This is a genomic window from Rhodanobacter sp. Root627 (assembly GCF_001427835.1).
GTDB lineage: Bacteria > Pseudomonadota > Gammaproteobacteria > Xanthomonadales > Rhodanobacteraceae > Rhodanobacter > Rhodanobacter ginsenosidimutans.
Window position 1 is genome coordinate 159,883 of sequence record NZ_LMGW01000001.1, and the last position, 54,330, is coordinate 214,212.

General features: G+C 65.9%; 58 protein-coding genes, 3 pseudogenes and 1 riboswitch (1 of these 62 only partly in view). Of the genes and pseudogenes, 27 read left to right on the plus strand and 34 right to left on the minus strand.

The window, feature by feature from the left end; translation table 11 throughout:
* The 7 genes and pseudogenes from ASD68_RS17185 to ASD68_RS17195 all read right to left on the minus strand — a co-directional run.
* Window positions 1-224 (minus strand): AraC family ligand binding domain-containing protein (locus tag ASD68_RS17185; RefSeq protein WP_235578658.1); only part of this gene is annotated, 224 nt, incomplete at its 3' end.
* Window positions 225-267: 43 nt separating this feature from the next.
* Window positions 268-366, minus strand: a pseudogene (locus ASD68_RS17190) (AraC family transcriptional regulator); the annotation flags it as partial.
* A 53-nt stretch (window positions 367-419) separates the two neighbouring features.
* Window positions 420-1,100, minus strand: coding sequence for a TetR/AcrR family transcriptional regulator (locus ASD68_RS00780; protein WP_056602540.1), 681 nt, complete (start codon window positions 1,098-1,100; stop codon window positions 420-422).
* Between the two features lie 72 nt (window positions 1,101-1,172).
* Complete coding sequence (locus ASD68_RS00785) at window positions 1,173-1,997, minus strand: alpha/beta hydrolase (protein ID WP_200945336.1); 825 nt, start codon at window positions 1,995-1,997, stop codon at window positions 1,173-1,175.
* Between the two features lie 288 nt (window positions 1,998-2,285).
* The gene (locus ASD68_RS00790) at window positions 2,286-3,758 is read right to left on the minus strand and encodes an aldehyde dehydrogenase family protein (RefSeq protein WP_056602544.1); all 1,473 of its coding nucleotides are present in this window, start codon (window positions 3,756-3,758) and stop codon (window positions 2,286-2,288) included.
* A 224-nt stretch (window positions 3,759-3,982) separates the two neighbouring features.
* A pseudogene (locus tag ASD68_RS00795) lies at window positions 3,983-4,462 on the minus strand (AraC family transcriptional regulator); the annotation flags it as partial.
* Window positions 4,463-4,464: 2 nt separating this feature from the next.
* Window positions 4,465-5,331: pseudogene (locus tag ASD68_RS17195) on the minus strand (cupin domain-containing protein); the annotation flags it as partial.
* A 119-nt stretch (window positions 5,332-5,450) separates the two neighbouring features.
* On the opposite strand from ASD68_RS17195, the gene ASD68_RS00805 reads away from it, so the two are divergent.
* The 4 genes from ASD68_RS00805 to ASD68_RS00820 all read left to right on the plus strand — a co-directional run bounded on the left by ASD68_RS00805 (window position 5,451) and on the right by ASD68_RS00820 (window position 9,558).
* Window positions 5,451-5,879, plus strand: coding sequence for an organic hydroperoxide resistance protein (locus ASD68_RS00805; protein WP_056602545.1), 429 nt, complete (start codon window positions 5,451-5,453; stop codon window positions 5,877-5,879).
* 61 nt (window positions 5,880-5,940) lie between these two features.
* Window positions 5,941-6,753 (plus strand): alpha/beta hydrolase, encoded by an 813-nt coding sequence (locus tag ASD68_RS00810; RefSeq protein ID WP_082545903.1) that lies wholly within the window; start codon window positions 5,941-5,943, stop codon window positions 6,751-6,753.
* A 268-nt stretch (window positions 6,754-7,021) separates the two neighbouring features.
* The gene (locus ASD68_RS00815) at window positions 7,022-7,315 is read left to right on the plus strand and encodes a DUF1330 domain-containing protein (protein ID WP_056602547.1); all 294 of its coding nucleotides are present in this window, start codon (window positions 7,022-7,024) and stop codon (window positions 7,313-7,315) included.
* 302 nt (window positions 7,316-7,617) lie between these two features.
* On the plus strand, window positions 7,618-9,558 hold the full coding sequence (locus ASD68_RS00820) for an FTR1 family protein (protein WP_056602549.1): 1,941 nt from the start codon (window positions 7,618-7,620) through the stop codon (window positions 9,556-9,558).
* Window positions 9,559-9,612: 54 nt separating this feature from the next.
* On the opposite strand, the gene ASD68_RS00825 is transcribed toward ASD68_RS00820, so the two are convergent.
* The 7 genes from ASD68_RS00825 to crcB all read right to left on the minus strand — a co-directional run bounded on the left by ASD68_RS00825 (window position 9,613) and on the right by crcB (window position 16,504).
* Window positions 9,613-10,425, minus strand: a complete 813-nt coding sequence (locus tag ASD68_RS00825; protein WP_235578595.1) for a hypothetical protein — start codon at window positions 10,423-10,425, stop codon at window positions 9,613-9,615.
* A gap of 162 nt (window positions 10,426-10,587) precedes the next feature.
* Window positions 10,588-11,037: a hypothetical protein gene (locus tag ASD68_RS00830; protein ID WP_056602552.1), complete on the minus strand. Its 450-nt coding sequence runs from the start codon at window positions 11,035-11,037 to the stop codon at window positions 10,588-10,590.
* Window positions 11,038-11,238: 201 nt separating this feature from the next.
* The gene (gene parC, locus ASD68_RS00835; protein WP_056602554.1) at window positions 11,239-13,479 is read right to left on the minus strand and encodes a DNA topoisomerase IV subunit A; all 2,241 of its coding nucleotides are present in this window, start codon (window positions 13,477-13,479) and stop codon (window positions 11,239-11,241) included.
* A gap of 142 nt (window positions 13,480-13,621) precedes the next feature.
* Window positions 13,622-14,494: a TraB/GumN family protein gene (locus ASD68_RS00840; RefSeq protein ID WP_056602556.1), complete on the minus strand. Its 873-nt coding sequence runs from the start codon at window positions 14,492-14,494 to the stop codon at window positions 13,622-13,624.
* A gap of 49 nt (window positions 14,495-14,543) precedes the next feature.
* Window positions 14,544-15,662 carry a cyclopropane fatty acyl phospholipid synthase gene (gene cfa / locus ASD68_RS00845; RefSeq protein ID WP_056602558.1) on the minus strand — a complete coding sequence of 373 codons (1,119 nt, stop codon included), beginning with the start codon at window positions 15,660-15,662 and terminating at the stop codon, window positions 14,544-14,546.
* A gap of 88 nt (window positions 15,663-15,750) precedes the next feature.
* A complete protein-coding gene (locus ASD68_RS00850) occupies window positions 15,751-16,104 on the minus strand; it encodes a DUF190 domain-containing protein (RefSeq protein WP_056077659.1) in 354 nt (117 codons plus the stop codon).
* Between the two features lie 13 nt (window positions 16,105-16,117).
* Window positions 16,118-16,504, minus strand: a complete 387-nt coding sequence (crcB, locus tag ASD68_RS00855; protein ID WP_056077662.1) for a fluoride efflux transporter CrcB — start codon at window positions 16,502-16,504, stop codon at window positions 16,118-16,120.
* Between the two features lie 70 nt (window positions 16,505-16,574).
* A riboswitch (Fluoride riboswitch) is annotated at window positions 16,575-16,673 on the minus strand.
* A gap of 120 nt (window positions 16,674-16,793) precedes the next feature.
* Between crcB and ASD68_RS00860 the strand changes: the two genes are divergently transcribed.
* From ASD68_RS00860 to chaB, 3 genes are all read left to right on the plus strand, one after another.
* Window positions 16,794-18,053: a multidrug effflux MFS transporter gene (locus ASD68_RS00860; protein WP_056080731.1), complete on the plus strand. Its 1,260-nt coding sequence runs from the start codon at window positions 16,794-16,796 to the stop codon at window positions 18,051-18,053.
* A 54-nt stretch (window positions 18,054-18,107) separates the two neighbouring features.
* Window positions 18,108-18,569: a carboxymuconolactone decarboxylase family protein gene (locus ASD68_RS00865; RefSeq protein WP_056602560.1), complete on the plus strand. Its 462-nt coding sequence runs from the start codon at window positions 18,108-18,110 to the stop codon at window positions 18,567-18,569.
* 120 nt (window positions 18,570-18,689) lie between these two features.
* Window positions 18,690-18,917 (plus strand): putative cation transport regulator ChaB, encoded by a 228-nt coding sequence (gene chaB, locus ASD68_RS00870; RefSeq protein ID WP_056602563.1) that lies wholly within the window; start codon window positions 18,690-18,692, stop codon window positions 18,915-18,917.
* Between the two features lie 31 nt (window positions 18,918-18,948).
* Here the strand turns inward: chaB and ASD68_RS00875 are convergent, their stop codons facing one another.
* From ASD68_RS00875 to ASD68_RS00895, 5 genes are all read right to left on the minus strand, one after another.
* Window positions 18,949-19,437, minus strand: coding sequence for a hypothetical protein (locus tag ASD68_RS00875; protein WP_056602565.1), 489 nt, complete (start codon window positions 19,435-19,437; stop codon window positions 18,949-18,951).
* A gap of 65 nt (window positions 19,438-19,502) precedes the next feature.
* Entirely contained in the window at window positions 19,503-19,793 is a 291-nt protein-coding gene (gene minE / locus ASD68_RS00880) for a cell division topological specificity factor MinE (RefSeq protein ID WP_056080734.1), read from the minus strand.
* 5 nt (window positions 19,794-19,798) lie between these two features.
* Window positions 19,799-20,614 carry a septum site-determining protein MinD gene (gene minD / locus ASD68_RS00885; RefSeq protein ID WP_056077673.1) on the minus strand — a complete coding sequence of 272 codons (816 nt, stop codon included), beginning with the start codon at window positions 20,612-20,614 and terminating at the stop codon, window positions 19,799-19,801.
* Window positions 20,615-20,648: 34 nt separating this feature from the next.
* Window positions 20,649-21,407: a septum site-determining protein MinC gene (gene minC / locus ASD68_RS00890; RefSeq protein WP_056077676.1), complete on the minus strand. Its 759-nt coding sequence runs from the start codon at window positions 21,405-21,407 to the stop codon at window positions 20,649-20,651.
* The gene (locus ASD68_RS00895; RefSeq protein ID WP_056077679.1) at window positions 21,404-22,024 is read right to left on the minus strand and encodes a GNAT family N-acetyltransferase; all 621 of its coding nucleotides are present in this window, start codon (window positions 22,022-22,024) and stop codon (window positions 21,404-21,406) included. The genes minC and ASD68_RS00895 overlap by 4 nt, the downstream gene beginning before the upstream one ends.
* Before the next feature lie 188 nt (window positions 22,025-22,212).
* Here ASD68_RS00895 and ASD68_RS00900 point away from each other — a divergent pair, with 188 nt between their 5' ends.
* The 7 genes from ASD68_RS00900 (at window position 22,213) to ASD68_RS00930 (ending at window position 30,552) form a co-directional block, all read left to right on the plus strand.
* Window positions 22,213-23,439, plus strand: coding sequence for a sensor histidine kinase (locus ASD68_RS00900; RefSeq protein WP_040669972.1), 1,227 nt, complete (start codon window positions 22,213-22,215; stop codon window positions 23,437-23,439).
* Between the two features lie 139 nt (window positions 23,440-23,578).
* On the plus strand, window positions 23,579-24,220 hold the full coding sequence (locus ASD68_RS00905; protein ID WP_007079885.1) for a response regulator transcription factor: 642 nt from the start codon (window positions 23,579-23,581) through the stop codon (window positions 24,218-24,220).
* A 247-nt stretch (window positions 24,221-24,467) separates the two neighbouring features.
* Window positions 24,468-25,832, plus strand: coding sequence for a hypothetical protein (locus ASD68_RS00910; RefSeq protein WP_056602567.1), 1,365 nt, complete (start codon window positions 24,468-24,470; stop codon window positions 25,830-25,832).
* Window positions 25,833-25,993: 161 nt separating this feature from the next.
* Window positions 25,994-26,926 (plus strand): ABC transporter ATP-binding protein, encoded by a 933-nt coding sequence (locus ASD68_RS00915; RefSeq protein WP_007079883.1) that lies wholly within the window; start codon window positions 25,994-25,996, stop codon window positions 26,924-26,926.
* The gene (locus ASD68_RS00920) at window positions 26,923-27,657 is read left to right on the plus strand and encodes an ABC transporter permease subunit (RefSeq protein ID WP_007079882.1); all 735 of its coding nucleotides are present in this window, start codon (window positions 26,923-26,925) and stop codon (window positions 27,655-27,657) included. Before ASD68_RS00915 ends, ASD68_RS00920 begins: the two co-directional genes overlap by 4 nt.
* Window positions 27,658-27,660: 3 nt before the next feature.
* The gene (locus ASD68_RS00925; RefSeq protein WP_056602569.1) at window positions 27,661-29,577 is read left to right on the plus strand and encodes a Gldg family protein; all 1,917 of its coding nucleotides are present in this window, start codon (window positions 27,661-27,663) and stop codon (window positions 29,575-29,577) included.
* A gap of 114 nt (window positions 29,578-29,691) precedes the next feature.
* A complete protein-coding gene (locus ASD68_RS00930; protein WP_056602571.1) occupies window positions 29,692-30,552 on the plus strand; it encodes a cytochrome c oxidase assembly protein in 861 nt (286 codons plus the stop codon).
* A 12-nt stretch (window positions 30,553-30,564) separates the two neighbouring features.
* On the opposite strand, the gene ASD68_RS00935 is transcribed toward ASD68_RS00930, so the two are convergent.
* Complete coding sequence (locus ASD68_RS00935) at window positions 30,565-31,047, minus strand: copper chaperone PCu(A)C (RefSeq protein WP_056602573.1); 483 nt, start codon at window positions 31,045-31,047, stop codon at window positions 30,565-30,567.
* Window positions 31,044-31,655 (minus strand): SCO family protein, encoded by a 612-nt coding sequence (locus tag ASD68_RS00940; RefSeq protein WP_056077696.1) that lies wholly within the window; start codon window positions 31,653-31,655, stop codon window positions 31,044-31,046. The genes ASD68_RS00935 and ASD68_RS00940 overlap by 4 nt, the downstream gene beginning before the upstream one ends.
* Window positions 31,656-31,734: 79 nt before the next feature.
* Here ASD68_RS00940 and ASD68_RS00945 point away from each other — a divergent pair, with 79 nt between their 5' ends.
* From ASD68_RS00945 to ASD68_RS00960, 4 genes are all read left to right on the plus strand, one after another.
* Window positions 31,735-32,115: a DUF423 domain-containing protein gene (locus tag ASD68_RS00945; RefSeq protein WP_056602575.1), complete on the plus strand. Its 381-nt coding sequence runs from the start codon at window positions 31,735-31,737 to the stop codon at window positions 32,113-32,115.
* A gap of 55 nt (window positions 32,116-32,170) precedes the next feature.
* Window positions 32,171-32,476 (plus strand): hypothetical protein, encoded by a 306-nt coding sequence (locus ASD68_RS00950; protein ID WP_235578596.1) that lies wholly within the window; start codon window positions 32,171-32,173, stop codon window positions 32,474-32,476.
* 164 nt (window positions 32,477-32,640) lie between these two features.
* A complete protein-coding gene (gene purT, locus ASD68_RS00955) occupies window positions 32,641-33,822 on the plus strand; it encodes a formate-dependent phosphoribosylglycinamide formyltransferase (protein ID WP_056602576.1) in 1,182 nt (393 codons plus the stop codon).
* A 36-nt stretch (window positions 33,823-33,858) separates the two neighbouring features.
* Window positions 33,859-35,373, plus strand: a complete 1,515-nt coding sequence (locus ASD68_RS00960; RefSeq protein WP_056602578.1) for an FMN-binding glutamate synthase family protein — start codon at window positions 33,859-33,861, stop codon at window positions 35,371-35,373.
* A gap of 112 nt (window positions 35,374-35,485) precedes the next feature.
* On the opposite strand, the gene ASD68_RS00965 is transcribed toward ASD68_RS00960, so the two are convergent.
* The 4 genes from ASD68_RS00965 to ASD68_RS00980 all read right to left on the minus strand — a co-directional run bounded on the left by ASD68_RS00965 (window position 35,486) and on the right by ASD68_RS00980 (window position 38,253).
* A complete protein-coding gene (locus tag ASD68_RS00965) occupies window positions 35,486-36,190 on the minus strand; it encodes an arginyltransferase (RefSeq protein ID WP_056602580.1) in 705 nt (234 codons plus the stop codon).
* Window positions 36,191-36,295: 105 nt separating this feature from the next.
* The gene (locus ASD68_RS00970) at window positions 36,296-36,688 is read right to left on the minus strand and encodes a hypothetical protein (RefSeq protein ID WP_056602583.1); all 393 of its coding nucleotides are present in this window, start codon (window positions 36,686-36,688) and stop codon (window positions 36,296-36,298) included.
* A 56-nt stretch (window positions 36,689-36,744) separates the two neighbouring features.
* Window positions 36,745-37,611: an acyl-CoA thioesterase II gene (locus ASD68_RS00975; RefSeq protein WP_056077716.1), complete on the minus strand. Its 867-nt coding sequence runs from the start codon at window positions 37,609-37,611 to the stop codon at window positions 36,745-36,747.
* Between the two features lie 84 nt (window positions 37,612-37,695).
* A complete protein-coding gene (locus tag ASD68_RS00980; RefSeq protein WP_056602585.1) occupies window positions 37,696-38,253 on the minus strand; it encodes an N-acetylmuramoyl-L-alanine amidase in 558 nt (185 codons plus the stop codon).
* Window positions 38,254-38,334: 81 nt separating this feature from the next.
* Between ASD68_RS00980 and ASD68_RS00985 the strand changes: the two genes are divergently transcribed.
* The 5 genes from ASD68_RS00985 to egtD all read left to right on the plus strand — a co-directional run bounded on the left by ASD68_RS00985 (window position 38,335) and on the right by egtD (window position 44,005).
* Entirely contained in the window at window positions 38,335-38,862 is a 528-nt protein-coding gene (locus tag ASD68_RS00985) for an alpha/beta fold hydrolase (RefSeq protein WP_056604951.1), read from the plus strand.
* A complete protein-coding gene (gene rlmKL / locus ASD68_RS00990) occupies window positions 38,859-41,045 on the plus strand; it encodes a bifunctional 23S rRNA (guanine(2069)-N(7))-methyltransferase RlmK/23S rRNA (guanine(2445)-N(2))-methyltransferase RlmL (RefSeq protein WP_056602587.1) in 2,187 nt (728 codons plus the stop codon). Before ASD68_RS00985 ends, rlmKL begins: the two co-directional genes overlap by 4 nt.
* 62 nt (window positions 41,046-41,107) lie before the next feature.
* A complete protein-coding gene (locus ASD68_RS00995) occupies window positions 41,108-41,530 on the plus strand; it encodes a hypothetical protein (protein WP_056602589.1) in 423 nt (140 codons plus the stop codon).
* A gap of 274 nt (window positions 41,531-41,804) precedes the next feature.
* Window positions 41,805-43,019, plus strand: coding sequence for an ergothioneine biosynthesis protein EgtB (egtB, locus tag ASD68_RS01000; RefSeq protein ID WP_056604954.1), 1,215 nt, complete (start codon window positions 41,805-41,807; stop codon window positions 43,017-43,019).
* On the plus strand, window positions 43,016-44,005 hold the full coding sequence (gene egtD, locus ASD68_RS01005) for an L-histidine N(alpha)-methyltransferase (RefSeq protein ID WP_082545904.1): 990 nt from the start codon (window positions 43,016-43,018) through the stop codon (window positions 44,003-44,005). The genes egtB and egtD overlap by 4 nt, the downstream gene beginning before the upstream one ends.
* Before the next feature lie 35 nt (window positions 44,006-44,040).
* On the opposite strand, the gene ASD68_RS01010 is transcribed toward egtD, so the two are convergent.
* From ASD68_RS01010 to ASD68_RS01025, 4 genes are all read right to left on the minus strand, one after another.
* Window positions 44,041-44,373 carry a YkgJ family cysteine cluster protein gene (locus tag ASD68_RS01010; RefSeq protein WP_056077728.1) on the minus strand — a complete coding sequence of 111 codons (333 nt, stop codon included), beginning with the start codon at window positions 44,371-44,373 and terminating at the stop codon, window positions 44,041-44,043.
* Between the two features lie 90 nt (window positions 44,374-44,463).
* On the minus strand, window positions 44,464-45,228 hold the full coding sequence (locus tag ASD68_RS01015; protein WP_056602591.1) for an SH3 domain-containing protein: 765 nt from the start codon (window positions 45,226-45,228) through the stop codon (window positions 44,464-44,466).
* A gap of 293 nt (window positions 45,229-45,521) precedes the next feature.
* Window positions 45,522-46,139, minus strand: coding sequence for an NADPH-dependent FMN reductase (locus tag ASD68_RS01020; RefSeq protein ID WP_056602593.1), 618 nt, complete (start codon window positions 46,137-46,139; stop codon window positions 45,522-45,524).
* A gap of 17 nt (window positions 46,140-46,156) precedes the next feature.
* The gene (locus ASD68_RS01025; protein WP_235578597.1) at window positions 46,157-46,810 is read right to left on the minus strand and encodes a LysE family translocator; all 654 of its coding nucleotides are present in this window, start codon (window positions 46,808-46,810) and stop codon (window positions 46,157-46,159) included.
* A gap of 38 nt (window positions 46,811-46,848) precedes the next feature.
* Here ASD68_RS01025 and ASD68_RS01030 point away from each other — a divergent pair, with 38 nt between their 5' ends.
* Complete coding sequence (locus tag ASD68_RS01030) at window positions 46,849-47,754, plus strand: LysR substrate-binding domain-containing protein (RefSeq protein ID WP_056602597.1); 906 nt, start codon at window positions 46,849-46,851, stop codon at window positions 47,752-47,754.
* Here the strand turns inward: ASD68_RS01030 and trxC are convergent, their stop codons facing one another.
* The 4 genes from trxC to ASD68_RS01045 form a co-directional block, all read right to left on the minus strand.
* Complete coding sequence (gene trxC / locus ASD68_RS01035) at window positions 47,755-48,195, minus strand: thioredoxin TrxC (protein ID WP_056077742.1); 441 nt, start codon at window positions 48,193-48,195, stop codon at window positions 47,755-47,757.
* Window positions 48,196-48,278: 83 nt separating this feature from the next.
* Window positions 48,279-49,184, minus strand: a complete 906-nt coding sequence (locus ASD68_RS01040) for a hypothetical protein (RefSeq protein WP_056602599.1) — start codon at window positions 49,182-49,184, stop codon at window positions 48,279-48,281.
* A gap of 52 nt (window positions 49,185-49,236) precedes the next feature.
* Window positions 49,237-49,377 carry a hypothetical protein gene (locus ASD68_RS17075; RefSeq protein ID WP_200945308.1) on the minus strand — a complete coding sequence of 47 codons (141 nt, stop codon included), beginning with the start codon at window positions 49,375-49,377 and terminating at the stop codon, window positions 49,237-49,239.
* Between the two features lie 126 nt (window positions 49,378-49,503).
* Entirely contained in the window at window positions 49,504-51,378 is a 1,875-nt protein-coding gene (locus tag ASD68_RS01045) for a 3'-5' exonuclease (RefSeq protein WP_082545906.1), read from the minus strand.
* 284 nt (window positions 51,379-51,662) lie between these two features.
* Here ASD68_RS01045 and ASD68_RS01050 point away from each other — a divergent pair, with 284 nt between their 5' ends.
* Window positions 51,663-52,748, plus strand: a complete 1,086-nt coding sequence (locus ASD68_RS01050) for a 3-deoxy-7-phosphoheptulonate synthase (protein ID WP_056077753.1) — start codon at window positions 51,663-51,665, stop codon at window positions 52,746-52,748.
* 144 nt (window positions 52,749-52,892) lie between these two features.
* On the opposite strand, the gene ASD68_RS01055 is transcribed toward ASD68_RS01050, so the two are convergent.
* A complete protein-coding gene (locus ASD68_RS01055; RefSeq protein ID WP_304437672.1) occupies window positions 52,893-53,324 on the minus strand; it encodes an OsmC family protein in 432 nt (143 codons plus the stop codon).
* Window positions 53,325-53,451: 127 nt separating this feature from the next.
* Here ASD68_RS01055 and ASD68_RS01060 point away from each other — a divergent pair, with 127 nt between their 5' ends.
* Together ASD68_RS01060 and ASD68_RS01065 are read left to right on the plus strand one after the other, a co-directional pair.
* Entirely contained in the window at window positions 53,452-53,727 is a 276-nt protein-coding gene (locus ASD68_RS01060) for a GNAT family N-acetyltransferase (protein ID WP_056602605.1), read from the plus strand.
* An 8-nt stretch (window positions 53,728-53,735) separates the two neighbouring features.
* Window positions 53,736-54,330: the 5' portion of a DUF1345 domain-containing protein gene (locus ASD68_RS01065; RefSeq protein WP_056077762.1), read on the plus strand. 101 nt of this gene lie beyond the right edge of the window; 595 of the gene's 696 nt are visible here — the first part of the coding sequence; its start codon is at window positions 53,736-53,738; its stop codon lies off the right edge, out of view.

Consider the following 54,330-nt stretch of genomic DNA (forward strand, 5'->3'; position numbering starts at 1 on the left):
AGGTTCGCGCAGACCATGTCCGCGCCGCGTTCGGGGTCGGTGACGAAGTGGTGCGTCAGCGGCCGCGGAAACAGCAGCAGGCTCGGCCGCTCGACGTGCAGGGTCTCCTTGCCGTAGCGCACCTCGACGGCGCCACTGCGCACCAGGTGCAACTGCCCGTGCGTGCCATCGCCTTCCACCGTGTTGATGCCGCACAGCGCACCAAACAATGGTGTCAGGGACAATTTATCGCTCTGGCAACGAGCCAGGTATTGCCTCTGACATCTTGCTGCGCGACGCGCTGGCAATGTGCGCCATTTCGCCCAGTGTCCACTCCTGTGCCGGCGTTTCGTGCATGGCGACCAGCGCGTTGAGCAGCTGCGGATGCACACGGTTCGCCGTGTATCGCCATCAACTTCCCACCTCTACCGGACGGGCTCTCAGGGCTTGAGTCGCAGCGTATCGGCGAACTGGCGGTAGTACTGCTTGATGAGTTTCTTTCCAGCGGTGGGGGAGAACAGGTACAGGCGCATGAGCCCCTCGAATACGAGTGACAGACGCTCAGTAACGGCGCCAGGGTCGAGTTCGTCAGATATCTGACCGCGTCGCTGGGCCGCGCGTATTTCGCCATGAACACTGTCGACCAGGCCGGACTCCGAATCGCGAAGGAGTTTGGCGACATGGGGGTTGCGCGCACCTTCGCTGGCAATCTCTGCACGTAACACCGCCACCGCGTGCCCCTCGGGTGTGAGGAAGATATCTGCCAGGAGCCCTTCAATCGCCTTGCGACTGAAATCGGAACCCCAGAAACGGCTTATCAGAAGGTGATGCCGCTGCAGGTCGAGTTCGATCAGCGCAATGATGAGGGCTTCCTTGCCCGGAAAGTACTGGTAGATGTTTGCAACGCTGACCCCTGCAGCGGCGCTGATTTCGGAAATGGATGAGGCGTGAAACCCGCGTTGTATGAAGCAGCTGCGGGCCCCGTTGAGAATCCTGGTCGTGCGTTCTTCACGCGCCTGTTCATTGACGGGACGCCCGCGCGAGGGCTTGCTTGCATCGCTTTTCATGATCACACCTTGAACGGCAGTCGCGTCGACCGCGCCCGTGAGCGCGGTCGACACTTGATGGCCTCCGGGTGCGTCGTCGCCGTCCATTCAGGCGACGTCGCGCGGAGCGGGCGAGTACTGCGGGACTCAGCTGCGGAAGAAAGCCAGCATATCGCGATTGATCACATCCGGATGGACGGTAAACATGCCATGCGGGTAGCCCGGATAGATCTTCAGCGTGGCGTGCTTGAGCAGTTTTGCCGACAGTGGCGCGGAGTCGGCGAGCGGCACAATCTGATCGTCGTCGCCGTGCATCACCAGCGTGGGCACGTCGATGCGCTTGAGGTCCTCGGTGAAGTCGGTTTCCGAGAAGGCCTTGATACCGTCGTAGTGCGCCTTGGCACCACCCATCATGCCCTGGCGCCACCAGTTGTCTACGCAACCCTGGATCGTCTTGACCCCCGGGCGGTTGAAGCCGTAGAACGGGCCCGACGCGAGGTCGCGATAGAACTGGGAACGGTTGTTCGCCAGCGCGTCGCGCAGACCGTCGAAGACTTCCCTGGGCAGGCCGCCGGGGTTGCCGGCCGTCTTCAGCATCAGCGGCGCCACCGCGTTCATCAGCACCAGCTTGGCCACACGGCCGGCGCCGTGGCGGGCGACATACCGTGCCGCCTCGCCGCCACCGGTGGAGTGGCCGACGTGGATGGCATCGCGCAGATCGAGGTGCTCGACCACGGCGGCGGCGTCCGCGACGTAATGGTCCATGTCGTGACCGATGCTGCCCTGCGACGAGCGACCATGACCGCGGCGATCATGGGCGATCACGCGATAGCCGTGGTCGAGGAAGAACAACATCTGCGTGTCCCAGTCATCGCTGGACAATGGCCAGCCGTGATGGAACACGATGGGCTGGCCCTCGCCCCAGTCCTTGTAGAAGATTTCGGTACCGTCTTTGGTGATGATCGAGTTCATGTTCTGGTTTCTCTTTTGGGTGGGGAGGTGTGGTGTGGTGGCTGCTCGCGCGGTCGGCACGAGCAGGGGCAGGGCAGTCGCGGCGGCGGCGATCATGCCGGCGACCATCAGCTGGCGACGGCGAGGGTCGGTGGGTGTTACATCGTCTGAGTGCTGCATCGGAATGTTCGCTTTGTGTGGAGTGGGGAAAGTGCACCTCCACCGTCATCGTCGTGCCTGTCGGCGTGCCCGGGTGGCAGATGGGGCTAGCGGCGCAACGGGTGCGTTGTCGATGCGCGGCTATAAACGTCAGAGTGAAGCCGGCGTTGGCTCGACGCTCGCATACACCTTGATTTCCTGAAACTGCTCAATCGCATGTGGTCCGCAGAGCACGCCGATACCGCTTTGCTTGAAGCCGCTCTGTTCGAAGTGCTCGGACATGACGCCCCAGCAGTTCATCCAGATATGGCCGGCCTGAATGGCCTTGCCGACTCGCCGGCAGCGCGCCGTGTCGCTCGAGAACACCGAGGCGGCGAGACCGAATTCGGTGGCGTTTGCGCGCACGATGGCGCCGGCTTCGTCTTCAAAAATCTCGAAGGTCTGGACCGGCCCGAAGACCTCGGCTTGGATGACGTAGGTGTCCAGGTCCTGTACCTCGATCAGGCTTGGCCGATAGAACGCGCCTGCGGCCAGTGGGCCTTCGTCGACGGGGCCGCCGCGCACCAGGATGTCCGCATAGGATGATGCTTCGGCGACCACTGCATCGACGCGTCGAACACTGGCCTTGTCGATCAGTGGACCAAGCTGCGCCTGCGGATCCTCGCTGTCGCCAAGCCGAATGTTCTGATAAGCCTCGATCAGCGCGGCGCGCAATCGGTCGGCAATGCCACGCTGGGCCAGCACACGCGAACCGGTGCAGCAGAACTGGCCATTCATCGCGACCAGAGCCATGACGATCTGCGGTACCACCACATCAAGGTTGGCATCATCGAATACGACCAGCGGCGCCTTGCCGCCCAATTCCAGGTTCAAGCGCTTGAGCGTTTTGGCGCCGTTGGCGGCGATAAGGCGGCCCACCTTGGTGCTGCCGGTGTAACTGATCATGTTCACCTTGGGGGAATCGACCAGCATGGAGGCGCCGATGCTGCCGCTCTCCGTGATCACGTTCAGCACACCCGGCGGCAACGATTTGACGGCGGCGATGGCCTGGGCGAACAGGGCATTGGTAAGCGCGGTCTGATGCGGCAGTTTCAGCACCACTGTGCATCCGGCAGCCAGTGCGGGAGCGACTGCGCGCACTGACAGGATGATCGGCGAGTTCCACGGCGAGATCACCCCCACCACGCCCAGCGGTTCGGGGTCGGACTGAAAATGCATACCTGGAGCGGCTTCAAGGGCACGGCCACCGGTCTGCACCAGCGCGGTGGCGGCGCCATAACGTAGCCATTCCACTGTGGCCGCCAGTTCCCACTGGGTCTGCGCCAGCAGCTTGCCGCCTTCGCGGGCGAGCTGGATGGCCATCTCGTCCGCCCGCTTGGCGACCTCGTCGGCCAGTTCGAACAGGGCGCGCGAGCGCAGCGAGCGTTCGCTGGACCAGCGGGTCGTGTCGAAGGCCGTGCGAGCGGCCTCGATCGCCTGGCGCGCTTCGTCCGGGCCGATGTCCAGGTAGTTGCCCAGCGGCTGGCCGGTCGAAGGGCTGACCGCCTGCCTGATCGTGCCCCCGTTGTTCCAGCTGCCGTTGATCCAGTTCTTCGCAGCTCCAGTCAAATTCGAGCGTTGCATGATGTTTCCTTTCAGAGCATCCCGCGGATAGGTCGATGCAGACACGGTGGGGTAGCCGTTTGCCTGATCGTTTGACGCCGAGCTGACGGTGTTCGTCCGCTTCGTCTTAAAATAAGAATGAGCGATCATTTATATAAATGCAAGTATTACTTTTTTGGGCGATCTGGAATCCAGGGAGATGATCCGGTGGCGCTAGCAGCGCCGCCGGTTTCCGCGTCTCCTTCCTACGCCTTGCCCGCCTCGCTCCCGCCAAGCGCCTTCCACTCCCGCGGTGATTGCCCGGAGTGCGCCTTGAACGCACGGGAGAGGGCGGCCTCGCTGCCGTAGCCCACGTCGGAAGCGATCACCTTCAGGGGGCGTCCGCGGCGCAGCGCTTTTTGCGCCAGCCGCACGCGCCAGCCTTGCAGGTAGCGCCCCGGCGTCGTGCCGACGGTCTCGCGGAACGTGGTGGCGAACACGCTGCGCGACATGCCGGCGACGTGGGCCAGTTCGTCCAGCGTCCACTCCTGCGCCGGCGTTTCGTGCATGGCGACCAGCGCGTTGCGCAGGCGCGGRTGCGACAGGCCGGACAGCAGGCCGCCGTGCACGGCGCCGCTTTCCATCAGCTGGCGCAGGACCTGGATCATTACCACTTCGAACAGMCGCTCGATCAGCGCGACGCGCCCGCATCGCTGCTCGAAGGCTTCCTCGAACAGCAGCGCCAGCACGCCAGCCGCACGCGCCAGCCTTGCAGGTAGCGCCCCGGCGTCGTGCCGACGGTCTCGCGGAACGTGGTGGCGAACACGCTGCGCGACATGCCGGCGACGTGGGCCAGTTCGTCCAGCGTCCACTCCTGCGCCGGCGTTTCGTGCATGGCGACCAGCGCGTTGCGCAGGCGCGGATGCGACAGGCCGGACAGCAGGCCGCCGTGCACGGCGCCGCTTTCCATCAGCTGGCGCAGGACCTGGATCATTACCACTTCGAACAGACGCTCGATCAGCGCGACGCGCCCGCATCGCTGCTCGAAGGCTTCCTCGAACAGCAGCGCCAGCAMCGGTGCGGCGCCGGCGATGTCTTCCAGCGGCAGGCAGACAACGTCCGGCAGCGCCGAGGCGATCGGGTTGTCGGCGCCGCCTTCGAACGACAGGTTCGCGCAGACCATGTCCGCGCCGCGTTCGGGGTCGGTGACGAAGTGGTGCGTCAGCGGCCGCGGAAACAGCAGCAGGCTCGGCCGCTCGACGTGCAGGCCGGCGATGTCTTCCAGCGGCAGGCAGACAACGTCCGGCAGCGCCGAGGCGATCGGGTTGTCTGCGCCGCCTTCGAACGACAGGTTCGCGCAGACCATGTCCGCGCCGCGTTCGGGGTCGGTGACGAAGTGGTGCGTCAGCGGCCGCGGAAACAGCAGCAGGCTCGGCCGCTCGACGTGCAGCGTCCCTTTGCCGTAGCGCACCTCCACGGCGCCACTGCGCACCAGGTGCAACTGGCCGTGCGTGCCATCGCCTTCCACCGTGTTGATGCCGCACAGCGCACCGGTATTGAACACCTGCGCGTTCACCGGGAAATGCGCCATCAGCGCCGCCAGTCGGTCAGCCATGTTCGTACTCTCGATCAAGTTTTCAGGATTTTATATCACCGGTAGTGCCGGGTGGGTGGGCAAGATACCTCCACCGAGCAACACCGCCCGGATCCCCCCATTCAACAGGAAATACCGCCATGTCCATCCAGAAGATCCTCTACACCGCTGCCGCCACCGCCACCGGCGGTCGTGAAGGCCACGCCACCTCGTCCGACAACGTGCTCGACGTGCAGCTGTCCACTCCGCGCGAGCTGGGCGGCGCCGGCGGCCCCGGCACCAATCCGGAGCAGTTGTTTGCCGCCGGCTACTCCGCCTGCTTCCTCGGCGCGCTGAAGTTCGTCGCCGGTCAACAGAAGATCGCGCTGCCGGCAGACACCAGCGTCACCGGCAAGGTTGGCATCGGCCAGATCCCGACCGGCTTCGGCATCGAGGCCGAACTGACCATCGCCGCCCCCGGCATCGATCGCGACACCTTGCAGTCGCTGGTCGACCAGGCCCACGTGGTCTGCCCGTATTCCAACGCGACGCAGGGAAACATCGACGTGACGCTGCGCATCGCCGACTGATGGCACACCTCCAGCGCCAGGCGCGCCTGGCGCTTCTTCCATTCCCATCGAAAGGAAAATCATGAAAACCTCGAACAAACGTCTTGCCACCACACTTGCCGGATGGTTGGCACTGGGTGCCTTCGCGCTGTCCATGCCGCTGGCGGCGTCGGCACAAAAGTCGCCGGCGCCCAGGCCGACCGTGGTACTCGTGCACGGTGCCTTTGCCGATTCATCCAGCTGGAACGGCGTGATCGGGCAGTTGCACGACAAGGGCTACACCGTGATCGCTGCGGCCAATGAATTGCGCAGCGTGAAGAGCGATGCCGCGTCCGTCACCAGCGTCGTCAAATCCATTCATGGCCCGGTGGTGCTGGTCGGCCATTCCTACGGCGGCTCGGTGATCAGCGAGGCGGCGACGGGGCAGGACAACGTCAAGGCGCTGGTCTACGTGGCGGCGTTTGCACCGGACGTGGGCGAGAACGCGGTCGAGCTGTCCGGGCGTTTCCCGGGTGGTTCGCTGGGCCCCGCGCTGGCGCCGCCAGTGGAACTGGCTGACGGCGGCAAGGATCTGTATATCGACCAGGAAAAGTTCCACGCCCAATTCGCCGCGGACGTCCCTGCCGCGCAGGCCGCGTTGATGGCCGCCGGGCAGCGCCCCGTCACCGATGCCGCGCTGCATGAGGCGAGCACGTCGGCCGCGTGGAAAACCATTCCGTCCTGGTTCGTCTACGGCAGCGCGGACCTCAACATTCCACCCGCGGCGCAGGCCTTCATGGCCACGCGTACCCACTCGCGCAAGACCGTGGTCATCAAGGACGCTTCGCATGTGGTGATGGTGTCCCATCCGGCCGAAGTGGCCGCACTGATCGAACAGGCGGCGTCGGCGAAGTAACGGGCCAGGCTCATTGCCAGCTTGAAGCAGGAAGCAAGGGCTCGGGTTCATTTGCCGACACGGAAATGGAATCTGAGCCGCTTTTTTTGCCTCCGTTCAATTGGCCACGTTCCCTTGGGTTCTTCGAAATCGGGATGCCATGGAGCCCATTGTTTTCATGAAAAGTCAGTAGGTGTTTCCGATATTTGATGGTTTTTCGGGAAAGTCGGGATCAACACAATGTGCGCCTCAGATCGCGCATCCGACGCGTCAACAAAAGGAACTCAGCATGGCTTCCGCGTACATCGTGTTTGTCCGCGAGCGCAGTGTCGATGGTGACGCTCTCGCCCATTACTCGGCTTTGGTGCCACCGACTTTCGCTGGACGAAACGTCAATTTCCACGTCGCCTACGGGAGGCAGGAAGTCCTGGAAGGTCCGAAGGCGGATGGTGTGGTGGTGTTGGAGTTCGAGAGCTGGGACGAGGCAAGGCGTTGGTACGACAGTCCGGAGTATCAGGCTGCGATCCCCGTGCGGCAGGGCGGCGCCACGTTTCGGGCCATCCTTGTTGAAGGCACGGCGTGAAAGACTCGCGCCCCGTAAGGCAGGGCGGCCGGTAACGGCGACAGGTTCGCTTCCAGCCTGACCCGGTGAATCCGATTGAAGGTGGCGAGGCCACTCGCAAGTTTGGCCTCGAAGGTCGCTGTCCGCCATTTCAACCATTCAACCGGCCTCTGTTTTCCCTGAGCTCGTTTCCGAGTGGACGAGAGCGATACTCGCTACGTGCTGCCGTAAAAACCGGGCGTCGGATCAACACCGACCGTGCCGGGTGCTGCACGCAGGATGGCGTGCGGTAGACTATTGAGATTCGTTCTCATTTGCCTGCCATGACTCCACGACATCTGTTCGCAGCGCTGCTGCTGGCCACGCTTCTGTTCTGCCCACGTCTTCATGCGGCGGTGGACTCGGTTCCCACCACGTGGCGACTGCTGGACTACATCGCCGTGGACTACCGCGAGGCGGTGCGGGACGGCGCGGTCGTCAATCAGGTCGAGTACCAGGAGATGCAGGAGTTTTCGGCGACGGCGGCTGCGGCGATCAAGGCCTTGCCGCCCACGCCTGACTCGGCTTCGTTGAACCAGGGCGCCGTGGCATTGCAGCAGGCCATCCAGGCAAAGAGCGCGCCGGAGCAGATCGCCACTCAGGCGCGTGCCGTGGCGGCCTTGCTGATCAAGGCTTACCCCATCCCGTTGATGCCGACCAGCGCGCCGCAGTACGCACGCGGCCAGACGTTGTACGCACAGCAATGCGCGAGTTGCCATGGCGCCACGGGTGCCGGCAATGGTCCGGCCGCCGCGGGTCTGGACCCGCCACCGATCGACTTCACCGACCGCGCCCGCGCCGACGAGCGCAGCATCTTCGCGCTCTACCAGGTGATCGACCAGGGCCTGCAGGGTACGTCGATGCCCAGCTTTGCCAGCTTGCCGGCCGAGGATCGCTGGGCATTGGCGACCTATGTGGGCGCCTTGGCCTACCCGGAATCCGAGGCCGAAGCAGGGCGCGAGTTGCTGGAGAAAAATGACGCGTTGCGGGCAAGGCTCGATTTCAAGAGCTACGTGGACACGACACCCGCCACGCTGGCCACGGAGCTGCAGTCCGCGCAGAAGGCGGCGGCGATCGTGGCCTACGTGCGCCGGCATCCGGAGGCGACGCAAACGCGGGATGCGGAATCCGCCCTGGCGGTGTCGCATGAATTGCTTCGGCAGGCCATGGTGGCTTACCGCGGCGGCCAGCTGAAGCAGGCCAAGGACCTGGCGTTGTCCGCGTATCTGGACGGGTTCGAACCCGTCGAGCCGCTGCTCGCCGCCCGCGATGCACCCCTGATGGCGAAGATCGAGGAAGCGATGGCAGGCGTGCGCGCGGGCATCGGCGCTAACGTCGATGCCGATACCCTGCAGACCCAGGTCGATCGTCTGGACGATCTGTACGCTGAAGCGGGGCAGGTGCTCGCGCAGGGCGAAACATCCGCCGTGGCCAGCTTTGCTGCCGCCTTCACCATCCTGCTGCGCGAAGGGTTGGAGGCATTGCTCATCGTCGTGGCGATCATTGCCCTGCTGCGCAAGGCGGGCCGCAGGGAAATGCTTCCATGGGTGCATGGCGGCTGGCTGTCCGCGCTGGGCGCCGGCGCCGTGACGTGGGGACTGGCCACCTGGGTGGTTTCCATCAGCGGCGCAAGCCGTGAGCTCACCGAAGGTTTTGGCTCGCTGCTGGCGGCGATCGTGCTGATCTGGGTCGGCATCTGGATGCATGGAAAAAGCCACGCCGAGAACTGGCAGCGCTATGTGCGCGACAAACTTGGCCACGCGTTGAGCAAGACCTCCGGGGTTTTTCTGCTGGGCCTGATCTTCGTCGTCGTGTATCGCGAAGTCTTCGAGACCATCCTGTTCTATGTCGCCATCTGGAATCAGGGCAGCAAGAGCAGCGTGATCGCCGGAGGCGTGGCCGGGTCGCTGGTGCTGATGGTGATCGGCTGGTTGATGATGCGTTACAGCCGTCGCCTGCCGATCAGCCAGTTCTTCCGCTACAGCTCCGTGCTGATGGCGGTGCTGGCCGTCGTGCTGATGGGCAAGGCGGTCTCCGCGCTGCAGGAGGCCGGCTACCTGCCGATCACCTGGATCAATGGCGGGCCGCGGGTGGAGCTGCTGGGCATCTATCCCACCATGGAAGGCATTGCCGCCCAGGTCGGCATCGCGCTGGTCCTGGTTGTCGGGTTTGTCTGGTCCAACCGCTCGGCAGGTGCGTTGAAGGCGTCTGACGGAACTCGGTGACACCGAGCGCCTTCGGGCCTGGCTTCCTTCTGCCCATCGCTTCGCACATGCCGCTCAATGCAAATAAATGGTTGGCCCAAGCGCAACGGCAAACGCCGCTGTCACCAGGACGCCAAGCACCACCAGCACCGGGTGGCGGCCAATGTGGAAATCCTGTGCGGGCAGGTTGGAGCGGCGGGAATAGGCGACGTTGAACAAGCCTGCCGTGCCGCCGAATGATGCCGCCACCGCTGACGTCAGCGTGATCGCCATGCCATGCGGATTGAACAGGCCAACCAGCAGCGCGCTCACGCCGCCGACCACGTACACCGTCATCGCGATCTGGCGTTTCGTGCGCGCGGCCTGTTTACCACCGCCGAGCATCACCCCGAGCATGCGAATGGCGACGCGAACGACTTGGATGTAGACAACCAGGCCAACGACGAACAACCCCACCCGCCACAGCCACGGCCATGGCAACGGCGCCAACCCGCCACCCACGTCCGGTCCCCAGTCACCGAGGTTGGTGACGCCGGAGAACATCCAGTAGCCGGCCGCCACCATGCCTTTCACCGTGAACACGATCCACGCCACCAGGCGCGGCAACGGCCCGCGCAAGCGGCGCCATGCCAGATACGCCAGCGCTGCCAGCACCGCGTCCACGCAGGTACCGGCCATCGCCACGAGGCGGTGATCCCATCCCTGCGTGCCGGGGCATTCGATGTAGTAGGCGCCCAGTTCGCTGGGCTGGTGCCCGGTGGCGACGCAGGTGACGGCGTGGCCGAGCAGCTCATGCGCCATCGTGAGCAGGGGCAACAGCAACAATGCCAGGCCCACCAGCGTCCATGCGTCCACCGATGGACGTGCGTGCATGTCGTTCGTCGTCATCGCGTAACTCCCCTTGGATCAGGTCCAGAGGATCACGCGTATTCCCGCCGCTAGCCAGTGTCGCTTACAGGTGTCTGCCGTGACAGATGTCACGAACGCAAGCCGTGGGGCGGAAGCGGGCCGGGTCGGCTTGCAACGCAGCCGCCCGGATTCGGTTTTGCTTCAGCGCCCGCGGCGATCGTGGTCGGGGAAATGACCGCGGCTGCCGCCGACCGAAATGCTGATGCCGCCGGAAGGTTCGTCGCAGCTGCCAAACGCCTGGCTGACGTTCACCTGGCCCGCATTCCAGTTGCCGGTGCCCATGTGGCTGCCGGTGACGATGCCGGTGCCGACGCTGCCGTGGACTTGCGGCTTGTTGTAGGTGGAGTCGTCGCAATCGGGTGCTTCGGCGACGGGCTCGGTATTGCCCATGCGGCCGCTGGTATCGCCGTAATACACGCCCGGTGCATCGCCTGCCGTTTTCGGGGTGGCCGGTTTCGGGGCGGTGGTGCTGGCGGCGGGCAGGTCGCTGGGCGGCAGCTTCAGGTTCAGCGGCTTGCCGGTGGTCTGCGCCCACGCCGTGGTGGCCAGCAGGCTGGCTGCGGCGGCGACGAGAAGCCGTTTGATGTTCATGCGTACTCCGGGTTGATACCAGCACCAACGCGCGAGGTGCGGTTGGCGTGTACATCCGGGTTGGAAAGGCGTGGGGGCGACAAGTTCCTGTGGGGCCGTCGGTGTCGACTTTGTAGGAGCGACTTCAGTCGCGACGCTTTTGCTTTTGCGATTCAATGCAAAAACGTCGCGACTGAAGTCGCTCCTACAGTTGGAGTTGCCTCAGCCGGTGGTCTCGATGCGCTCCACGCGGCGCAGGCCACGCGGCAGCAAGCCGCCGCGGCTGGCGCGGGTGCCGCCGTATTCCACCAGGTCGGCCCAGCGCAGGGTGAGTTTGCGCTGGCCGGCGTACAGGGTGACTTCGCCCTTGCTTTCGCCGACCACGGCGATGCCGGCCACGCGTTCGTCGCCGGCGACCAGTTTCGCCTTGGGGATCTCGATCAGCTTGTTGCCCTTGCCCTTGTCCAGCTCGGGCAGCTCGGCCACCGAGAACATCAGCAGATGGCCTTCGGTGGTGACCACCACGATGCGGTCGCGGGCGGGGTCGGCGCTGATCTGCGGCGCCAGCACTTTCGCCTTGTCGCTGAGGCTGATGATCTGCTTGCCGGCCTTATTGCGGCTGGTGAGGGTCTCGAAGCGGGTGACGAAGCCGTAGCCGAAATCGGTGGCCAGGATCAGCCGGGTGGCGTTGTCGCCGGCGATCATGGCGTCGAAGCTGGCGCCGGCCGCGGGGCTGAAACGGCCGGTGAGCGGCTCGCCGTTGCCGCGCGCCGAGGGCAAGGTATGTGCAGGCGTGGAATAGGCGCGGCCGGTGGAGTCGATGAACGCCACCTGCTGCGTGGTGCGGGCTTTCACCGCGGCCAGCAGGCCGTCGCCTTCGCGATAGTTCAGGCCTTCGGCTTCGACATCGTGACCTTTCGCGGCGCGTGCCCAGCCTTTCTGGCTCAGTACCACGGTGACCGGTTCGCTGGCCACCAGCGCGCTTTCATCCAGCGCATGCGCCACGTCGCGCTCGACCAGCGGCGAGCGGCGGTCGTCGCCGAACTTGGCAGCGTCGGCGCGCAGCTCGTCCTTGATCAAACCCTTCAGCTTGGCCGGCGATTTCAGCAGCACGTTGATGCGCGCACGCTCCTCTTCCAGTTGGTCGGCCTCGGCGGAGATCTTCATCTCCTCCAATCGCGCCAACTGGCGCAGCCGCGTTTCGAGGATGTAGTCGGCCTGCTCCTCGCTGAGCTTGAAGCGGGCGATCAGCACGGGCCGCGGCTCGTCCTCGGTGCGCACGATGCGGATCACTTCGTCGAGGTTGAGGTAGGCGATGCGCAGCGCTTCGAGCAGGTGCAGCCGGCGCTCCACCTTGGCCAGCCGGTTCTGCAACCGGCGGGTGACGGTGTTGGTGCGGAAGCTCAGCCATTCGGTGAGGATGCGCTTGAGGTTCTTCACCTGCGGGCGCCCATCCAGGCCGATCATGTTGAGGTTGATGCGGAAGCTTTTTTCCAGATCGGTGGTGGCGAACAGGTGCTGCATCATCTCGTCGGCATCGACGCGGTTGGAGCGCGGCACGATCACCAGGCGGATGGGATTCTCGTGGTCGGACTCGTCGCGCAGATCCTCGATCATCGGCAGTTTCTTGGCGCGCATCTGCGACGCGATCTGCTCCAGGATCTTCGACGGGCTGACCTGGTGTGGCAGCGCGGTGATCACGATGTTGCCTTCCTCGCGCTGATACACCGCGCGGGCGCGCACCGAGCCGGTGCCGTTCTCGTACATCGCCAGCAGGTCGCCGCGCGGGGTGATGATCTCCGCCTCGGTGGGGTAATCCGGCCCGCGCACGTGCTCGAACAGGTCGGCCACGGTGGCGTCCGGATCGTCCAGCAGGCGGATGCAGGCGCTGACCACTTCGCGCAGGTTGTGCGGCGGGATGTCGGTGGCCATTCCCACGGCGATGCCCATCGAGCCGTTGAGCAGCACATGCGGCACGCGTGCGGGCAGCCAGCTCGGCTCCTCCAGCGTGCCGTCGAAATTCGGCACCCAGTCCACCGTGCCGTGCGCCAGCTCACCCAGCAGCGCTTCGGCGATCGGGCTGAGCTTGCTCTCGGTGTAGCGCATCGCCGCGAAGCTTTTCGGGTCGTCCGGTGAGCCGAAGTTGCCCTGGCCGTCGACCAGCGGGTAGCGGTACGAGAACGGCTGCGCCATCAGCACCATCGCTTCGTAGCAGGAGCTGTCGCCGTGCGGATGGAACTTGCCGATCACGTCGCCGATGGTGCGGGCGGATTTCTTCGGCTTGGCGGTGGCCGCCAGGCCCAGCTCGCTCATCGCGTAGATGATGCGCCGCTGCACCGGCTTCAGGCCGTCGCCCACGAAGGGCAGGGCGCGATCAAGCACCACGTACATGGAATAGTCGAGATAAGCCCGCTCGGCGTACTCCTTCAGCGGGATCTGTTCGTAATTGGCTTGCAGGTTCATGCAGTTACATCATTCGGTCGGCGCGCAGGCTGCGCGGTTAACCGGTCGATGGTGCCAGAAAGCGCCCGATTCTTGTAGGAGCGCACCCTGTGCGCGATGCTTTCCGTTGCGTGACGAAGAGCATCGCGCACAGGGTGCGCCCCTACAGGCGCTGCGCTTCGACACCCAGCTTCTGCAGCTGCACCTGCACGCTGTCCGGCCCGGCCAGATGCGCGGCGCCGACAGCGATGAAGACGGTGCCGGGCTGTTGCAGCAGGGCAGCGATCTTGGCTGCCCAGGCTTCATTGCGTTGCACCAGCAGCCGTTGGTAAAGCTCGGGCGCGGTCTGGCGCATGTCCTCGTCTTCGAGCCGGGCGATGGTGGCGACGTCACCGTTCTTCCAGGCGTCGATCAGCCGGGTCAGCTGGGTGGGTCCCTTGTCGGCATCGCGCATGGCCGAGCGCAGGAAGTCCAACTGCACTTCCTGCGGCATGTCGGCCAGGAAGTGCATCTGCTGTTCGGCGGATTCCAGGCCAAACACGGGTTTGCCGGCGGCGGACATCTGCGCCTTGAGCTGCTTGTCCACGCCGTGCTCCGGGTCGAGCCCGGCTTTCAGCAGCGGCGCGGTGGTGAGGGTCAGTGCGGCCAGCCAGGGGCGCATCACGTTCAGCGCCTGCATGCCGCCGGGCACGCCGGCCTCGGTCGCCGCCGTACGCAGGCGCTGTTGTCCATCGGCGTCGAGCTGGCTGGACAGCGGGTGCGCCGCATCCAGCCCGTAGCGCAGCACCAGCGCCATCATGTTGCCCGGGTCGTCGTCGGTCAGCTCGATGTAGAGCGCCTGGCTGTCGGCCACCGCGCGGTCCAGCGTGGCGTCATGCCAGTCGGCGTCGTTCGGCAGCAGGTGCACGGTGCCGAACAGGTAGATCGTGGTGTCGGCATCCTTCGTTACCCACAGCGCCGGCTTGGCGATGGCGGCCGCCGGAAGCAGCAGGACGAGGGCGATCAGCAGGCGCGCGGGCAGGCGTGGTTTGTTCATGCCCGCGAGTGTGACGGGTGCGGGCGGGTGGCTCAATGACGCGACGGACTCAGCGCGGCACGCGGTAGCCGCCGGGCACGCCACGCGCGCTGAGCGTCAGTTGCCACAGCTGGTCGCGGCGGCTGCGGAACACGGCGGCGGAGGTGGCCAGGTAGAAACGCCACATGCGGCGAAAGCGTTCGTCGTAGTGCGCCGGCAGATGGTCCCACGCCGCTTCGGCGTTGGCGTACCAGGCCATCAGGGTGCGGTCGTAGTCGGGGCCGAAGTTGTGCCAGTCCTCGACCACGAACAGGCCTTGCAGGGCCGCGGTCACCTGGGTGGCGGCGGGGATCATCGAGTTGGGGAAGATGTATTTCTCGATCCACGGATCGGGCTGCGCGGGCGCGCTGTTGGTGCCGATGCAATGCAGCAGCGACAGCCCGCCGCTCTTGAGGCAGCGCTCCACGGTTTCGAAATACGCGCGGTAGTTCTTGCCGCCCACGTGCTCGAACATGCCGATGGAATACACCGCGTCGAAAGGCTCGTCGATGTCGTGGTAATCCTGCAGGCGGATCTCGATGGGCAGGCCGGCGCACAGTTCGCGGGCGAACTCGGCCTGCTCCTGCGACACGGTGATGCCCACGCCGCTGACACCGTAGTTTTCCGCCGCGTATTTCAGCGCCTCGCCCCAGCCGCAGCCGATGTCCAGCACGCGTTGCCCCGGTTGCAGTTGCAGCTTGCGGCAGACCAGGTCGAGCTTGGCTGCCTGCGCATCGTCGAGGTTGTCGGCGGCGGCCCAGTAACCGCAGGAATACACCAGCCGCTTGCCCAGCATGGCCTGGAACAGGTCGTTGCCGAGGTCGTAATGCGCCTTGCCGATCTCGAACGCGTGCTCGCCGCGCTGCAGGTTGATGAAGCGCGCCTTGAGGTGGGCGACCACCGCCTCGAAGGTGTGCAGTTTCTGGTCGAGCCCGGACAGCAGCATGCGGGTGAACATGCCAGGCAGGTCGCCGGCGTCCCACCAGCCGTCCATGTAGGCTTCGCCCAGGCCCAGTGAGCCGTGGGCGAACACGCGCGAATACAGTCGCTCGTCGTGTACCTGGAGATCAGTGGGTGCGGCGCCGTTGATGGTGATGCCGGCGCTCTGCAGCAGTTCGCTGGCGCGATCCTTCAAGGTGTCCTGGCTCATGCCTTTCCTCGCGGAGTGGAACGAACAAACAGCCGTCAGCGCCGGATGGTGGACTCCCGGCGTTCGGCAACGTCGATGCGCGCGGCAGTCATCCGGCTTTCGCCGCCCCGTTGCCGAGCACGCCATAGTTTGCCGGCGTCCGTGCATACACCGTGTCGATGCCGGCGGCGCGTACGCGCTCCAGCAGCAGGTCGGCCTGGTCCTCGCGCAGCAGGAATTCCACCTTCACCGGCAGGTCGTCGGCCAGCTCGAAGAACTGCTCCTCGCGCAGCACGCCGTGGCGGCCGAAGCCGGCGGTGGCGCGAAACACCGAGCCGCCACCGAGGCCGTCGCGGCGTGCCTGCTCCAGCAGCCATTGCGATACCAGCATGCCCTCGTGGCGCGCGCGCACGTGGCAGTAGAACGTCAGATGCAGGCCTTGTTGCAGGTTGTCCTGATTCATGCCGGTTCCCCGATCAATGGCGCAGCAGGCTGCGGGTGAGGGCGATGCCGATGACGGTCATGCTGATCGAACCGACCACGTGCACCGCCACGTGGCCGCTGAACCACAGGTATTGCTGGCGCAGCAGCAAGGTGGCCGATTCCGCCGAGAAGGTGGAGAACGTGGTCAGCCCGCCGAGGAAGCCGGTGAACACGAACAGCCGCAGCTCCGGCGACAACGTCTGGAAATGGTCGAACACGCCCATCACGCAGCCCATCAGCAAGCCGCCGGTGAGGTTGGCCGCCAGCGTGCCCAGCGGCAGGGTGGGAAACAGCGGGTTGAGCGCGATGCCCAACAACCAGCGCGACCAGCAGCCGATGGCGCCGCCGAGGCCAATTGCAACGAATCCGGTTACACCCACGAGCGCGTCTCCTGACGAATGGAAGTGTCCGGCTACCGCGGCGGCAGGCACGCCTGCGCCGCCGGAAGCCGGTGGTGCAGGCATCATCAGCCCCTGCAGTGATGCGGGGCGGTTGGTTCCCTTGATCTTGCGTCGCGGGAACGGGAGGCATGCCATCTCCCGGAGCGGCCATGCTAGGAGCCGGGGCGATAGAAACGCAAGCGCGGCGGGGGCGCACCGTCGCATGGCGCAGGCCGGGCACGCGCTCGCTACAATGCACTTCCTGTTGCCGCCCGACGTTGCCGCTCCGATGAACCCACCCCCGCGCGCGGCACGTCGTAGCCTTCCCTGGTTGCTGGCGGCGTTGTCGATGATCGGCCCGTTTTCGATCGACGCGATCTTCCCCGCTTTCCCCCTGATCGGCGCCCATTTCCAGGTGGACAGCGCGGCCTTGCAGCAGCTGATCAGCGTCTACCTGCTGACCTATGCGGCCATGAGCCTGTTCCACGGCGCGATCTCCGACGCGATCGGGCGCAAGCCGGTGATGGTGGCTGGCATGCTGGTGTATGCGTTGGCGTCGGTGCTGGCGGCGGTATCCACCTCGTTCGCGATGCTGCTGGCCTGCCGCGCGCTGCAGGGTGCCTGCGCCGGCGCCGGGCTGGTGGTGGGGCGCGCGGTGATCCGCGATACGTTCGAAGGGCCGGCCGCGCAGCGGTTGATGTCGCAGGTGATGATGATTTTCGGCGTGTCGCCGGTGATCGCGCCGATGGTGGGCGCGTGGCTGCTGCCGCTGGGCGGCTGGCACGGCATCTTCTGGTTTCTGCTGCTGTTCACGCTGCTGCTGTCGGCGGCCGTCGCGATCTGGCTGGAGGAGAGTCACCCGCCTGCGCGGCGCACCACGTTCGCGGTGCGTCCGCTGCTGGCCGGCTATCTGTCGTTCGGTCGTGACCGGCCGTTCTGGCCGTTGCTGATTTCCAGCTCGGTGAACTTCGCGGGGTTGTTCCTGTTCATCGCCTCGGCACCGCGCATCGTGCTGGAACTGCTGCATCTGTCGGCGCAGGATTTCCCCTGGTTGTTCGTGCCGGTGGTGGTCGGGCTGATCAGCGGCGCCTGGCTTTCCGGGCGACTGGCCGATCGGCGCAGCGTGCGTTTCACGGTCAACCTGGGTTATGCGGTGATGCTGTTGGCGTGTGTGCTGCATGTATCGCTGGCGCTGGCGTTGCCGCAACCACGGCTGCCGTGGTCGATGTTGCCGCTGGTGCTGCACGGCGTGGGCGTGCAGTTGGCGTTCCCCACGCTCACCTTGCTGCTGCTGGATCGCTTCCCCCACCTGCGTGGCGGCATTTCCTCGGTGCAGGCGTTTGCCAGCCTGCTGCTCAGCAGCCTGGTCGCGGGCGTGCTGTCGCCGCTGCTGTCGTCGACCATGTTGTCGCTGTCGCTGGGCTCATCGACCCTGACCCTGATCGGCGTGTTGTCGTGGTACTGGTACGGGCGGATCAGCCGCGTGCCGAAGGCGCCGGGTCTGGCGCGGGATGTCGAACTGCAGGCGCAGATCACCGAGCCGCGCTGACGTCGCGGTCCAGCCGTATTCCTTTCCATTCCATTCGTTGCCGCGAGGAGCCGCATGAAAGCACGCATTGATTTCCGTACCGCTGTCCCCGACGCATTCAAGGCGATGCGTGGCCTGGAAGCCGTTGTGCATCGCAGTGAACTGGAGCATTCGCTGCTGGAGCTGGTGAAGGTGCGGGTGTCGCAGATCAACGGCTGCGGCTATTGCCTGGACATGCACATCAAGGAGGCGCGCGCCGCCGGCGAAACCGAGCAGCGGCTGTACCTGCTGTCGGCCTGGCGCGAGGCGCCGTTCTATTCGCCGCGCGAGCGCGCCGCGTTGAGCTGGGCCGAGGCGGTGACCCAGGTTTCCACCAACGACCTGCCCGATGAGCTGTATGCCGAGGTGCGCGAGCACTTCGATGAAAAAGCGACAGTCGAATTGACGTTGGCGATCATCGCCATCAACGGCTGGAACCGGTTGGTGAAGGCCTGCCGTACCGAGGTGGGCAGTTATATGCCGGCAACGGTTGCGTGAGCTTCGGTCGGTTGGGGCGGGCCTTTTGACGGCTGCTTGACCGCGACCGATCCAGACTTTGCGGACGCCATCGGTCCGGTGTTTCCGGACTGCCGCGACTGCATTGCTGGAGGTTCGGTCATGCCTTACAAATCCATTAGCGACCTGCCTGATTCCGTACGCGACAACGTGCCGAAGCATGCGCAGGAGATCTACAAGGAGGCGTTCAACAGCGCCTGGGGCGAGTACGCCGACAAGGACGATCGCCGCGGCGATGCGTCGTGCGAGGAGACGGCGCACAAGGTGGCGTGGTCGGCCGTGAAGAAGGATTACAGGAAAGGCGACGACGACAAGTGGCACGCCAGGTAAGCCGCGTGGCCTTGGCGGTGACGGCTGATCGTCAGACCAGCCCGCGCGCGACGAGAAACGCCCGCGCTTCGGCCGCGTCGTTCTCGAACCAGGCCCGGGTGGAACCCAGCCGGAACGTATAGCCCCACGCATCCATGTCGGCCATCAGGCGTTCGCGGCCCACGCCGGGGAAGGCATCGGCCAGCACGATCTGCAGGTAGCAGGTGGCGTCCTCTTCCTCGATGGAATCGGTGGCGTTGGTATGGACGTCCAGACGTCTGTCCGGTGGCATCACGATCAGGTGGCAGGCCTCGTGCAGCAGCGAATGCAGCGGCGTATCCGCCCGCGCGTAGACCGTGGTGCCGATGATGCCGGCTTCCTCGTCGCCCCAGAAGCTGCCGGGGATGGCCGCGCCATCGTCAACGCGTTGCAGCGTCAGGCCGTAGCGGCCCAGCAGCGCGGTGGGCGCGTCGAAGCCGAGCTGGGCCAGCCGCAACACGGTATCGGGCGATCCGGCGGGCGAGGGATGTGCGGATGACATGTTGGGGGCTTGGTGACGAGAGGCGGGGAGGGCCGGGCGGATGCGCCGGCCCGCCGCTGGAACGCTCAGCTGGCCGTGGCGGCGTCGCCGGCGTCCGGTTTTTTCTTGCCGTCCGGCAGCGTCACCGACAGCTCGAGGATCTCATGGCCGCTGTCACGCTCCAGGTTGATGTTGATCGCCTCGATGTCGACGTGCACGTATTTCTTGATCACTTCGAGCAATTCGTTGCGCATCATCGGCAGGTAGTCGGGCGCGCCGCGGGAGGAGCGCTCCTGCGCCACGATGATGCGCAGCCGCTCGCGGGCCACGGTGGCGGTCGGCTCGGGCCGGCGCTTCAGGAAATCAAGAATACCCATCGTGATCAACCTCCGAACACGCGCTGGAGAAAGCCCTTCTTGGGCACATCGATGAAGCGGAGCGGACGCTCTTCGCCGAGGATGCGGGCCACCGTGTCGCTGTAGGCCTGGCCAGCCGGGGAGGCCGTGTCGACGATCACCGGGATGCCGTTGTTGGACGCGGTGAGCACGTTCTCCGATTCCGGGATCACGCCGACCACCTTGATGCCCAGGATGTCCTCCACGTCGGTGACGCTGAGCATTTCGCCGATCGCCACGCGCGCGGGGTTGTAGCGCGTCAGCAGCAGGTGCTGGGTGACCTGGCCTTCGCCGCGCTCGGCGCGCCGCGTCTTGCTGGCCAGCAGGCCCAGGATGCGGTCGGAATCGCGCACCGACGACACTTCCGGGTTCACCACCACGACGGCCTTGTCGGCGAAGTACATGGCCAGGTGGGCGCCTTTCTCGATGCCGGCGGGAGAGTCGCAGATGACGTAGTCGAAGCCGTCCTCGGACAGGCTGTCGAGCACTTTCTCGACGCCTTCCTGGGTCAGCGCATCCTTGTCACGCGTCTGGCTGGCGGCCAGTACGTACAGGTTCTCGTAGCGCTTGTCCTTGATCAGCGACTGTTTCAGGGTGGCTTCGCCGTGCACCACGTTGACGAAGTCATACACGACGCGTCGCTCGCAGCCCATGATCAGGTCGAGGTTGCGCAGGCCGACGTCGAAGTCGATCACGGCGACTTTCTTGCCGGCCATGGCCAGGCCGGTGGCGAGCGAGGCGCTGGTGGTCGTCTTGCCGACGCCGCCCTTGCCGGAAGTGACAACGATAATCTCAGCAGTCAAGAGCCCATCTCCGCAAGGTTGTTGTTGCAGCTGATCACAGTTTTGCGATCAACAGTTTTTCGCCCTCGAGCCAGCATTGCACGGACCGGCCCTCGAGGTCGTCGGGAATTTGTTCGAACACGCGGTACTGGCCCGCGATGGCCACCAGTTCCGCCCGGAAATCGGAGACGTAGATGCGCGCTTTCTCGTCGCCCTGCGCACCGGCCATGGCGCGTCCGCGCAGGCCACCGTAGATGTGGATATTGCCATCGGCGATCACTTCGGCACCGTTGGCGATCGCACCGGTGACGATCAGATCGCGGTCGCGGGCGTAGATCTGCTGGCCGGAGCGCACCGAGCCGTCGTGGTGTTGCGCGCCCAGCGGGTGGCCCGCTTCGGGCGGCGCCAGGATCGGCTCCGGCCGCGCCACGGGTTCGGGCGCACGGGTCTCGGCGGCCGGCGTGGCCGCGGCCGGCTCATAGGCGGCGCGGAACTTGGCGATCAGCGGCAGGCCCATGCGGCTGGCCAAAGCCTCGGTTTCGCTGGTGCCGTAGGCCAGCCCCACCGGCAGCATGCCGGCGCTGCGCACCGCTTCGAGCAGCGCGTCGACCGTGCCGTCATCCGGCAGGTGCAGCAGGTGGCTGAGGTCCAGCACCACGGCGGCGCGGGAGAACATCTGCGGCGCGGCGCGTACGCGGCGCTCAAGCTCCTCGCACAGTGCGGCCGCATCGACCCGGCGCACGCGCACGCAGGCGATGCCTACCTGGCCGAAGCGCAGGTCGCAGGCGTCGGTTGATTCGGTTTTTGCGTTCATGAATGTTGTTTTCCCGCCGATGTGCGCGCAGGGGTGGCTGCCAATGCCGGCACGGTGCGCTCGCTCAACCAGGGCACGTCGGGCAGGCCACCCTTGTCGAGCCAGGTTTCGCGCACGTAGGCGTAACTGGGCAGGTCGAGCGCCAGCAGGCTGACCTGCGGGCCGTCCTTGCCCATGCGTTGCTGGCCGACTTCCTGGAAGCCATAGGTGCCGTGGAAAAGCACGACCACGTCGTCGCGTGGTTCCAGCAGCACTTCGCAGGTGAGCAACGGCACGCGCACTTCGGCGTAGCTGTGCACGTCGCAATACAGCACGCGGCCCAGGCCGTGGCGATGGTAGGCGTTGGCGATCACGATGCGATCGATGTACATGAACTGCGGGTAATGCTCGCCGAACCAGCGGTAGTTGGGACTGTCGTACTCGCCGCCATCGCGAAGGGCGATCAGGAAACCGGCGAGGTGACCGTCGACCTCGGCCACGCGGAAGTATTCCGCGTGCTCGTAGAAATAGCGCAACCGCGCGGAGTCGAGTGCCAGGATGGAGCGGCCGGCGGCGTTGTTGAGCGCCAGCACCGCATCCAAGTCGTGCTCGCGCACGTCGCGGATGGCAAGAACCATTCGTTGCTCCGCTTGATGGAGTCGGGGAAAGGCCAACGCACGGCCTCGCAAAGTCGCCATTATGCCATGCGGCCATGCCCCGTACACCGGCGAAAGCCCATGTAAAACCTTTGTAAAGCCGGCGCCGGCGCGCTTCTGCTGACTGTCGTGGATTGCGCTGGGCGCCCGCACGGCCAATGATGCGCGCCATGCGATGGCCATTCTTCAACCATATCCGCCTGCTGCTCCGTTACGCGGGGTTCTTTACCTATTTGTCAGCCGGGACGCCGCTGGTCACCACCTGGGCGGCCGAGCGCCTGAACCAGTTGCAGCGGCCGAGTTTCTCGCTGTTGCTGTGGACGCTGTGCTACCTGGTGTTCGGGCTGATGTACTGGTTGCTGACCAGCAACCTGGGCTCGCGCCGTTACCCCGCGCTGAAGTTGCTGGGCCTGGCGCTGATGACGGCGGCGGCGGTGGCGGTGGGCTGGTACAGCCACAGCGGCCTGTCGGCCATGCTGATGGTGGTGGCCTCGGTGGTCCTGCCCTGGCTGCTGCCGTTCTGGATGGGCGGACTGTGGCTGGTATTGCAGCATTTGAGTCTGGTGGCGGTGTTCGCCACGTTCCCGGAGTACGACCACAGCATCGCGATCGGTTTCGTGCAGGCGAGTGTCTACCTGGGCATTTCCGTGCTGGTGTTCACCACCTCGGCGATCGCCAGCCAGCAGGCGGAGGAGCGCGAAGTGCAGCGCCGCCTCAATTCGGAACTGCGCGCCACGCGGGCCTTGCTGGCCGAGTCCAGCCGCATCGCCGAGCGCATGCGCATCGCCCGCGATCTGCATGACGTCATCGGCCACCACCTCACCGCGCTGAGTCTCAACCTCGAAGTGGCCAGCCACCTCACCAACGAGGCGGCGGGCGCCCACGTGCGCAAGGCGCAGAGCACGGCGCGGCACCTCCTTTCCGACGTGCGCGAAGCGGTGAGCGAACTGCGCCAGGATGATGCGGTCGACCTCACCCGCGCCCTGCGCACGCTTACGGATGGCGTGCCCGGGTTGAAGATCCATGTGGAGATGCCGCCGCGCTTCAGTGTGGAAGATCCGCGGCGGGCACATGTGCTGCTGCGTTGCGCGCAGGAGATCATCACCAACACCGCGCGGCACGCGGGCGCGCGCAACCTGTGGCTGGATTTCGCCTATGCCGAGGCCAGCGAGGTCGGCCTGCAGGCGCGCGACGACGGCCGTGGCGCGGCCCAGGTCAAGCCAGGCAACGGGCTCTCGGGCATGCGCGAGCGGCTGGCCGAATTTGGCGGCAGCGTCACCCTGCATACCGGCGTCAGCCGCGGTTTTGCGCTGTCGGTGCGACTGCCGCTGGGTGAGCACCCGTCGCTGGCGCACGCGCCCACGCGATTCGACCCGCCGGCGCTGCGAATGCCCTGAGCGCCTCTGCCGGCGATGGGGATTGCGGCCACACCAAGGGTTTTCCGTGGCCCGCGCAGACATGCAAGAATGCACTGCTGACGGGGGCGATGCGTCGTGCCGATACCGCCCCATGGGCCTTACTGCTTGAGGATGCGCGATGATTTCCGTTTGTCTCGTCGACGACCAGAATCTGGTGCGCCAGGGCGTACGTTCGCTGCTGGATCTCGCTGCTGACATCCGCGTCGTGGCCGAATGCGCCGACGGCGCCCAGGCGATACGCGAGATTCCGCGGATCAAGCCCGACGTGGTGCTGCTGGACCTGCGCATGCCCAACATGAGCGGGTTGGAAGTGTTGCAGACGCTGGCGTCCCGCGACGAACTGCCGCCCACCATCATCCTCACCACCTTCGACGACGACCAACTGGTGCTGCAGGGGCTGAAGGCCGGTGCGCGCGGTTATCTGCTGAAGGATGTGTCGCTAGAGCAACTGGTCGAGGCGGTGCGCGTGGTGGCCGGCGGCGGCTCGCTGGTGGCGCCGATGGTCACCCAGCGGCTGATGGCCGGGGTGGCACGCATGCAGAACCAGTTCACCAGCCTGGAGCAGCCCGACCCGCTGACCGAGCGCGAAACCGAGATCCTGCGGCTGCTTTCCGGCGGCTACAGCAACAAGGAAATCGCCAATTCGCTGAAAGTGGCCGAGGGCACGGTGAAGAACCACGTATCCAACATCCTTTCCAAGCTGGGCGTCCGCGACCGTACCCGCGCCGTATTGAAGGCGCTGGAACTGGGCATCGTCTGAGCCGCAACGCGGCTCGCCATGGCTGCCGGAATGGCGCCGCGAGGCCGTTTCACGTGGCCATCCATACGGATGTTCCCGGCAATAGCGTTCCAGCCCGCGAGCAAGTAACATCCGTAGCTTCGGCAATTGCCGACCCCCCTTTTGCATCCCTGTAGCAACCCATGGGAGGCACCGCGCCACGCGGTTGGGGAGACCATCCTGGTACTGCCATCCTGGTACTGCGTAGAGACGTTCGGAGACCCTTGGAATGATGCGTGTCCTTGAATTTTTTGTTGCCCTGATCATCGTCGCCCTGATCGGCGTGGTGGCGGGTGTGGTCATGCCGGGCCACGGTCACGTGGAGCGGTCGCTGGTAATCGGCAAGGACATGCGGCAGGTCTACGACGTGCTCGACAATCTTCGCCGCGTGCCCGAGTACTCGGTGTTGCGTTCGTACGATCGGAACACGAAGTTCAGCTTCTCGGGCAATGCCTACGGCCCCGGTGCCGAGTTGAGCTGGAGCAGCGACAACGAGAAGGTAGGCAACGGCAAGCTGACCATCGCCAACGCCACCCCGTCGTTCGACCAGATCACCAGCACCACCAAGACCGCCAGCATCGTCTGGAACCTGGACAACAACTGGCGCGGTCAGGACAAGCACTTCACGCTGGACCTGGAACGCCAGGGCAGCCGCGGTCAGCTGACCGAAGTGACCTGGTCCTATGACGTCGCCTACGGCTGGAACCTGGTCAACCGCTTCGCCAACCTGTACATCCACGGCGATCCGGACTCCTTCGTGGACGTCACGCTGAACAACCTGCAGAACGTGATGGCGACGGTACCGAACATCGACTACGCCGATCTGATCCCGTACATCGTGCAGACGCAGCAAACCCCGGTGCTGCTGGTGCCCACCTCGATCGCCCGCAAGGACGGCCTGGAAGGCTTCGAGGCGGCGACCAGCAAGGCGGTTGCACAGATTCAGGCCACCGCCAAGAAGCTGGGTGTGAACGTCACCGGCCCGCGGGTCGTGTTCACCACCAACTATGGCGACCAGACCTACACCTTCGACGTGGCGATGCCGATCGACAACAGCAGCCTCACCGTCAACGGTCAGGCCGAGCAGCTGACACCTCCCACGCCGCCGGCATTGGATCCCCTTGCCGCACCCGCCGAGTCCAGCAGCAGCAGCGCCGATGCGGACAGTGCCCCGCTGGCCGTGGACAGTCGTGACCGCTACGGTCGCCTGGTTGTCGACGGGAACGTGCGCGCCACGCTGGCCTTCGGTGGCCCGGCCCTGAAGGGCGTGTGGAACGGCACCTTCGCCGGCGTGCCGCAGACCCGCGACATGCTGAAGGCCTATGCACAGACGCATGGCTACGCGTTCGATGACGTGGTCAACCGCCCGTACAACATCCAGACCAAGATCGGCGACAACGTCGAGACGTACTCGCAGTTCGAGATCTACCTGCCGCTGAGCAACGCGCCGGACCAGACCCCGGAGCAGGCCGCCGGCATCAAGCCGCCGTCGCTTGAGGAAGAGGCTCCGGCCAGCGCCGGCTCGGCGGCGGCCCCGGCCAGCGCAAGCAGCGTCGCGCCGGCCAGCAGCAGCGAAGCGCCTGCTGGCGAGTAAGCAGCTACCGCAACACGCAAAGAAGGGCTCTTCCTGACGGAGGAGCCTTTCTTTTTGGTGACCGGCCACGCCGTCACCGGACACTTCGCCGCTTGCGGTACATTGTTCCGATGCACGGCAGCGCTTGGTGCGCAGCCACTGTTCCCGATCGTCGACCGGACATGATAGAAACCGACCAGCTCACCCGTTGCTATGGCCACCTCACCGCGGTGGATGCGTTGAGCATCCGCGCCGAACCGGGCCAGGTGCTGGGGCTGCTGGGCCCGAACGGGGCGGGCAAATCCACGGCGATGCGGATGATCGCCGGCTTCCTGGCGCCGACCTCGGGCACGGCGCGGGTGTGTGGCTACGATATCCGGCGCGAACCGCTGAAGGCGAAGCGGGCATTGGGCTACCTGCCCGAGGGCGCGCCCAGCTACGGCGAGCTGACGGTACGCGAATTTCTGCAGTTCATCGTGCGCATGCGCCGGTTGAAGCCGGAGCTGGGTTACCGGCGCATCGACGAGGTGGTGCACCTGTTGCAACTGGACGACGTGATGGAGCAATGCATCGACACGTTGTCCAAGGGCTTGCGGCGGCGTGTCGGCCTGGCCCAGGCCATCCTGCACGATCCGCCGGTGCTGATGCTGGACGAGCCCACCGATGGCCTGGACCCGAACCAGAAGCACGCCGTGCGCCAGTTGATCGACACCATGGCGCGCGAGCGCACCATCCTCATTTCCACCCACCTGCTGGAAGAAGTGCACGCGCTGTGCAACCGCGTGGTGATCATCGCGCAGGGCACCTTGCTGGCTGATGCCACGCCCGCGGAACTGGAGGCGCGCTCGCGCTACCACGGCGCGGTGTCGTTCAGCGCGCCCGGCAGCGGCGTATCACAGGAGATGCTGGGGCGGTTGCCGCAGGTTGCCGCGATCGAGGTCGACCCGCTGGACGGTCGCATCACCGTGTTCCCCAAGCCGGGCATACGCATCCTGGAGCCGGTGCAGACGCTGTTGCGCGAGCAGGGGCTGGAAGTGTCGGAGATCCAGCTCGAACGTGGCCGGCTGGATGAGGTTTTCCGGCAGATCACCACCGGCACGGCGGGCGCCGCATGAGCCCGATCAATGCGGTGATGCGACGCGAGCTGCGCAGCTATTTCGTGACGCCGGTGGCGTATGTGTTCCTGGTCATCTTCCTGGTGCTCGCCGGCATCCTCACTTTCTACGCCGGCGATTTCTACGCGCGCGGGCAGGCCGACCTGCAGCCGTTTTTCGTGATGCATCCGTGGCTGTACCTGATCCTGGTGCCCGCCATCACCATGCGCATGTGGGCCGAGGAAGCCAAGGGCGGCACGCTGGAACTGCTGCTGACGCTGCCGGTGACGTTGTGGCAGGCGCTGCTGGGCAAGTTCCTGGCCGCATGGCTGTTCATCGGGTTGGCGCTGGGGCTGACGTTTCCGATCTGGATCACGGTCAACTACCTCGGTTCGCCCGACAACGGCGTGATCCTGGCGGGTTATCTCGGGAGCTGGTTCATGGCCGGCACGTTCGTGGCGATCGGTGCCTGCCTGTCCGCGCTGACGCGCAGCCAGGTGATCGCGTTCATCCTCACGGCGCTGGTGTGCGTGCTGTTGATCCTGGTCGGCCAGCCGCAGGTGCTGGAGTTTTTCCAGGGCACCTTGCCGCGCCGGCTGATCAACGCGGTGGCGCATCTGAGCATGCTGCGTCACTTCGGTTCGATCGCCCGCGGCGTGCTCGACCTGCGCGACCTGCTGTATTTCCTGCTCAGCATCGTGGGCTGGCTCACCGCCGGCGTGTTGCTGCTCGACCTGAAAAGGACGCGCTGACCGATGCCGCGCCTGCACCTTCCCGCCTTCCTGACCCGGCCGCTCCAGTTGACGCGCGGCTCGTTGCTGTACGCCGCGCTGGTTTTGCTGGTGCTGGTATTCGTGCCGCTGATCGTCACCACCAGCCGCTGGATGCATGCGGTACGCATCGATCTCACCACGGACCATCTCTACACGCTTTCGCCCGGCACGCTGCACATTGTCGATGGCCTGCGGCAGCCGTTGAAACTCACCCTGTATTTTTCCGAGCACGCCACGCGCGACCTGCCGCAACTGCGCAGTTACGAGCAGCGCGTGCGCGAGATGCTGCAGGAAATGGTGGCGCGTGCGCATGGCCGCATCCGGTTGCAGATCATCGACCCCGTGCCGTATTCCGATGACGAGGCCAATGCCGAAGGCAGCGGGTTGACGGCGGCCAGCGGCGGCAGCAACGGCGAGCGGGTGTTCTTCGGGCTGGCCGGCAACCGGCAGGCCGGCGACGGCGACAACGAGGTGGTCAGCCAGGTGCCGGAGAAGGCGCTGAGCATCCCGTTCTTCGATCCGGCGCGCGAGGCGTTCCTGGAATACGACATCGCCAAGTTGCTGTACGAGCTGGATCAGACGCGCAAGCCGCCGATCGGCGTGATCAGCGCGTTGCCGGTGGAGGGCAAGCCGGTGCTGGGCCAGCAACCCTGGGCGGCGGTGCAGCAGCTGAGCCAGTTGTTCGACCTGCGCGTGCTGGATCCTGCGCAATTGAAGCGGGTGGACCCGAACCTGAAGATGCTCTGGTTGATCCAGCCGACGCATTTGTCGAGCGATGCCTTGTACGCGATCGACCAGTACCTGCTTCAGGGCGGCCACCTGGCGGTGTTTGTCGACCCCGATGCCGAGCAACTGCAGAGCTCGCCGTACGACGTCGGCGCAGCGTTGCCGGAGCACAGCTCCGACCTGCCGCGGATGTTCGCGGCGTGGGGCGTGGTGTATGACCCGCGCCAGGTCGTGCTCGACCGTTCGCGCGCGCTGCAGATCGAGCTGGCCGGAAGCAGCCTCAACCATCCGGCGATGCTGGGCCTGGGCGCGCAGGAGCTCAATCGCAACGACGTGATCACCGCCAGCCTGCAGCGCGTGAATCTGTCCACCGCCGGATACTTCGACCTTGCGCCCGATGCCGGCACGCGGCTGATTCCGTTGTTGCAGAGCACCGGCGACGCCGAGGCGGTCTCCACCCAGCGCACCATGCAGGCCACCGCCGACCCGGCCTCGCTGCTGCAGGATTACCGGCCGGACAATATCCACTACGTGCTGGCGGCGCGGCTGCAGGGGCCGTTCCGGAGCGCCTTCCCCGAGCGGGCGGGCGAGCCCGGCCACCTGGCCAGTTCACGCAGCAACGCCGAGGTGGTGCTGGTGGCCGATACGGACCTGCTCAGCGACCGGCTGTGGGTGGAGACACAGACCATCCTCGGCCAGCCGATGCTGAGCGCGTTCGCCAACAACGGTGATTTCATCGCCAACATGGTGGACAACCTCAGCGGTTCGTCGGCGCTGCTTTCGATCCGCGGCCGCGCCACGTCGCAGCGCCCCTTCACCCGCGTCGAGGCGTTGCGCAACGCGGCCAACCAGAAATTCCTGCAGAAGAAGCAGGAGCTGGAGCGCGAGCTGGCCGATACCCGCCGCCGGCTGGAGGAGCTGCAGCCGGCCAAGGGCGGCAGCGGCGATACGGTGACCGTCGAGCAGCGGCGCGAGATCGAACAATTCCGCCAGCGCCAGATGGCGATCCACACCGAACTGCGCAACGTCCAGCATCAGCTCAATGCCGAAATCGATGCCTTGGGCCTGCGCCTGAAGTTCATCAATATCGTGCTGGTGCCGGTGTTGGTGATCCTGATCGGCCTGCTGTACGGCTGGCGGCGCGCACGGCACAGTCGGCGCCGGCGCTCGTGAGGGCGGCAATCTGCCGCAACGTGGCGGGCGCCGCGGGGAGGATTCCGGCGCCGCGCCCGACTATGCTGGCGGGATCGCGCTCGCCGGTGCGCGGATTCGTCGTGGTGGCCTGAGTTGATTGCAACGTTGTTGAAATGGATCGTGCCGTGGGAGTTCTCCTGGATCTTCCTGGCGATTTTCGTGCTGACCTGCGTGCTGTACTGGCGTGGCAGCCGCCGGATGTCGGTGAGTTTCAGCCGCAAGCTGGCGTTCTGGACCGGCATGGCGATCATCTACCTGTCGCTGCACACCTATCTTGATTACTTCGCCGAGCACGAGTTTTTCGTGCATCGCATCCAGCAATTGCTGTTGCATCATCTGGCGCCGCTGCTGATCGTCACCGCGTTTCCTGGCACGGTGTTGCGTGCGGGCATGCCGTTTTCATGGCGCATGCGCCTGTGGGTGCCGTTGCGTCGCTCGTGGCCGTGGCGCGTGGTGACTGGCGTGCTGCTGAACCCCACCGTGGCGACGGTGCTGTTCATCGGCTTCATCCTGGTGTGGCTGATTCCCTCGATGCAGACGCTGGCGATGCTGGACTGGCGCATCTACCGCTTCATGAACTGGAGCATGTTGATCAGCGGTTTCGCCTACTGGTCGCTGGTGCTCGATCACCGGCCGCACCCGCCGGGGCGGATGACCGCAGGGCTGCGGGTGCTGTCGCCGGGGATCACCATGACGCCGCAGATCATCGCCGGCGCCATCATCACGTTCTCGCACACCGACCTGTACCCGATCTTCGAGATCTGCGGCCGCGCCTTCACCTTCAACGTGCTCACCGGGCAGCTGATCGGCGGCGTCATCATCTGGGTGCCGTCGGCCTTGCTGGAATCGATCGGCGCGATGATGGCCATGCGCCAGTGGCTGCGGCTGTCACGCAATGGCCGGCTGCCGCGAAGGCCGCAACCGCGCCGGGTGGAGGCGAGCCGTTCGGCGTAACGGTTTTGCCGCTCAGTGCCCCGAGTGTGGCTCGCCTGCATCGATGGCATTGGCCGGGCGAGCCGCGAAGTCGGTGGCCAGGGTGCTGCCGTCGCTGAACTTCAGTGTGAGCTTGACGGTGTCCCCGGGTTTTACCGGGGTTTTCGCCTTCATCAGCATCAGGTGATAGCCGGCCGGGGCCAGCACCGCTTCGCCATGTGCCGGCACGGTCAGCGTGTCGACCATGCTCATGCGGCTCATCCCGCCGGCGGTTGAGCTGTGGTGCAGCATCACCTCGGCATACGCCGTGCTAGTGGCACCAGTGAGCGCCACGGGTTGCGCGCTGTCATTGTGCAGCGTCACGTACGCACCGGCAGGGAGCGCGCCGGGCAACACGCGGATCCACGCATTGCTGGCGTGGACGTGGTCGGCCGCCGTGGCCTGCACGCCGTTGGTCAGCAACAGGCCGGCCAGCAACAAGCCAGCGTTGAGGAAAGGCCGTCGAGTCGGCTTCATGGCGTGGCTCCGGTGTCGAGCAGCAGATGCAGGTCGTGGACGAGGTCGTCCTGCGAGGCGGATGGCGTGGCCAGCAGGCGCGCCTTGCCCTCGCGATCGAAGATGTAGATGGCCGAGCTGTGGCTCACTTCGTAATTGCCGTCGGCATCGCCCGGCTCGCGGGTGAAGGCGGAGCGATAGCGCTTGCTCAGCGCCTCGACCGCGCGCGCGCTTCCCACCAGGCCCACCGCGCGCTTGTCGAACGCGTTGACGTAGGCGTGCATGATGGCGGGCGTGTCCCGCGCCGGGTCCACGCTGACGAACAGGATGCGCGCACCATCGGCCAATGGCCCCAGCCGCTGCATCACCACATGGAGCTGGGCCAGGGTCAGCGGGCAGACGTCCGGGCAGTGGGTGTAGCCGAAGTACAGCAGCACCACCTTGCCGCGATAATCCGCGCCCGTCACCGCCTTGCCGTTGTCGTCGGTGAGCTTGAAGTCCAGATCCGGCATGTGCCCGCTGATATTGGTCAGGCGCAGGGGCAGCGGTTCGCTGCGGCAACCGCCGAGCAAGGCGCCCATGGCAAGCAGCAACAGCAGGGGGAGGCACAGCAGGTAGCGGGGCTTCATGCGAAAATCCGGTGTTCTGATCCCTTCCAGCATACGACACCGGCCCCTGCGCCGGCTCCGCCAACCCGGAAATTTCCCCATGCCGCGACAACCTGTCCGTACCCCGCTTGCGCTGCTGGTCGGCCTGGCCGGTGCCAGTGCGGTGATGCTGGGCGCGTTCGGTGCGCATGCCTTGCGCCAGGTGCTGGACCCACAACACCGCGAGCTGTGGCGCACCGCGGTCGATTACCACGCCTGGCACGCGCTGGCATTGGTGCTGGCGGTGGGGTTGGGGCGCGGCCGCAGCGGCTGCTTCGCGGTGGGCGCGTTCGCGCTCGGCATTGTGCTGTTCAGCGGCAGTCTTTACGCGCTGGCGTTGGGTGCACCGCGCTGGGCCGGCGTGGTGACGCCGCTGGGCGGGCTGGCGTTCATCGCGGGCTGGATCGCGCTGGGGCTGTCGCTGCGCCGCGGTAACACATAGTTCCAGCGGGTGACATCGTGCTGTCATCCGGCGGTGGGACGCTTCCGGCATGAACATGCAGATCGCCCTTCGGCATGCACACACGATCAGCCCGTCGCGATTCTGGCGGCTCGTACCGTGGCTCGGCTTTGCGTTGCTGGCGGCAGGGATGCTGCAACTCCTGTGGCCGCCCGTCACCGGCAGTGACAACACGACGTCGGCAACGCCGATAGCACCGCTGGTGCATTGGAGCGATGCGGATCACGACTGGTTGCTGGTCGTCGATCAAGCTTCCGGCGAACTGGTGGTCTACGACGCCAACGACGGCCGCCCGCTGCACCGCCTGGGCGCGGCCAATGGCAGCACCGGGAATGGGGAATAGGGAATAGGGAATCGGAAGAGCGCTCTTCGCCGGCTCGAAAGAGGCAGCGGGCGCCGAGCCCTTTGCTTTTCCCATTCCCTATTCCCTATTCCCGGCTGCTACCCATGGGGTGGCTACGCGAACGTGGCCGCATACAATGCCGGTTTGCCGCCCGGGAAAACCCCATGAAGCCATTCGGTACGCCGCACTCCAGCCACGCCTTGCGTGTCCTTCTGCTGGGCGCGGGTGAGCTGGGCAAGGAAGTGGCGATCGAGCTGCAGCGCTATGCGGTGGAGGTGATCGCAGTGGATCGCTACGCCGACGCGCCGGCTATGCAGGTGGCCCATCGCAGCCACGTGATCGACATGCTCGATGGCGCGGCGCTGCGGGCCGTGATCGAGCTGGAAAAGCCCGACCTGGTGGTGCCCGAGATCGAGGCGATCCATACACCGACCCTGATCGAGCTGGAGAAGGAGGGCCAGCGGGTGATCCCCACCGCCCGCGCCGCCTGGCTCACGATGGATCGCGAAGGCATCCGCAAGCTGGCCGCCGAGGAATTGAAACTGCCCACCTCGCCGTACCGCTTCTGCAATGACGAGGCCGAGTACCGCGAGGCGGCCGCCGCCATCGGCTACCCGTTCGTGATCAAGCCGGTGATGAGCTCGTCGGGCAAGGGCCAGAGCGTGGTGCGCGACGCCAGCGAATTGCCGCAAGCCTGGGCGTACGCGCAATCGGGCGGCCGCGCGGGCAAGGGCCGGGTGATCGTGGAGGGTTTCGTCGATTTCGACTACGAGATCACCATGTTGACGGTGCGGCACGTGAACGGCGTGAGCTTCTGCGCGCCGATCGGCCATCGGCAGGAGCAGGGCGATTACCGCGAATCGTGGCAGCCGCAACCCATGAGCCCGGCCGCCCATGCCGAGGCGCAGCGGCAGGCGGCGGCGATCACCGGCGCGCTGGGTGGCTGGGGCGTGTTCGGCGTGGAGTTTTTCGTCAAGGGTGACACGGTGATTTTCTCGGAGGTGAGCCCGCGGCCGCACGACACCGGCCTGGTCACGATGATCTCGCAGGAGTTCTCCGAGTTCGCGCTGCATGCGCGGGCGATCCTGGGCCTGCCGATCCCGGTGATCCACCAGTTCGGCCCGTCGGCTTCGTGCGCGGTGCTGGTGGAGGGCGATGGTGCCGGGCCGCGTTACCACGGCGTCGCCGAGGCGCTGGCCGAACCGGATACGCAACTGCGCCTGTTCGGCAAACCTGCCGTCAGCGGGCGCCGCCGCATGGCGGTCACCCTGGCCCGAGCCGATACACTGGACGCGGCGGTCGCCAAGGCCGTGCGCGCCGCGGCGTGTTTGCGCGTCGAGCTGTAGGCCGCCACATCCGATTCACCTGCACGGGAGCAAGACATGCCATCCACCGGTTTCGCGCATTGGCTGATCGTTCTGGTCGAGACCTTTGCCGCACTGTTCCTGTTGCTGCTGGCGTTGTTCGTGGTGGTGCTGCTGGTGACCTGGTTGGTGGATCGCAACCAGACCGGCAATGCGGTGCTGCGCAATTTCCCGGTGATCGGCCACTTCCGTTACTGGTTCCTGCACCTGGGCGAGTTCTTTCGCCAATACCTTTATTCCAGCGACCGCGAGGAGATGCCGTTCAACCGCGCGCAACGCACCTGGGTGTACCGCGCGGCCAAGAACGTGGACAACACCGGCGCGTTCGGCTCCAGCCGCGACTTGCGCGGCGAAGGCGTACCGTTTTTCGTCAACGCGCCGTTCCCGAATCTGGGCGAGGACCACGTCGAACCGGTGCCGGTCACCATCGGCCCGTATGCGCGCCAGCCCTACAGCCACGCGGCCTTCTTCAACATCTCGGCGATGAGCTTCGGCGCGCTGTCCGCGCCGGCCGTGCGCGCGCTGTCACGCGGCGCGGCCAAGGCGGGCATCTGGATGGATACGGGCGAGGGCGGGCTGGCGCCGTACCACCTGGAAGGCGGCTGCGACATCATCTTCGAGATCGGCACCGCCAAGTACGGCGTGCGCACGCCCGAGGGCAAGCTGGACGACGACAAGCTGCTGGCGATCTGCGCCCACGAGCAGGTGAAGATGGTCAGCATCAAGCTGGGGCAGGGCGCCAAGCCGGGCATGGGCGGCTTGTTGCCGGGGGCGAAGGTCACCGCCGAGATCGCGGCGATCCGCGGCATTCCGATGGGCGAGGATTCGCAAAGCCCGAACCGCCATCTCGATATCGGCAACGTGAATGAGCTGCTCGATGCGATCGTCCATATCCGTGAACTCACCGGCAAGCCGGTGGGCTTCAAGGCAGTGTTGGGTGGCGCCGACTGGATCGGCGAGATGTGCGACGAAATCGCCCGCCGCGGTATCCGCAGCGCGCCGGACTTCATCATCGTCGACGGCTCCGAAGGCGGTACCGGCGCGGCACCGCAGACGCTGATGGAAGGCGTGGGGTTGCCGTTGCACGAAGCACTGCCGGCCTTGCTGGACATGCTGATCGTCAAAGGGCTGCGCCAGCGCATCAAGGTGGTCTGCTCGGGCAAATGCGTCACCGCCTACGACGTGGCGTGGGCGCTGTCGGTAGGTGCGGATTTCGTCAATTCCGCCCGCGGCTTCATGCTGGCGCTGGGCTGCATCCAGTCGCTGCAGTGCAACCGCAATACCTGCCCCACGGGCATCACCACGCAAAACCCGAAGCTGCAGCGCGGCCTGGTGGTGGCGGACAAGAGCGAGCGCGTCTTCCACTACGCCCGCAACGTGATGCACGAAGTGGGCATCATCGCGCACAGCTGCGGCGTGGCCGAACCGCGCCAGCTCAACCGCGGCCATTGCCGCGTGGTGGGTGACGACGGCTTGTCGATCCCGCTGGAAAAGCTGTTCCCGTATCCGAAGGCAAACGAAAGCGTCGTGTAGGAGCGCACCGAAGTGCGCGATGCGTTTCGTGGGATTCGGGATTCGGGATTCGGGATTCGGGATTCGGGATTCGCTAGAGCAAGAGCAAGAGCTCGCGCACTTCGGTGCGCTCCTACGGCAGTGTCGACCAGCCATCGGCGTGGCGCACTTGCAGCGGGTGGAAGCGGCGCTTGTAGTCCATCTTCGGGTGACCTTCGATCCAGAAGCCCAGGTACAGCCAGGGCACAGCGCGACGCCGGGCCAGTTCCACCTGTTGCAGGATGGCGAAGGTGCCCAGGCTGCGCGCCTGCTCGGTTGGGTCGAAGAACGTGTAGACCGCAGACAGTCCACCCAAACACACGTCGGTGACGGCCACGCCCAGCAGGCGCGGGCCGAGGCGCAGCTCCAGGAACAGGGTGGGGCTCCACGGTGCGGTCAGGAAGCGGCTGAAATCGGTGGGGTCGGCATCGTCCATGCCGCCATCGGGGTGACGGCTTTTCAGGTAGGTCGCGTACAGCGCGTGGCGCTCGTCGGTGTAGCCGGCCATCGCCTCGATCACGGTGAGGTCGGCATTACGCTTCAGGCAACGCCGCTGCGAGCGGTCCGGGCGGAAGTTTTCCGCATCGACGCGACACGGCGTGCAGGCGTTGCATTGCGGGCAGTGGGGAAAATACAGATGCCCGCCGGCGCGGCGAAAACCGCGTTCCAGTGCCGGGCCGTACAAGGCATCGAGCTGCGGCGCGGCCGGGTCGATCACCAGGTTCTGCGCGCTGCGCTCCGCGAAATACCCGCAGGGGTGCGGCAGGGTCTGAAACAGGCGGACTTGTTCGGAGCGCATCGGCTGATTCTATGCCTCTCTCCGCGCGGCATGTGCAGGAGCGGCTTCAGCCGCGACAAGCCAAAAGCATCCCGGCTGAAGCCGCTCCCACACAAGAGGCGGAACTCAGATCACGTGCATGTAGCGCAGCATCACCATCGCGAACGCCGCCAGCAGCACGGCCAATGCGATCCGGCGCGCCCGCGCCACGGCGTTCTTGCGCTTCGTGGTGGGCGAAGGGTTGCGTGCCTGGGCCAATTCCTCGCCGTGGCGGATCACCGGCTCGATGCCCAGGTCGCGCAGCAGCACGCGGGCACGGGTGTAGTCGTCGGCGCGGGTAACCCACACTTGCGGCCAGCGGTCGCGGTCGTCGAACTGCTGCGAATAGCTGAAGCGATCGTAGCTGGGCCGGTTGTACCTGGAGCGGTTGGTAACCGAGCTTTCGATGTCGTGCTCGGCCAGCAAGGCGACCACGCGATCGATGTTTTCGGCACGGGGAGAGGTATAGATCAGGCGCATCCGGGCAGTCTAGCAGGCCGCTGAAAACAAGCCGCGCGCCCAAATGTCGGAGGCATTTACTCCGCCCGAAGCCGGATCAGGCCTTCCTGCGCGGTCGACGCCACCAGGGTGCCATCGCGGCTGAAGATCTGCCCGCGCGCCAGCCCGCGCCCGCCCTGGGCGGTGGGGCTGTCGAACGAGTAGAGCAGCCATTCGTCGACGCGGAACGGGCGATGGAACCACAGCGCATGGTCGAGGCTGGCCATCTGCACGTTGTGGGTGAGGTAGGAAATGCCGTGCGGCAGCGTGGCGGTGCCGATCAGATGGAAATCCGAGGCGTACGCCAGCAGCGCACGATGCAGGATGGCCGCGTCGTCGATCGGCGAGGTGAGCTTGAACCAGATGTGCTGGATCGGCGGCCGCTTGGCCGGGTGGCGCTCATCGCGCGGCCACACCTGGCGAAACTCGAACGGGCCATCGATGCCCAGCCAGCGCTGCAGCTTTACTGGCAGGCGTTCCAGCTCATCGGGCGGCAGCGGATGCAGCGGCTCCACGTCCTCGGGCGCGGGCACTTCGGGCATCGTGGTCTGGTGCTCCACGCCGCGTTCGGGCAACTGGAACGAGATCGACCCGTTCAGGATCGGCTGGCCGTGCTGGATCGCGACCACCCGCCGCGACGAGAACGTGCCGCCGTCGCGGGTGCGCTCCACGTTGTAGACGATGGGCGCCTCGATGTCGCCGGCGCGCAGGAAATACGCATGCAGCGAGTGCGCCTCGCGCGCCACGTCCACCGTCTGCTGCGCCGCCGCCAGCGCCTGGCCCAGCACCTGCCCGCCGAAAACGAAGCGGGTGCCGATGTCGCGACTCTGGCCGCGGAACAGGTTGTCCTCCAACCGCTCCAGTTGCAGCAATTCAACCAGTTCGGTGACGTGGTTCGGGGCCATCGGGGGAGACCTGTTGCGCGGCGAAACCGCCGATTATACGGAAAGGGGTTTCGGCGGCGGCGCGGAGAGGCCTGGGACGGCGGATCAACCGTGCCACCGCTCCAGCGCGCCATCCCACAGCACCACGTCCCACGGGAACATCGGCCCCGGATCGAGCTTGCGGTGGATTTCCAGCGCGGGATCGTCGGTCGCGGGCATCATCGCCGTATCCAGATCCTCGTGGCCGGCGATCCGCTTGAGGTTGGGGAACGCCGCACGCAACTGCGCCAGCAGTGCGCGCAAGGCGTCGAGCTGAACGACGGGGTAGGGCTCGGTCATGGCCTGCCGCCGCGAATCCCACCAGTCGGGATAGCGCCCCCGGTTGACCAGCTCGATGCCGATCGAGTGCTCGTTGTGGCCGCGCACATGGTGGGCCACGCGATCACCCGGCACATAGCGGTAGATCGCGCCGTCGCGGTCGATGTAGTAATGGCCGCTGTTGCCCGTGCCGCTGGCGTGCAGCACGCGCTCGCCGTACTCGCGGGCCATCGCAAGGTCGGGCAGTTCGGTGCAGTGGATCACCACCAGATCGATCGCGTCGGCGGCCCGCGCGGGCAGCAGGTCGATGTAAGGCAGCGGCTGCTCATGGATGCTCAGGTTCATGGCGGCAGTTTCGCATGCGGCCGGCCGCAAACGCCGCCTGTTACCATGCGCGCCTTGCATTCCGCGTTTCAGGAGCCCGCCATGCGCGGCCACGTCATACTTTCGCATGGTTCCGATTCCAGCCCGGATGCCACCAAGGTCAGCGCGCTTGCCGCGCTGGCCGAATCGTTGGGCTGGCATACCCAGCGACCCGATTACGGCGCCGATGACGCGCACGGCCACGCCGGTTCGGTCGCACCACGCATCTCCCGTCTGCGGGCGGCGATCGAGGCATTGGACGCGCCCCCCGTATTGGTCGGTTCCAGCATGGGCGCATTCGCTTCCGCGCTGGCATCGCTGGCGGTGCCGGTGGCCGGTTTGCTGCTGCTGGCCACGCCGCCGGCGATCCCCGGTTACGCGCACGCGCTGGATATGCGCCGCGACGTGCCCACGATGCTGATTCATGGCTGGCGCGATGAAGTCTGCCCCGCAGGCGATGTGCAGGCGTTTGCCGCCACCAGCCGGCTGCCGTTGCTGATGCTGGACGACGACCACCGCCTGGGCGCCAGCATGCCGGCCATCGCGGCGCAATTCCGCCTGCTGCTCGATACCGTGGCGGCCACCGCATGAGCGCCTATTTCGCCACCTGCCCCAAGGGGCTGGAATACCTGCTGCGCGATGAGCTGATCGCGCTGGGCGCCAGCGACGTGCGCGAGACGCTGGCCGGTTCGCATTTTTCCGGCACGCTGGAAACCGCCTACCGCGCCTGCCTGTGGTCGCGCCTGGCCAGCCGCATCCTGGTGCCGCTGGCCGAGTTCGATGCGGCCGACGAGGATGCGCTTTACCGCGGTGCGCAGCAGATCGACTGGAGCCAGCACCTGGCCGCGCACGGCACCTTCGCCGTGGATGCGGGTACCGCGCTGAGCAAGCTCAACCACAGTCAATTCGTGGGGCTGCGGGTGAAGGATGCGGTGGTCGACCAGTTCCGCCAGCGCGATGGCACCCGGCCCGGCATCGACACCGATGAGCCGGACATCCGCATCAACGTGCGGCTGCGCCGCGATCGCGCCACGTTGTCGCTGGATCTGGCCGGCTCGCCGCTGCATCGTCGCGGTTGGCGCGAACTGCAGGGCGAGGCGCCGCTGAAGGAAAACCTGGCCGCCGCGATGCTGTTGCGCGCGCGCTGGCCGGAAATCTATGCCGCCGGCGGCGCACTGCTCGACCCCATGTGCGGTTCCGGCACCTTGCTGATCGAAGGCGCCTTGATGGCGGCCGACGTGGCGCCTGGCCTGCGTCGCGAGTATTTCGGTTTCCTGGGCTGGCAACAACACGACATTGCGCTGTGGCGCGGCCTGCTGGACGAAGCACGCCAGCGCGCCGAAACGGGCCTGCGCGCCTTGCGCAGCGAGTTCTTCGGCAGCGACGCCGACCCGCGCATGATCCAGACGGCCAAACGCAATGCGCAGGAAGCGGGCGTCGCCGGGTTCTTCACCCTGGACCGGCTTGACGTGACCCACGCCAGGCCGCCCGCGGGCCTCACGTCGGGCCTGGTGATCACCAACCCGCCGTATGGCGAACGGCTTGGCGACCGCACCGAGATGCCGAAGCTGTACCGCGCCCTGGGCGAAACGCTGCGTGCCCATTTCAACGGCTGGCGCGGCGCCGTGCTGGCCGGCGACGTGGAGCTGGGCCGGGCGATGCAACTGCATGCGGACAAGCGCTATGTGCTTTATAACGGCGCGCTGGAAACCGTGTTGCTGACGTTCGACCTCAAGCCCCGCGACACCGCGCCGCGCGACCCCAAGCCATTGTCGGCCGGCGCGCAGATGCTGAAGAATCGGCTGGAGAAAAACGTCAAGCACCTGCGCAAGCGGCTGAACCGCGAAGGCATCCATTGCTGGCGCGCCTACGACCAGGACCTGCCCGAATACGCCGCCGCGATCGACGTCTACGGCGACACCAGCGGCGACGATCACCTGCACATCCAGGAATACCGCGCACCTGCCGACGTGCCGCCCGATGTGGCGCGCCTGCGTTTGCGCGAGATCGCCCGCGTGGCCGGCGAGGTGCTGGGCGTGCCGCGCGAACGCATCGCGATCAAGACCCGCGAGCGCGGCAAGGGCGGCTCCAAATACGGCCAGCTCGACCAGCGCAACGAGTTCATCGAGGTGGAGGAGGATGGGCTGAAGTTCCTGGTCAACCTCACCGATTACCTCGATACCGGCCTGTTCCTCGACCATCGCATGGTGCGGGCGAAGGTGCGCGAACTGGCCGACGGCAAGTGCTTCCTCAACCTGTTTGCCTATACCGCTACCGCCAGCGTGCACGCGGCGGCGGGCGGTGCGCTGGAAACCACCAGCGTGGACTTGTCGGCGACCTACCTGGAGTGGGCGTCGCGCAACTTGGCGCTGAACGGTTTCAGCGGCGCCAGCCATCGGCTGATGCAGTTCGACGCGCTGGATTTCCTGCAGCGCGACCGCGGCCATTACGGGCTGATCTTCGTTGACCCGCCCACCTTCTCCAACTCCAAGCGCGCCGAGGATTTCGACGTGCAGCGCGACCATGTGAAGCTGCTCGAAGCCTGCAACGAGCGGCTGACCCGCGACGGCGTGATCGTGTTCTCCAACAATTTCCGCCGCTTCAAGCTGGACCGGGAGGCACTGGAAACACACTTCGAGATCGAGGACTGGACCGCGCCCAGCATCCCGTTCGACTTCGCCCGCCGGACCGATATCCACGGTTGCTGGCTGCTGCGCCGACGCAAGCCCGACCCGGGTATCAACCCCTGGGATACGGCGCGCATCAAAAAGTGAACCTTTCAGTCCATATTAAGCGTTCGCGGATGAGCATTACGCCGTACAACGGAGAAAACCTCATGACCAAGCGTTTCGGCGTTACCGGCAAATTCGCGGCCCTCGGCCTGGCAGTGTTGGCTGCCGTGGCCATGCCGCTGGGCGCTTCGGCGCGCGGGCATGGTGGTCACCATGGCTACCATGGCGGTCATTACAGCGGGCATTACTACCGTGGCGGGCACGGCTACGGCCATGGCTACCATGGCGGGCACTGGAGCGGCGGCCGCTGGATCGCCGGCGCCATCGTTACCGGCGCGGTGATCGGCCTGATCAACGACGCCACGCGGCCCACGTATTACGAACAGCCGGTGGTGTACAGCCAGCCGCGCACGGTGATCTATGAGAGCGCGCCGGTGGTTACCCGTCGCGTGGTCGAGACCCGCACGGTCTATACCGATTCGTCGAACACGCGCTACATCCGTGACGACGGTTACTACGGCGATTGAACCACGACATTGCGAAGAACGAGCCCGGCCAGTCCGGGCTTTTTCTTTTTTTGGGATACGGCGCGCAGTGGCGCCATCCGTCCGCGCCCGGATGAATACTGAAGCACCGCCGGTGGCCGCATGTCACAAAAAGTGAACGCGTTGGGCGGCATCCTTCGCCCATGGATCGATCCCCCTTCTTCGCTGCGCCGCCCGGCTTTCCTGTTGCGGCGGTTGCCATTTCCCGGGACGGACAGCGGTGACGGTGGTGGTATCGCCGGTCGAACTGGCCGACATGGCTGCGCGCTTTCGCGGCGTGCGCCAACGCACCCTGGATCTGTGTGCCGGACTGTCCGCCGAAGACCTGCAAATTCAGTCGATGGCCGATGCCAGCCCCGGCAAATGGCATCTCGCGCACACCAGCTGGTTCTTCGAGCAGTTCGTGCTTGCCCGCGATCCGGCCTGGAAGCCGCGCAACGAAGCGTGGCTGTACCTGTTCAACTCCTACTACCAGTCGGTCGGCCCGATGCACGCGCGGCCGCAGCGCGGCTTGCTGTCGCGCCCGTCGCTGGAAGAGGTGTTCGCGTATCGGCGCTACGTCGACGACGCGGTGGGCAAACTGCTCGCAAGCCACGCGGATGCCGAGCTGACCACGCTGGTGGAACTTGGCCTGCAGCACGAACAACAGCACCAGGAATTGCTGCTGACCGACATCAAGCACGCGTTCTCGTGCAATCCCCTGCGCCCGGCCTACCACGCCGCACCCGCGGCGGACGCCGGTGCGCCGGTGCCCCAGCGTTTCATCCCCGGGCGCGAAGGCATCGTCGAAACCGGCAACGACGCGGAAGGCTTTGCGTTCGACAACGAAACGCCGCGCCATCGCGAATTGCTGCACCCGCACGCGCTGGCCAATCGGCTGGTGACCAACGCCGAGTACCTGGCGTTCGTGCGCGAAGGTGGTTATCGCGAACCGGGGCTGTGGCTTTCCGATGGCTGGGCCACCGTGCAGCGCGAGGGTTGGCAGCACCCGCTGTATTGGGATGACGACCTGGCGCGCGAGTTCACCCTGGCCGGCATGCAGGCGCTGTCGCCGCACGCGCCGGTGTGCCACTTGAGCTATTACGAAGCGGACGCGTTCGCGCGCTGGGCCGGCGCCCGCCTGCCGACCGAGGCCGAATGGGAATCGGCCGCTTCGCGGGTTGGCGTTGCCGGCAACCTGCAGGAAACCGGGCGTCTGCATCCGGCGCCGGCCGAGCCCGGCGATGACATGCTTCAGATGTATGGCGACGTGTGGGAATGGACCGCGTCGCCGTACATCAGCTATCCGGGCTTTCGCCCGTTGCCCGGTTCGCTGGGCGAATACAACGGCAAATTCATGTGCGGTCAGTGGGTGTTGCGTGGCGGGTCCTGCGCGACCCCGCGCGATCACGTGCGCGCCAGCTACCGCAACTTTTTTCCACCTCATGCCCGCTGGCAGTTTTCCGGGCTACGACTGGGACAGGATCGATGAACACCATGCAACCTTGCGGCATCGAGGATGACGATCGCCAGCCACCGATGAATGGTTTGCTGGAGATTGCGCAACGCGGGCTGGGCCTGAAACCCAAGCGCCTGCCGTCGTGGCTGTTTTACGACGAGCGTGGCTCCGCGTTGTTCGAGCAGATCTGCGAGCAGCCGGAGTACTACCTCACCCGCCGCGAAATCGCGCTGATGGACGAGCACGCGGCCAGCATTGCCGACAGCCTCGGCAGCGATGTGCGGCTGGTGGAGTACGGCAGCGGCAACGCGCTCAAGACCAGCCAGTTGCTGCGGCAGATGCACGCGCCGGTGGCTTACGTGCCGGTGGAAATTTCGCCGGAGCCGCTGCAGCAGAGCGTGGAGCGCCTGGCCAGGGAGTTTCCGTCGTTGCCGGTGCAGCCATTGTGTGCGGATTTCAGCAAGTCACTGCGCTTGCCGATTCCGCCGCGGGCGCCGCGTCGCACCGTGGTCTACTTCCCCGGCTCGACCATCGGCAATTTCGAGAGCCGCGAAGCGGTCGCGTTGCTGCGCAAGATCCGCAACGAAATGGGCGACGCCGGCGGCGTCCTGGTGGGTGTGGATCTGAAGAAGGATCCCGCAGTGATCGAGGCGGCGTACAACGACCGCGCCGGGGTCACTGCCGCTTTCACCCTGAACATGCTGGAGCGGCTCAACCGCGAAATCGGCAGTGATTTCGTGCTCTCGCAGTTTGCCCACCGCGCGCACTACAACCCGATGGCCGGGCGCATCGAGACGCACATCGTGAGCCGTTGCGCGCAGCAGGTGAAGATCGGCCGGGCCAGCGTGGCGTTTCGCGAGGACGAGGCGATCCAGGTGGAATACAGCTGCAAGTATTCGGTCGAGGATTTCGCGGCCATGGCTGCTCGCGCCGGGCTGGCCGTCGAACAGGTGTGGATGGACGCGAAGAAGATGTTCAGCGTGCAGTATCTGGTGCGTGCCAGCACGGTCGCGCGCTAACACCGAATCGTCAATCTCGCGATGGCGCGCCCGCGCTAGCTCAGTACGACCGGCGTGGGCAGCGTGTTTCCGTACCATTTGCGCCGCTCCTCGCGACAGCTGGGGCTGCCCATGGCGTACTTGCGGCAGATCCCGGGACGGTCGGCGTAGATGGTGCACCGCATGGTCAGCGGATCGAGCGCGGCGCACCAGCCGTCCTCACCCTTGGCCAGGGTTTCCATGCCATGGTCGTCGTGCTCGATCAGCCAGTCGGGGACATGATCGTCGGGCATCAGCACGACGGTGAGCCGGCAACACACAGCCTCGCACGACGTGCAATGCACGGTGGGATCCACACTTTCCGCGTAGCTGTCGGGGGACTTGGTCACACCACAGTATGACCGGGTCACGCGGCTTGAACGTGAACCGGGCGTCTGCGCATGCCGTCCCGGCTGCCGTATGCGCGGCCGGCCATCGCCTCAGTCGCGATTGCGACGTTCCCGCTTGCCGTCCGCCGACGACTTGTCGCCACGGTGGTGGCCGGTATGGGTGGACGGGGCGCGGCGTGGCTGGCGGTCAGCCCGCGCCGGTGTCGACGCGCGATTGATGTTCTGCGCCGGACGTACCGTCGTGGAGGGCCGGAAGCTCGACGAGCGTCGCGGCGGCGTCGATGTGAAGGAGTGACCACGGTCATGGCGCTCACGATGTTGCGTGGGCCCGTCCGATCGCCGCGGTGGCGAGGGGCGATGCACCGGCGGCGGTGACTGCCAATGCCGCGGCCGGTTGTAGTGCGGCGGACGCGGCCTGGCCGGCGGGTGGTAGATGCGACGCGGTGGTGGCCGGTGCCGGATCGGGCGCTGGTACCAGTAGCTGCGATGCCGGTAGAACGGGCGTTCGCGGTAGTAACTGCCCCAGTAATTGCCGATCACGAAAGTCACGATGGGAATGCCGATGCGCGCACCGTACTCGGGCAGCAGCACGCGGCGGTTGTCGTAGTCGTAGCGCAGGTAATCGCCCACCATCCAGCCGCGGTTGCCGAACGCAATCACGTCACACCAGCCCCAGCCATCCGTGCACCCCTGGATAGACACGCGGCTGCCCGCGGGGATCGTGGCTATCCAGGGGTAGTCGACATCCGGCCCCGCGCGCAGATTGACGTTGGCGGTGACAAACCCGTCCGACGCCTGCGCCCACAACGGTGCAACCAGCAGCAGGGCGAGGCTGATCCAGCGCAGACGTTTCATGAGCGGTCTCCGTGTTGTACGTGGCACCGGACAACTGCCGGCATCCCGTGGTGAGCAACGCAAAACTCCGGCGTGACACATCGTGCCGACTTTCGCCCAAATCGCGAGCAGCGCGCGTTGATGGCCGGCTATTTCATGACGTGAGTGGCGTCATGTTGCCATCAGCGCGCTGATGCCCGGTACACAGATGGTTGAACGTGCCAGCGGACGTGTGGTGTACCGCGTGTCGACCCGTCGGGAAGGGAATCAGTCAGGTTGCGGGCGGCGGGGCAGCGTGTGCACAAGCCGGTCGCTCACGGCATTGCCCCGGCAGGTTGTGCCTCGCTGGCGGACGGGACCACACGGAGCAGCCAGTGTTCGAATGCCAGCAGGAATCGTTGCAGCGACTGGGCGGTGGTCGGGTCAGTCAGGATGCCCCTGTCGTCGAAACGGGTGGTGGCGTTCGCCACAAATACCGTGGGTGTGGGCATCACCAAGGCCCCGCAGGCGTGCAGTACCTGTCGCAACGAGGCCTGGGCCAGACGCGTGCCCCACGGGCCGCCGCTCGCGCCGAGCACGGCGATCGGTTTTTCCAGCAGCACTTCGCCCTCCGGGGCTTCGCGGGAAAGCCAGTCCAGTGCGTTTTTCAGCACGCCTGGCATGGCATGGTTGTATTCGGGCGTGGCGATGATCAGCCCGTCCGCAGCGGCAATGGCCGCGCGCAAGGTCTGCACGCCGGCGGGACCGGCCGGCTCACGCTGTTCCACATCCTCATCGAACAGCGGCACCGACGACAGCGCGTCGAACACGTCCAATCGCAATGTCGGTGGCGCCATGAAGGTAGCGGCGTGCAGCAGGCGGCGGTTCCACGAGGCGCGGCGCAAACTGCCAGCCAGGCACAGTATCGATCGGGGTTGGCTGAGCGTGGGCATGGGTGTCTCCTTGCAAGTCAGTTCAGGGGAATCAGGAAAACCGCGCAGGCCACCAACAGGGCGCCCATGACGGCATCGACGCTGCGACGAACGACCGGCCGAGCCAGCCAGCGCGCCAGCCATGCGCCGAATACGGCCCACAGCAACAGGCAAAGGGTTGGAATCAGCACGAACAAACCGGCCAGTGGCAGGTGTCCCCGCAAGCCGGTGGCAGGCCACGTCGCCAGCGCCGTCAGCACCATCACCCAGCTTTTCGGGTTGAGAAACTGGAAACCGATCAGCCCGAATGTGCTGATGGGAAGACCGTGTCCGAAGGTGGAATCCTCGCTGCCCGTCGCGACCGCGCGGACGAACAGCGCGGCACCGAGCCAGCTCAGATACAGCGCACCTGCCATCCCGGCCCAGCGCTGAAACGATGGATATGCCGTGAACAAGCCGCCTGCACCGAACGCGATCACGGCGAGCAACAACAGCCCTCCGAGCACGACACCGGCAATGGCCGGCAATGCACCGCGCAGGCCGGCCTGCATGGCAGCGCGCAGCACCACGAGATTGTTGGGGCCTGGCGTGATCGCGGCGACGCCGAGCAGGCCGGCCAGGGCGAACAGGTGATTCATGTGCGTCAACACCTGGAGCAATGGTCGAAGATGTGAATGGTCAAGCCCTGCCATGGAGCGTGCCGCGATCCTTATGGTCTAGAATTTCGACCATGAAAGACCTTCCCCTGAATGCCTTGCGTGCTTTCGCCTTGGTCTATGCGCACGGTGGCGTGCGTGCTGCGGCGCGCGAGTTGGGCATCGCCCATTCCTCGGTGAGCCGCCATCTGGGCGAACTCGATCGTTGGCTGGGTGTGCCGTTGCTGCGCGCCGAGGCAGGACGCGGCGCTCCGGCTTTCACACCGCAGGGCGAGGCGCTGGGTCGCGCCACGCTGGCGGGCCTGGGAGAGATTGCGCAGGCCGTGGCCGTGCTGCGGGAAAGCCGGCCGGCCCACGCGGTGACGCTGTCCACCTCGCCCTCGTTTGCGATCCGCTGGTTGCTTCCGCGGCTGCCTGCGCTGGAAAAATCGCACCCCAAACTGGAGTTGTCCGTGCAGGTGGAGCAGCGCCTGGACGCCATGGACGATGGCCGCGTCGACCTGGCCATACGCATGGGCCAGGGGCCATGGCCGGCCCTGCACGTGGAGCCATTGATGGACGATGCGCTCTACCCGGTGATCAGCCCGACGTTGTGGCAGGCATCCGGTCGCCCATCGAAACCTGCGCAGCTGGCCGGCCTGCGCCTGCTGCATGATCGCGACCCGCAAGCGGCCTGGGAATCCTGGCGACGAATCCATGGCCCGGCCCGGCTCGCCTTGCAGGGTGGTGCGCGCTACACCTCGTCCGATCTCGTCCTGCGCGCGGCGGCGCAGGGGCAGGGTGTGGCGCTGGCACGTCACCGGCTGGCCGCGGATGACGTGGCGGGTGGCAGCTTGTTGCGGCCATTCGGCGAACTCGAGGTGCCGTTGGGGCCGTCCTATTGGATCGTGCGGCCGCAGGCAAAGCCGCGTGCGGCGGTAGCCGCCGTGATCGACTGGCTGCATTGGCAGGCGGCGGGGTCGCGCCGACCGGCGCGCTGATCAGCCGCGTGCCAGCGCCCCTTCGATGAACTGCTGCAACTGCGCGGCGCTCAGTGCGCCGGATTGCCGCGCGATCTCGCGGCCACGTCGGAACACGATCAGGGTGGGAATGCTGCGGACATTGAAGCGTTGCGCCAGTTGCGGCTGCGCCTCGGTGTCCAGCTTGGCCAGGCGTGCACGTGGCTCCCACTGGCTGGCAGCGTTGGCGAATACGGGCGCGAAACCCAGGCAGGGGCCGCACCACGGTGCCCAGAAATCCACCACCACGGGCACGTCGCCGCGCGCCGCCAGCGCGTCGAAGTTGGCCGTGGTCAATTCAAGCGGATGGCCTGGGAACAACGCCTCCTTGCAGCGGCCGCAGCGCGGCGCCTCACCGATACGGGCGGCTGGCACGCGGTTGAGCGCGTGGCAATGTGGGCAGGGAAGATCGATCGTGCTCATGCTGACTCCATGGCAACCTGCGCGCGAACCGCTGCATGTCCGGTCAGCCGCCGCTTCGGTGGAAGCGACGGCCGACGACTCATTCAGCGTGACGGCACGCCGCGGGCGTATCGGCGATCATGGTAGACCCGATGGACGTGGCCGGCACCCAGGCTGCCGCCGATGGCCGCGGCAATCAGCGAAAGCAACAGGCTGGCGAACAGCACCCACATGGCCATCGCCATGTAATGCGCGGCGCTGTCGGCGGCAGCCTTGATGTCGCTGCGGGCACGCGCCGCAGGGGCGGAAAGCCCTTGCACGGTGCTGTCGATATCGGCCGGCGACAGGTTGGTGTTGGCCGCCAGCAACGCCTTGGCGGTATCGGGCTGGTCGGCGATCAAGGCCATCGTCGCCGTGCTCGCCGTACGCGGATCCAGTCGCACCGGCGCCGTGGCCATGCCTCCCGTCGTCGGCGCGTAGATGGAGCCCGATGCCGCGCCACCGGCTTGCCGCACCCGTTGCATCAGCTTCGCCTGCAACGCCACGCGGGCATCCGCCCCGGTGTGCTGGCCGCCGTGTGGCATGCCATGGGCATGCGCGCCCAGGCGGGCACCGCCCATCATGCTGGCGCCGCTGCCGATGGCACCGCCCATGCCCAGGGCCAGCAACAATCCGGACGCGGCAATCGAAAGGCCCCAGACGGTAATGCCGTGCATGACGCCCATGTTCCGGTCATCACGGCTGTCGAACCAACTGGCGAACATGCCGCCAAGCAACAAGGCCACGATCCAGGTGACGATCACCCACAACGCCGTACCGATGCCGATGCCCTTGGCCGTCGCTTCAGCGTCGTAAGGGTCGAAGGCAGAAAAGCCCATCGCCAGTCCGCCCACGTACATCAGAAACGCGACGCCGACGGCGACCAGCCAGCCGGCAATGATCGCGCCCCAGTTCATCGAGGGCTGGCTCAGCTCCACGATTTCCGTGCGCTCGATTTCCACTTGTGCCATGTCGTTCTCCCGCGGTGGGTGATCGGATCGAAGATGCCTTCGCGGCCGTGGATCAGGTGCAACCGCGCAACAGGAACAACACGATCAGCACCGGGATGGGAATGCCCAGCAGCCACAGCAGCACCCAGCCGATGCCACCTTTCTGCTTCTGCCGGTCAAGCTCCCGGCGATAGGCCTCAACCAATGTTTTCATGCGGCTCTCCCTGGTGGATATGGCATCCGGGATGGATGCGGCGCATCACCGCGGCGGCGCGGTGATGCACCAGGGGAAAGTGCTACGGCAGGCGTGGATGGCTCGTGATGCGCAACCGCGTTGCGTTCAGGTGGCGCTGTCCAGCTGCGCCTGGACTTCGTTGATCGAATCGCGGATGCGCTTGCTGAAAACCGAGTCGTGCTGGTGGATCAGCAGCAGGCGTTCGGTGGCGCGGGTCATGGCCACGTAGAGCAGCCGTGCCTCGGCCGCTTCGTCGCCGTCGGGCGCCGGCATCTCGCCGAGGCCGGGGATGATCACCAGCGGAAATTCCAGTCCCTTGCTGGAATGCATGCTGACGATCTTCACGCTGTCCTTCACCAGGAACAGCGTGGATTTGCCATCGCCGTTGGCCAGTTTGCAGGCGATGCCGCCCGCCTGCAGCGCATCGCGAAGAGCGCGGCCCTGGCGGTCGTGCTGGTACAGCACGGCGATGTCGTCCAGGGCGCGGCCGCGCGCCTGTTCGTCGCGAATTTGCGCGATCACCACGCCGACTTCATCGGTGTCGTCGTCCACCCGGATCAACTCGGGTACGGCGCCGCGCCGCCCCGCGCTTTCCGGTGCGATCAGCGGCACGCCGTCATCGTCGCCGTCGTGTGCCAGCAGCAGTTCGCTGGCGAAGCTGCGCGCCACGGAGAGGATTTCCAGCGTGTTGCGGTAATTGAGCTTGAGGATGGTGGTGCGTCCACGCGCCTGCACGCCGAGGCTTTTCCAGGTGAATTTGCGCCGGTCGGTGCGGCCGTTGATGTTCTGCGCATCGTCGTACAGCACCAGTAGCGAGTTGGTGCTGGGATCGATCATCTGCACGATCAGCTTGTACCAGTCCGGCTCGAAATCGTGGCCTTCGTCGATCAGCACGGCGCCGTACTGGAAGCGTGGGATGCGCTCCTGGTCGACGCCATCGATCACCCGCTGCACCATCTGCGCAAAGAAATCGCGGCTGCCCTTGGCCGGCGGTTCCACGTGGTAGGCCGTGAGCATCTTGTGGCACCACTTGTGGAAGTTGTAGACCTGCACCTTCTCGCCCAGGCCGCGCTCGCCGATCAACTGGTCCAGCCGCGCGGCCAGCGTCTTGTTGTAGCAAAGCACCAGGATTGGCCGCGACAGCTCGCGCGCCAGCTGCATGGCGCGAAAGCCCAGGATCATGGTTTTGCCGGAGCCGGCCACGCCGTGGATGATGCGGTGCTCGTCGCCCAGCGAGCGCGCCAGTTGCTCCTGCTGCGCGTCCATCACCCGGATCAGGTCGGGGATTTCCAGCGGCTTCGGTGCCGGCGCGTCCGCGCGGTCGAACAGGCCGAACTGGCCTTCGCCCGAGGCCACGCGGATTTCCGGAAACAGGTGCCAGCGCACCCGGTCGATCTGCGGCAGGGTCAGTGCGGTGGGGAAGATGTAGGGAAACATCGCCCACAGGCGTTCCTGGAAATCCTCCACCTCCACGCTGTCGTAGATCTCGTCCTGGCAGATGGCCAGATGCGCGGGGATCACCGCATCGAGCTGGCCGTCGATGAACTGCCGGCGGCTGATGTTGGCGAGCACCACGCCATAGGCCCACGGCATCACCAGCTTGCCGGCGTGATGGCCCTCCTGCGGTTGGCGCAGGGCCGGGTCCTTCTGCAACTGCATGTAGACCTCGGTGGCATAGCCACGCGCCTGCAGCAGCGGGTTGTTCTCCTTCACCAGCCCGCGCCCGGTGAGCAGGGTGAACTGGGTCTTGTCGGCGTGCTGGATGGTGGCCGGCTTCCAGTCCTTCACCTCCAGCACCAGCAGGCCGCGGCGCGGATGGAACACCATGAAATCCGGGCGCAGCTGCTTCAGCCCGACCGGAACGTCGTACCACAGCAGGTAATCATCCTCGAGCTTCTGTTCCAGCCGCTCGGAGAAACGCTTCTCGCCGCCGGTCATGCGCGGCAGGCAGCCGTTGCGGGTGGGAATGAGCGTGGCCACGTAGGTCCCTGAAAAAGCCGATCACGGGACGTTAGCCGATCAGCACAGCGTGTCAACGTGCGCCATGGTGCGTTGCACGATCAAAAATGATGTGCTATTTGTAGCGGCCATGAATCGTGCCCACGCCCACCAGTACTTTTGGTTTTATACCTATCCGAAATTGCTGGCGGAGGCACAGTCGCGATCATCTTGAAGTCCTGAAGATCATTCCCGAAAAGCCGCCAGCTACCACCGGCGGCTTTTTTTATGGCCGTCGCTGGCACCCAACCGAAGGAACCGCCACCGTGTCCCAGCCCACCGACGATTTGCGCATTCGCAGCCTTACCCAGCTCAGCACGCCCGCCGAGGTGATCGAGGATTGCCCCGCCAGCGAAGCGGCCACCGAAACCGTGTCCGCCTCGCGCGCGGCCCTGCACCGCATCATCGGCGGCGCGGACGACCGGCTGGTGGTGGTGATCGGCCCGTGCTCCATCCACGACCCGCGCGCCGCGCTGGAATACGCCGGCCGGCTGATGGCGCAGCGCGAGCGCTACGCCGACACGCTGGAAATCGTGATGCGGGTGTATTTTGAGAAGCCGCGAACCACGGTGGGCTGGAAGGGGCTGATCAACGACCCGGATCTCGATGGCAGCTTCCGCATAGACAAGGGCCTGCGGCTGGCGCGGCGCGTGTTGCACGACATCAACAACCTGGGCCTGCCGGCCGGTTGCGAATTCCTGGACATGATCTCGCCGCAGTACATCGTGGATCTGGTGGCGTGGGGCGCGATCGGTGCGCGCACCACCGAAAGCCAGGTGCATCGCGAACTGGCCTCCGGCCTGTCCTGCCCAGTGGGTTTCAAGAACGGCACCGGCGGCGACGTGAAGATCGCGGTGGATGCGGTGCAGGCCGCCTCGCAGCCGCATCATTTCATGGCCGTGACCAAGGAAGGCCGCGCCGCCATCGCCGCTACCGCCGGCAACGAGGATTGCCACGTGATCCTGCGCGGCGGCCGCCAGCCGAACTACGACGCGGCCAGCGTGGAATCGGCCTGCGCCGTGATCGGCAAGGCCGGCCTTGCTGCGCGGGTGATGATCGACGCCAGCCACGCCAACAGTTCCAAGAAGCCTGAAAACCAGCCGCGCGTGATCGACGACATCGCCACGCAACTCGAAGCCGGCGAACAGCGCATCATCGGCGTGATGGTGGAAAGCCACCTGCTGGGTGGCCGGCAGGACCCCGTCCCCGGCCAGCCGCTGGTCTACGGCCAGAGCATGACCGACGGCTGCATCGACTGGGACAGCTCATTGCAGGTGCTGGAGCGGCTGGATCAAGCGGTGCGTCGACGCCGGGAAGCGGTAGCGACGACGGCGGCGACCGTAGCTGCCTGAACCACCGCTTTCTCCCTTCTCCCGCTCGCGGGAGAAGGTGCCCGAAGGGCGGAAGAGGGGCTCTTGGTGTTGCTCCGCGCAACGCAAAGCGCCCCCTCAGCTCTTCGGGCAGCTCCCCCGCAAGCGGGGGAGCGAACGGGATGTTCAACCCTGCAGGCTGGCGTCCAGCGTTATCTCGGCGTTGAGCACTTTCGACACCGGGCACCCCTCCTTGGTCGCCTGCGCGATCTTTTCGAACGTGGCCGCATCGGCGCCCGGCACCTTGGCCTTGCAGGTCAGGTGCACGGCGGTGATGGCGAAGCCGTCGCCGTCCTTGTCCAGTGTCACCACTGCGTCGGTTTCGATGCGGTCGGCGGTGAGGCCCGCCTTGCCCAGTTCCAGCGACAGCGCCATCGAGAAGCAACCCGCGTGGGCGGCACCGATCAGTTCCTCCGGGTTCGTGCCGGGGCCGTCCTCGAAGCGGGATTTGAAACCGAACGGTGCCTCACGCAGTACGCCGGTCTCGGTGGAAATGGTGCCCTGGCCATCCTTCAAGCCACCGATCCAGTTGGCCGATGCGGATTTCTTCATGGCGATGTCTCCAGACTGAGGGGGAATCGCCAGTGTGCCGGGGTGTTCATTCAAGCGGCGCGAAGAAGGCAGCTGTTCACGCGCGTTTGTCCCGAATGCGGCTTATGCTGGACTTCCGTCAGTGGAGTCCGTCATGGATCTGGAAATCACGCACGATCGCACAGGCCACCGTTTTGAAACCACCGTCGACGGTGCCGTTTGCGCCATCGATTACACCCTGACCGGCGGGGTGATGAACATTCACCACACCGGCGTGCCCAGCGCCGTGGAAGGCCGCGGCATTGCATCAGCGCTGATGAAGGCCGCCACCGACGCGGCGCGTGACGAAGGCTGGAAGATCAAGCCCTCGTGTTCCTATGCGGCCGCCTGGATGAAACGGCATCCGGAAGCGGCCGACCTGCTGGCCTGATCGGCGTCATGGTCCGTCGCGCGAAACGCGAGCGGGGCGGCGAACGCCTGGCATCGGCCGGCGGCTGGTGGCCCTGGAACGTGCTGCGCACCCGACCGTCGCTGGCGGTGGGCGGCGGGTTGATGGTGCTGGTCTGCGGGGGCCTGGTTCTTTTCGGGCTGCACCCGGCGCCGGCGTTGCTGGTGGGGTTCGATGTGGGCGCGCTGGTTTTCTTCGCCGCCCAGTTGCGGCAGTTCGGCCGCGCCACCCAGGACGAGATGCGTGAACGCGCGCGTTCCCAGGACGCTGGTCGCTGGGGCATCTTGTGGAGCGGGGTGGCGCTGTCGGCGGTGGTGATGGTGGCGCTGGGTACCGAACTCGAGATGGGCAAAGCCGGCGGATGGCTTGCGTTGGTCATTGCGGCCGTCAGCATCGTGCTCAGCTGGCTGTTCATGAACACGCTGTTCGCGCTGCATTACGCGCACGGCTTCTACGGCGATTACGGCGAGGAGCACGAGGGCCTGGATTTTCCCGGCAACAAGGAACCGGATTACTGGGACTTTGCCTATTTCGCCACCGTCATCGGCATGACGTTCCAGGTGTCCGACGTGCAGGTCACCAGCC

Excerpts from the sequence above, each read along its gene's own strand:
- trxC (WP_056077742.1), bottom strand. The coding sequence starts at position 48,195 with ATGAGCACGATCGATCTTCCCTGCCCACATTGCCACGCGCTCAACCGC.
- parC (WP_056602554.1), bottom strand. The coding sequence starts at position 13,479 with ATGAACCTGCAAGCCAATTACGAACAGATCCCGCTGAAGGAGTACGCC.
- ASD68_RS01025 (WP_235578597.1), bottom strand. The coding sequence starts at position 46,810 with ATGGCAGGGCTTGACCATTCACATCTTCGACCATTGCTCCAGGTGTTG.
- minC (WP_056077676.1), bottom strand. The coding sequence starts at position 21,407 with ATGAACGCAAAAACCGAATCAACCGACGCCTGCGACCTGCGCTTCGGC.
- ASD68_RS00830 (WP_056602552.1), bottom strand. The coding sequence starts at position 11,037 with ATGAACATCAAACGGCTTCTCGTCGCCGCCGCAGCCAGCCTGCTGGCC.
- ASD68_RS01040 (WP_056602599.1), bottom strand. The coding sequence starts at position 49,184 with ATGGCACAAGTGGAAATCGAGCGCACGGAAATCGTGGAGCTGAGCCAG.
- ASD68_RS00875 (WP_056602565.1), bottom strand. The coding sequence starts at position 19,437 with ATGTCATCCGCACATCCCTCGCCCGCCGGATCGCCCGATACCGTGTTG.
- ASD68_RS00810 (WP_082545903.1), top strand. The coding sequence starts at position 5,941 with ATGAAAACCTCGAACAAACGTCTTGCCACCACACTTGCCGGATGGTTG.
- ASD68_RS00925 (WP_056602569.1), top strand. The coding sequence starts at position 27,661 with ATGCCGCGCCTGCACCTTCCCGCCTTCCTGACCCGGCCGCTCCAGTTG.
- ASD68_RS00865 (WP_056602560.1), top strand. The coding sequence starts at position 18,108 with ATGAAAGCACGCATTGATTTCCGTACCGCTGTCCCCGACGCATTCAAG.
- rlmKL (WP_056602587.1), top strand. The coding sequence starts at position 38,859 with ATGAGCGCCTATTTCGCCACCTGCCCCAAGGGGCTGGAATACCTGCTG.
- ASD68_RS00900 (WP_040669972.1), top strand. The coding sequence starts at position 22,213 with ATGCGATGGCCATTCTTCAACCATATCCGCCTGCTGCTCCGTTACGCG.
- egtB (WP_056604954.1), top strand. The coding sequence starts at position 41,805 with ATGGCTGCGCGCTTTCGCGGCGTGCGCCAACGCACCCTGGATCTGTGT.
- ASD68_RS00935 (WP_056602573.1), bottom strand. The coding sequence starts at position 31,047 with ATGAAGCCGACTCGACGGCCTTTCCTCAACGCTGGCTTGTTGCTGGCC.
- ASD68_RS01020 (WP_056602593.1), bottom strand. The coding sequence starts at position 46,139 with ATGCCCACGCTCAGCCAACCCCGATCGATACTGTGCCTGGCTGGCAGT.
- ASD68_RS00805 (WP_056602545.1), top strand. The coding sequence starts at position 5,451 with ATGTCCATCCAGAAGATCCTCTACACCGCTGCCGCCACCGCCACCGGC.
- purT (WP_056602576.1), top strand. The coding sequence starts at position 32,641 with ATGAAGCCATTCGGTACGCCGCACTCCAGCCACGCCTTGCGTGTCCTT.
- ASD68_RS00985 (WP_056604951.1), top strand. The coding sequence starts at position 38,335 with ATGCGCGGCCACGTCATACTTTCGCATGGTTCCGATTCCAGCCCGGAT.
- ASD68_RS00970 (WP_056602583.1), bottom strand. The coding sequence starts at position 36,688 with ATGCGCCTGATCTATACCTCTCCCCGTGCCGAAAACATCGATCGCGTG.
- ASD68_RS01015 (WP_056602591.1), bottom strand. The coding sequence starts at position 45,228 with ATGAAACGTCTGCGCTGGATCAGCCTCGCCCTGCTGCTGGTTGCACCG.
- ASD68_RS00840 (WP_056602556.1), bottom strand. The coding sequence starts at position 14,494 with ATGAACAAACCACGCCTGCCCGCGCGCCTGCTGATCGCCCTCGTCCTG.
- ASD68_RS00940 (WP_056077696.1), bottom strand. The coding sequence starts at position 31,655 with ATGAAGCCCCGCTACCTGCTGTGCCTCCCCCTGCTGTTGCTGCTTGCC.
- ASD68_RS00915 (WP_007079883.1), top strand. The coding sequence starts at position 25,994 with ATGATAGAAACCGACCAGCTCACCCGTTGCTATGGCCACCTCACCGCG.
- ASD68_RS00980 (WP_056602585.1), bottom strand. The coding sequence starts at position 38,253 with ATGAACCTGAGCATCCATGAGCAGCCGCTGCCTTACATCGACCTGCTG.
- ASD68_RS00860 (WP_056080731.1), top strand. The coding sequence starts at position 16,794 with ATGAACCCACCCCCGCGCGCGGCACGTCGTAGCCTTCCCTGGTTGCTG.
- ASD68_RS17075 (WP_200945308.1), bottom strand. The coding sequence starts at position 49,377 with ATGAAAACATTGGTTGAGGCCTATCGCCGGGAGCTTGACCGGCAGAAG.
- ASD68_RS00975 (WP_056077716.1), bottom strand. The coding sequence starts at position 37,611 with ATGGCCCCGAACCACGTCACCGAACTGGTTGAATTGCTGCAACTGGAG.
- ASD68_RS00815 (WP_056602547.1), top strand. The coding sequence starts at position 7,022 with ATGGCTTCCGCGTACATCGTGTTTGTCCGCGAGCGCAGTGTCGATGGT.
- ASD68_RS00790 (WP_056602544.1), bottom strand. The coding sequence starts at position 3,758 with ATGCAACGCTCGAATTTGACTGGAGCTGCGAAGAACTGGATCAACGGC.
- ASD68_RS00945 (WP_056602575.1), top strand. The coding sequence starts at position 31,735 with ATGCCGCGACAACCTGTCCGTACCCCGCTTGCGCTGCTGGTCGGCCTG.
- ASD68_RS01060 (WP_056602605.1), top strand. The coding sequence starts at position 53,452 with ATGGATCTGGAAATCACGCACGATCGCACAGGCCACCGTTTTGAAACC.
- cfa (WP_056602558.1), bottom strand. The coding sequence starts at position 15,662 with ATGAGCCAGGACACCTTGAAGGATCGCGCCAGCGAACTGCTGCAGAGC.
- ASD68_RS00960 (WP_056602578.1), top strand. The coding sequence starts at position 33,859 with ATGCCATCCACCGGTTTCGCGCATTGGCTGATCGTTCTGGTCGAGACC.
- ASD68_RS00820 (WP_056602549.1), top strand. The coding sequence starts at position 7,618 with ATGACTCCACGACATCTGTTCGCAGCGCTGCTGCTGGCCACGCTTCTG.
- minE (WP_056080734.1), bottom strand. The coding sequence starts at position 19,793 with ATGGGTATTCTTGATTTCCTGAAGCGCCGGCCCGAGCCGACCGCCACC.
- ASD68_RS00785 (WP_200945336.1), bottom strand. The coding sequence starts at position 1,997 with ATGAACTCGATCATCACCAAAGACGGTACCGAAATCTTCTACAAGGAC.
- chaB (WP_056602563.1), top strand. The coding sequence starts at position 18,690 with ATGCCTTACAAATCCATTAGCGACCTGCCTGATTCCGTACGCGACAAC.
- ASD68_RS01030 (WP_056602597.1), top strand. The coding sequence starts at position 46,849 with ATGAAAGACCTTCCCCTGAATGCCTTGCGTGCTTTCGCCTTGGTCTAT.
- ASD68_RS00910 (WP_056602567.1), top strand. The coding sequence starts at position 24,468 with ATGATGCGTGTCCTTGAATTTTTTGTTGCCCTGATCATCGTCGCCCTG.
- ASD68_RS00895 (WP_056077679.1), bottom strand. The coding sequence starts at position 22,024 with ATGGTTCTTGCCATCCGCGACGTGCGCGAGCACGACTTGGATGCGGTG.
- ASD68_RS00905 (WP_007079885.1), top strand. The coding sequence starts at position 23,579 with ATGATTTCCGTTTGTCTCGTCGACGACCAGAATCTGGTGCGCCAGGGC.
- ASD68_RS00920 (WP_007079882.1), top strand. The coding sequence starts at position 26,923 with ATGAGCCCGATCAATGCGGTGATGCGACGCGAGCTGCGCAGCTATTTC.
- ASD68_RS00825 (WP_235578595.1), bottom strand. The coding sequence starts at position 10,425 with ATGACGACGAACGACATGCACGCACGTCCATCGGTGGACGCATGGACG.
- ASD68_RS00965 (WP_056602580.1), bottom strand. The coding sequence starts at position 36,190 with ATGCGCTCCGAACAAGTCCGCCTGTTTCAGACCCTGCCGCACCCCTGC.
- ASD68_RS00850 (WP_056077659.1), bottom strand. The coding sequence starts at position 16,104 with ATGAATCAGGACAACCTGCAACAAGGCCTGCATCTGACGTTCTACTGC.
- ASD68_RS00995 (WP_056602589.1), top strand. The coding sequence starts at position 41,108 with ATGACCAAGCGTTTCGGCGTTACCGGCAAATTCGCGGCCCTCGGCCTG.
- ASD68_RS00950 (WP_235578596.1), top strand. The coding sequence starts at position 32,171 with ATGCAGATCGCCCTTCGGCATGCACACACGATCAGCCCGTCGCGATTC.
- egtD (WP_082545904.1), top strand. The coding sequence starts at position 43,016 with ATGAACACCATGCAACCTTGCGGCATCGAGGATGACGATCGCCAGCCA.